At 52.6% G+C, this 57,671-nt stretch carries 49 protein-coding genes (1 of these 49 running past the window's edge); 17 read left to right on the forward strand and 32 right to left on the reverse strand.

All coding sequences use genetic code 11. From position 1 onward, the window contains the following. Window positions 1-185: 185 nt before the first annotated feature. Window positions 186-1,817, reverse strand: coding sequence for an L-glutamate gamma-semialdehyde dehydrogenase (gene pruA, locus J2I48_RS16715; protein ID WP_207336621.1), 1,632 nt, complete (start codon window positions 1,815-1,817; stop codon window positions 186-188). 140 nt (window positions 1,818-1,957) lie between these two features. On the opposite strand from pruA, the gene thrC reads away from it, so the two are divergent. After that, window positions 1,958-3,262, forward strand: a complete 1,305-nt coding sequence (gene thrC / locus J2I48_RS16720; protein ID WP_207336622.1) for a threonine synthase — start codon at window positions 1,958-1,960, stop codon at window positions 3,260-3,262. A gap of 81 nt (window positions 3,263-3,343) precedes the next feature. Here the strand turns inward: thrC and J2I48_RS16725 are convergent, their stop codons facing one another. From J2I48_RS16725 to J2I48_RS16750, 6 genes are all read right to left on the reverse strand, one after another. Further along, window positions 3,344-5,143: a tetratricopeptide repeat protein gene (locus J2I48_RS16725; protein WP_229376401.1), complete on the reverse strand. Its 1,800-nt coding sequence runs from the start codon at window positions 5,141-5,143 to the stop codon at window positions 3,344-3,346. Window positions 5,144-5,740: 597 nt separating this feature from the next. Further along, a complete protein-coding gene (locus J2I48_RS16730) occupies window positions 5,741-7,378 on the reverse strand; it encodes an Ig-like domain-containing protein (RefSeq protein WP_207336624.1) in 1,638 nt (545 codons plus the stop codon). Continuing rightward, a complete protein-coding gene (locus tag J2I48_RS16735; protein WP_207336625.1) occupies window positions 7,375-8,259 on the reverse strand; it encodes a class I SAM-dependent methyltransferase in 885 nt (294 codons plus the stop codon). The genes J2I48_RS16730 and J2I48_RS16735 overlap by 4 nt, the downstream gene beginning before the upstream one ends. 1 nt (window position 8,260) lies before the next feature. Further along, entirely contained in the window at window positions 8,261-10,135 is a 1,875-nt protein-coding gene (mnmG, locus tag J2I48_RS16740; RefSeq protein WP_207336626.1) for a tRNA uridine-5-carboxymethylaminomethyl(34) synthesis enzyme MnmG, read from the reverse strand. A gap of 62 nt (window positions 10,136-10,197) precedes the next feature. Beyond that, the gene (locus J2I48_RS16745) at window positions 10,198-13,533 is read right to left on the reverse strand and encodes a DUF4175 family protein (RefSeq protein WP_207336627.1); all 3,336 of its coding nucleotides are present in this window, start codon (window positions 13,531-13,533) and stop codon (window positions 10,198-10,200) included. 4 nt (window positions 13,534-13,537) lie between these two features. Then, window positions 13,538-13,888, reverse strand: coding sequence for a hypothetical protein (locus tag J2I48_RS16750; RefSeq protein ID WP_207336628.1), 351 nt, complete (start codon window positions 13,886-13,888; stop codon window positions 13,538-13,540). A gap of 132 nt (window positions 13,889-14,020) precedes the next feature. Between J2I48_RS16750 and J2I48_RS16755 the strand changes: the two genes are divergently transcribed. Then, window positions 14,021-14,644, forward strand: a complete 624-nt coding sequence (locus J2I48_RS16755; protein ID WP_207336629.1) for a ComF family protein — start codon at window positions 14,021-14,023, stop codon at window positions 14,642-14,644. Between the two features lie 37 nt (window positions 14,645-14,681). On the opposite strand, the gene gldJ is transcribed toward J2I48_RS16755, so the two are convergent. The 7 genes from gldJ to J2I48_RS16790 form a co-directional block, all read right to left on the reverse strand. Then, a complete protein-coding gene (gene gldJ / locus J2I48_RS16760) occupies window positions 14,682-15,950 on the reverse strand; it encodes a gliding motility lipoprotein GldJ (protein WP_207336630.1) in 1,269 nt (422 codons plus the stop codon). 11 nt (window positions 15,951-15,961) lie between these two features. Then, on the reverse strand, window positions 15,962-19,390 hold the full coding sequence (gene mfd, locus J2I48_RS16765; RefSeq protein WP_207336631.1) for a transcription-repair coupling factor: 3,429 nt from the start codon (window positions 19,388-19,390) through the stop codon (window positions 15,962-15,964). A gap of 151 nt (window positions 19,391-19,541) precedes the next feature. Next, the gene (locus J2I48_RS16770; protein ID WP_207336632.1) at window positions 19,542-19,985 is read right to left on the reverse strand and encodes a barstar family protein; all 444 of its coding nucleotides are present in this window, start codon (window positions 19,983-19,985) and stop codon (window positions 19,542-19,544) included. 85 nt (window positions 19,986-20,070) lie between these two features. After that, complete coding sequence (locus tag J2I48_RS16775) at window positions 20,071-20,571, reverse strand: guanyl-specific ribonuclease (RefSeq protein WP_207336633.1); 501 nt, start codon at window positions 20,569-20,571, stop codon at window positions 20,071-20,073. 45 nt (window positions 20,572-20,616) lie between these two features. Then, complete coding sequence (locus tag J2I48_RS16780) at window positions 20,617-20,910, reverse strand: muconolactone Delta-isomerase family protein (protein WP_207336634.1); 294 nt, start codon at window positions 20,908-20,910, stop codon at window positions 20,617-20,619. 12 nt (window positions 20,911-20,922) lie between these two features. After that, window positions 20,923-21,564 carry an alpha/beta hydrolase gene (locus J2I48_RS16785; RefSeq protein WP_207336635.1) on the reverse strand — a complete coding sequence of 214 codons (642 nt, stop codon included), beginning with the start codon at window positions 21,562-21,564 and terminating at the stop codon, window positions 20,923-20,925. A gap of 1 nt (window position 21,565) precedes the next feature. Continuing rightward, entirely contained in the window at window positions 21,566-22,504 is a 939-nt protein-coding gene (locus tag J2I48_RS16790) for a ring-cleaving dioxygenase (RefSeq protein WP_207336636.1), read from the reverse strand. 211 nt (window positions 22,505-22,715) lie between these two features. Between J2I48_RS16790 and J2I48_RS16795 the strand changes: the two genes are divergently transcribed. The 5 genes from J2I48_RS16795 to J2I48_RS16815 all read left to right on the forward strand — a co-directional run bounded on the left by J2I48_RS16795 (window position 22,716) and on the right by J2I48_RS16815 (window position 27,740). After that, complete coding sequence (locus J2I48_RS16795) at window positions 22,716-23,516, forward strand: MlaE family ABC transporter permease (RefSeq protein ID WP_229376403.1); 801 nt, start codon at window positions 22,716-22,718, stop codon at window positions 23,514-23,516. 11 nt (window positions 23,517-23,527) lie between these two features. Continuing rightward, entirely contained in the window at window positions 23,528-24,295 is a 768-nt protein-coding gene (locus J2I48_RS16800) for an ABC transporter ATP-binding protein (protein ID WP_207336637.1), read from the forward strand. A 19-nt stretch (window positions 24,296-24,314) separates the two neighbouring features. Beyond that, window positions 24,315-25,334, forward strand: a complete 1,020-nt coding sequence (locus J2I48_RS16805) for an MlaD family protein (RefSeq protein ID WP_207336638.1) — start codon at window positions 24,315-24,317, stop codon at window positions 25,332-25,334. Window positions 25,335-25,477: 143 nt separating this feature from the next. Continuing rightward, window positions 25,478-26,500 carry a zinc metalloprotease gene (locus J2I48_RS16810; protein WP_207336639.1) on the forward strand — a complete coding sequence of 341 codons (1,023 nt, stop codon included), beginning with the start codon at window positions 25,478-25,480 and terminating at the stop codon, window positions 26,498-26,500. A 220-nt stretch (window positions 26,501-26,720) separates the two neighbouring features. Then, complete coding sequence (locus J2I48_RS16815) at window positions 26,721-27,740, forward strand: zinc metalloprotease (RefSeq protein ID WP_207336640.1); 1,020 nt, start codon at window positions 26,721-26,723, stop codon at window positions 27,738-27,740. A gap of 157 nt (window positions 27,741-27,897) precedes the next feature. Here the strand turns inward: J2I48_RS16815 and J2I48_RS16820 are convergent, their stop codons facing one another. From J2I48_RS16820 to J2I48_RS16830, 3 genes are read right to left on the reverse strand one after another with little or no spacing between them, the layout of a single operon-like run. Further along, window positions 27,898-28,131 carry a hypothetical protein gene (locus J2I48_RS16820; protein WP_207336641.1) on the reverse strand — a complete coding sequence of 78 codons (234 nt, stop codon included), beginning with the start codon at window positions 28,129-28,131 and terminating at the stop codon, window positions 27,898-27,900. Next, window positions 28,128-28,325 (reverse strand): hypothetical protein, encoded by a 198-nt coding sequence (locus J2I48_RS16825; protein WP_207336642.1) that lies wholly within the window; start codon window positions 28,323-28,325, stop codon window positions 28,128-28,130. The genes J2I48_RS16820 and J2I48_RS16825 overlap by 4 nt, the downstream gene beginning before the upstream one ends. Window positions 28,326-28,339: 14 nt before the next feature. After that, on the reverse strand, window positions 28,340-29,881 hold the full coding sequence (locus tag J2I48_RS16830) for a YifB family Mg chelatase-like AAA ATPase (protein WP_207336643.1): 1,542 nt from the start codon (window positions 29,879-29,881) through the stop codon (window positions 28,340-28,342). A gap of 272 nt (window positions 29,882-30,153) precedes the next feature. Between J2I48_RS16830 and J2I48_RS16835 the strand changes: the two genes are divergently transcribed. Further along, complete coding sequence (locus J2I48_RS16835) at window positions 30,154-31,104, forward strand: DUF8428 domain-containing protein (protein WP_207336644.1); 951 nt, start codon at window positions 30,154-30,156, stop codon at window positions 31,102-31,104. 88 nt (window positions 31,105-31,192) lie between these two features. Here J2I48_RS16835 and J2I48_RS16840 read toward each other — a convergent pair whose 3' ends face one another. The 4 genes from J2I48_RS16840 to J2I48_RS16855 form a co-directional block, all read right to left on the reverse strand. Next, a complete protein-coding gene (locus tag J2I48_RS16840) occupies window positions 31,193-31,630 on the reverse strand; it encodes a hypothetical protein (RefSeq protein ID WP_207336645.1) in 438 nt (145 codons plus the stop codon). 118 nt (window positions 31,631-31,748) lie between these two features. Next, window positions 31,749-32,237, reverse strand: coding sequence for a hypothetical protein (locus J2I48_RS16845; RefSeq protein ID WP_207336646.1), 489 nt, complete (start codon window positions 32,235-32,237; stop codon window positions 31,749-31,751). Between the two features lie 89 nt (window positions 32,238-32,326). Then, on the reverse strand, window positions 32,327-32,845 hold the full coding sequence (locus J2I48_RS16850) for a YdeI/OmpD-associated family protein (protein WP_207336647.1): 519 nt from the start codon (window positions 32,843-32,845) through the stop codon (window positions 32,327-32,329). Then, on the reverse strand, window positions 32,842-33,882 hold the full coding sequence (locus J2I48_RS16855) for a helix-turn-helix transcriptional regulator (protein WP_207336648.1): 1,041 nt from the start codon (window positions 33,880-33,882) through the stop codon (window positions 32,842-32,844). Before J2I48_RS16855 ends, J2I48_RS16850 begins: the two co-directional genes overlap by 4 nt. A gap of 108 nt (window positions 33,883-33,990) precedes the next feature. Here J2I48_RS16855 and J2I48_RS16860 point away from each other — a divergent pair, with 108 nt between their 5' ends. From J2I48_RS16860 to J2I48_RS16870, 3 genes are all read left to right on the forward strand, one after another. Then, window positions 33,991-34,386 (forward strand): pPIWI_RE_Z domain-containing protein, encoded by a 396-nt coding sequence (locus J2I48_RS16860; protein WP_207336649.1) that lies wholly within the window; start codon window positions 33,991-33,993, stop codon window positions 34,384-34,386. A 34-nt stretch (window positions 34,387-34,420) separates the two neighbouring features. Then, window positions 34,421-34,882, forward strand: coding sequence for a pPIWI_RE_Z domain-containing protein (locus J2I48_RS16865; protein WP_207336650.1), 462 nt, complete (start codon window positions 34,421-34,423; stop codon window positions 34,880-34,882). A 100-nt stretch (window positions 34,883-34,982) separates the two neighbouring features. Then, window positions 34,983-35,273, forward strand: a complete 291-nt coding sequence (locus tag J2I48_RS16870) for a hypothetical protein (RefSeq protein WP_207336651.1) — start codon at window positions 34,983-34,985, stop codon at window positions 35,271-35,273. A gap of 1 nt (window position 35,274) precedes the next feature. On the opposite strand, the gene J2I48_RS16875 is transcribed toward J2I48_RS16870, so the two are convergent. The 3 genes from J2I48_RS16875 to J2I48_RS16885 all read right to left on the reverse strand — a co-directional run bounded on the left by J2I48_RS16875 (window position 35,275) and on the right by J2I48_RS16885 (window position 39,613). Further along, window positions 35,275-37,101: an SLC5 family protein gene (locus tag J2I48_RS16875; RefSeq protein ID WP_207336652.1), complete on the reverse strand. Its 1,827-nt coding sequence runs from the start codon at window positions 37,099-37,101 to the stop codon at window positions 35,275-35,277. 46 nt (window positions 37,102-37,147) lie between these two features. Then, window positions 37,148-38,455 (reverse strand): glycosyltransferase family 87 protein, encoded by a 1,308-nt coding sequence (locus tag J2I48_RS16880; protein ID WP_207336653.1) that lies wholly within the window; start codon window positions 38,453-38,455, stop codon window positions 37,148-37,150. A gap of 153 nt (window positions 38,456-38,608) precedes the next feature. Further along, the gene (locus tag J2I48_RS16885; RefSeq protein WP_207336654.1) at window positions 38,609-39,613 is read right to left on the reverse strand and encodes a formylglycine-generating enzyme family protein; all 1,005 of its coding nucleotides are present in this window, start codon (window positions 39,611-39,613) and stop codon (window positions 38,609-38,611) included. A 170-nt stretch (window positions 39,614-39,783) separates the two neighbouring features. On the opposite strand from J2I48_RS16885, the gene J2I48_RS16890 reads away from it, so the two are divergent. Continuing rightward, entirely contained in the window at window positions 39,784-40,299 is a 516-nt protein-coding gene (locus J2I48_RS16890; protein WP_207336655.1) for a D-glycero-alpha-D-manno-heptose-1,7-bisphosphate 7-phosphatase, read from the forward strand. A gap of 93 nt (window positions 40,300-40,392) precedes the next feature. On the opposite strand, the gene J2I48_RS16895 is transcribed toward J2I48_RS16890, so the two are convergent. Further along, window positions 40,393-41,658, reverse strand: a complete 1,266-nt coding sequence (locus J2I48_RS16895; RefSeq protein ID WP_207336656.1) for a peroxiredoxin family protein — start codon at window positions 41,656-41,658, stop codon at window positions 40,393-40,395. 309 nt (window positions 41,659-41,967) lie between these two features. On the opposite strand from J2I48_RS16895, the gene rsmH reads away from it, so the two are divergent. From rsmH to J2I48_RS16920, 5 genes are all read left to right on the forward strand, one after another. Next, the gene (rsmH, locus tag J2I48_RS16900) at window positions 41,968-42,894 is read left to right on the forward strand and encodes a 16S rRNA (cytosine(1402)-N(4))-methyltransferase RsmH (RefSeq protein WP_207336657.1); all 927 of its coding nucleotides are present in this window, start codon (window positions 41,968-41,970) and stop codon (window positions 42,892-42,894) included. Then, window positions 42,894-43,283: an FtsL-like putative cell division protein gene (locus tag J2I48_RS16905; RefSeq protein WP_207336658.1), complete on the forward strand. Its 390-nt coding sequence runs from the start codon at window positions 42,894-42,896 to the stop codon at window positions 43,281-43,283. The genes rsmH and J2I48_RS16905 overlap by 1 nt, the downstream gene beginning before the upstream one ends. A 93-nt stretch (window positions 43,284-43,376) precedes the next feature. Then, window positions 43,377-45,503, forward strand: coding sequence for a PASTA domain-containing penicillin-binding protein (locus J2I48_RS16910; protein WP_207336659.1), 2,127 nt, complete (start codon window positions 43,377-43,379; stop codon window positions 45,501-45,503). A 119-nt stretch (window positions 45,504-45,622) separates the two neighbouring features. Continuing rightward, window positions 45,623-46,996: an AAA family ATPase gene (locus tag J2I48_RS16915; RefSeq protein ID WP_207336660.1), complete on the forward strand. Its 1,374-nt coding sequence runs from the start codon at window positions 45,623-45,625 to the stop codon at window positions 46,994-46,996. Continuing rightward, window positions 46,983-47,570 carry an RloB family protein gene (locus J2I48_RS16920; protein ID WP_207336661.1) on the forward strand — a complete coding sequence of 196 codons (588 nt, stop codon included), beginning with the start codon at window positions 46,983-46,985 and terminating at the stop codon, window positions 47,568-47,570. Before J2I48_RS16915 ends, J2I48_RS16920 begins: the two co-directional genes overlap by 14 nt. 38 nt (window positions 47,571-47,608) lie before the next feature. On the opposite strand, the gene uvrA is transcribed toward J2I48_RS16920, so the two are convergent. From uvrA to J2I48_RS16955, 7 genes are all read right to left on the reverse strand, one after another. Next, complete coding sequence (gene uvrA / locus J2I48_RS16925) at window positions 47,609-50,494, reverse strand: excinuclease ABC subunit UvrA (protein ID WP_207336662.1); 2,886 nt, start codon at window positions 50,492-50,494, stop codon at window positions 47,609-47,611. Between the two features lie 244 nt (window positions 50,495-50,738). Next, window positions 50,739-51,623 (reverse strand): ACP S-malonyltransferase, encoded by an 885-nt coding sequence (gene fabD / locus J2I48_RS16930; RefSeq protein WP_207336663.1) that lies wholly within the window; start codon window positions 51,621-51,623, stop codon window positions 50,739-50,741. A gap of 172 nt (window positions 51,624-51,795) precedes the next feature. Continuing rightward, complete coding sequence (mraY, locus tag J2I48_RS16935) at window positions 51,796-53,007, reverse strand: phospho-N-acetylmuramoyl-pentapeptide-transferase (protein WP_207336664.1); 1,212 nt, start codon at window positions 53,005-53,007, stop codon at window positions 51,796-51,798. 10 nt (window positions 53,008-53,017) lie between these two features. Beyond that, window positions 53,018-54,502 (reverse strand): UDP-N-acetylmuramoyl-L-alanyl-D-glutamate--2,6-diaminopimelate ligase, encoded by a 1,485-nt coding sequence (locus tag J2I48_RS16940; protein ID WP_207336665.1) that lies wholly within the window; start codon window positions 54,500-54,502, stop codon window positions 53,018-53,020. Window positions 54,503-54,733: 231 nt separating this feature from the next. Continuing rightward, the gene (locus J2I48_RS16945) at window positions 54,734-56,413 is read right to left on the reverse strand and encodes a hypothetical protein (RefSeq protein ID WP_207336666.1); all 1,680 of its coding nucleotides are present in this window, start codon (window positions 56,411-56,413) and stop codon (window positions 54,734-54,736) included. Beyond that, entirely contained in the window at window positions 56,410-57,150 is a 741-nt protein-coding gene (locus J2I48_RS16950) for a glycosyltransferase (RefSeq protein WP_207336667.1), read from the reverse strand. The genes J2I48_RS16945 and J2I48_RS16950 overlap by 4 nt, the downstream gene beginning before the upstream one ends. Further along, window positions 57,147-57,671, reverse strand: partial view of a DUF6056 family protein gene (locus tag J2I48_RS16955; protein ID WP_207336668.1) — the 3' end only. It continues 930 nt past the right edge of the window; the window shows 525 of its 1,455 coding nt (coding positions 931-1,455); its start codon lies beyond the right edge, outside the window; the stop codon is at window positions 57,147-57,149. The genes J2I48_RS16950 and J2I48_RS16955 overlap by 4 nt, the downstream gene beginning before the upstream one ends.

Here is a 57,671-nt window from a genome sequence, read left to right on the forward strand (position 1 = left end):
ATTGTGTAGCTAATAAATCAACTACTGTGTTTTAGCACGAACTGTGCTTACTTTTTCTGCCAATACGCCAAAGAACTGTCCCCGTTTCGAAAACACTTGAACCGTTGTTCGCCTGTTTCTCTCGATTTGGGACTGCAAAGGTAAGGCGACTTTTAGGCCAGCGCAAGCCCCAGACCGAAAAAAGTTTAAAAATCTTTCTCCATAAACGGGTAACTCACTGATCTTGGCGACGATAAAGTTTCTTTGATTGTGCGCATCGATACCCATCGTAACAAATTCAACGAAGAACCTGCCTTATCGTTGGTACCAGAGGCCCTTGCTCCACCGAACGGCTGCTGCCCAACCACCGCTCCCGTTGGTTTGTCATTGATGTAGAAATTACCTGCGCTATTTACCAGCCGTTTGGTCAGCCTGTCAATTACCCCTCGGTCTTTTGCTAAAATAGCTCCCGTTAGCGCATAGGGAGATGTCTGATCTAGTGTAGTCAGAGTTTCGTCCAGCAGATCATCTTCGTACACATAAACTGATAGCACAGGTCCAAACAGCTCGTCGCACATAGTTCGATAAGCTGGGTCGCTAACCTGAATAACCGTTGGTTCTATGAAGTAGCCAATCTCTTTGCTGTAATTACCCCCGGCAATAATAGCCTCACCATCGGCCTTTGCCTGGTCTATGTAGGCAGTGATCTTGTTAAAAGCCCGTTTATCTATAACAGCATTGAACAGGCAGTCGAACTGCTCGACGCTACCCATCTTTTGCTGTTTCAGAGTCTCCTGCACCCTCACTTTCACCTGTTCCCAAAGGCTGGCTGGAACATAGGCTCGTGAAGCAGCCGAGCATTTTTGCCCCTGGTATTCAAATGCCCCACGTACTAAAGCCACTACTACTTCTTCGACGTTGGCAGTGTTGTGAACAAAAACGAAGTCCTTTCCGCCAGTCTCACCTACTATACGGGGGTACGATTTGTATGTCGCAATGTTCTGGCCAATGGTTTTCCAGATCGTTTGGAACACGCTGGTGCTGCCAGTGAAGTGAATACCGGCGAAATCTGGATGATTAAAGATCACCTCACCTGCTTCTGGTCCATCCACATAGATTAGGTTGATAACACCGTCGGGAAGGCCGCTTTCCTGCAAGACTTCTACAATTACCTGAGCCGAATAGGCCTGTGTATAGGCTGGTTTCCAGACAACGGTATTTCCCATTAGGGCTGCCGATGTAGGCAGGTTGCCGGCGATAGCCGTGAAGTTGAATGGCGTGAGTGCAAATACAAATCCTTCCAGCGGTCGGTACTCAACCCGATTCCAAACCCCTGTGGGTGAGTAGGGCTGCTGCTTGTAAATTTCTGTAGCATAATGGACGTTAAAACGCAAAAAGTCAATGAGTTCACAGGCAGAATCTATTTCTGCCTGATAGGCGTTTTTTGACTGTCCTAACATAGTCGCAGCATTAATTCTGGCCCGGTAAGGTCCTGCCAGCAGTTCGGCGGCTTTCAAAAAAATGCTGGCACGGTGCTCCCATGACATGGCTCCCCATGCTTCTCTGGCCCTTAGTGCAGCGTCGATAGCCTGCTGTACGTGGCTTTTATCTCCTTCGTTTATGTAGCCCAGCACATGTGCATGTTCATGTGGGGGGGTCACTTTTAGCTTTCTTTCCGTAAAAACTGGTTGCCCGTTGATCCACATGGGCAGTTGCCGAGTCTCGGCTTTAGCTTCCTTAAGCGCGTTTCTCAACGCCGTTCTTTCCACCGAACCAACGCGGTATTCTTTTACTGGTTCATTTGCCGGTTGGGGCACATGCAACAATCCATTGTTCATTGTGAAGTTTTTCTTTCAAAGTTAGCGGTTTGCCCCGTGAAGTGCAGTGTAGCAGGTTTCTGTGGGTATCGGCACGGCTTTTGCCCCCCTGTTCCAGCGGGTTTCCGTAACTTGCAGCCTGGTTTTTCGCTCTTTTTCTCATGAAATTTTACAGTACAAACTCACCAAATAGGCTTGTATCGCCACAGGAAGCCTTATTTCACAGCCTTCCTGCCGACGGTGGTCTGTACATGCCCGAATCTATTCCGGCATTGCCAGCTTCTTTTCTGAACAGCCTGTCGGGCCGGTCACTGCCAGAGATTGCTTCTGTCTTAACTTCTCTTTGGCTGGGTGATGAACTGTCTTCTTCAGAGGTCGATACGCTGGTTTCGCGGGCGTTTCCTTTCGACACGCCCTTGGTTGAATTGGAGGCAGGCAGGCTATATGCGCTTGAGCTTTTTCATGGGCCTTCGCTGGCATTCAAAGACGTTGGTGCCCGGTTTATGGCTGGCCTGATGTCGCACTATGCTGACCGGTTTTCGCGCGAAGTGCATATTTTGGTAGCTACTTCTGGTGATACGGGTGGGGCAGTGGCCATGGGGTTTCATAATGTGCCAGGTGTCAGAGTCTCTATCCTGTATCCAAAAGGACGGGTTAGTCTGTTGCAGGAAAAGCAACTGACTACTTTGGGCGGCAATGTTCAGGCTTACGAAGTTGACGGCTCGTTCGACGACTGTCAGGCAATGGTGAAGCGGGCTTTCTTGGACGCGGAATTGTCACAGACCTTTTCGCTGTCATCGGCCAACTCGATCAATATTTTTCGGCTTATCCCGCAAAGTTTCTACTATTTCCGGGCACTAGCTCAATTGGATAAAGGCCACGCGCCGGTTGCTTTTTCTGTACCCAGCGGCAATTTTGGAAACCTTAGTGCGGGTGTCTTGGCCTGGCGAATGGGCATGCCAGTTCAGGCTTTTGTAGCTTCGACTAACCTAAACAAGGTGGTGCCCGACTATTTGCAGTCAGGCAGCTATGCTCCCATAACTTCGCTGGCTACGTTATCCAATGCTATGGATGTAGGCAACCCGAGCAATTTTGTCAGGCTCAAACACCTCTTCCATGATGATTTTAAAGCGCTGTCGGAACTTGTAAAAGGGTATTATTTTACTGACGATCAGACCGTTAGCGAGATGACTTCGTTACATGATCATTACAATTATATAGCTTGTCCCCATACGGCAGTCGGCCTATTGGGCTTGCAGAGTTATCAACAAAACTATGTGGATAACTGCGGAATAGCGTTGGTAACTGCCCATCCGGCGAAATTCAACCCCGCTGTCGATACCATTTTTGGACACGCTATTGACGTGCCGGAGCGACTAGCGGTGTTAAGTGCCAGACAAAAGCACGCCGTAGCTATACCAGCCTCCTTTGAAGATTTCAAAGAAGCACTGCTGCAAGTTGCGTAGCACGTTTCGCCTACTTATTAACACAAAAGTCCCGATACACTAACATATCGGGGCTTTTTGCATAAAATCGTCCTAGCTAATTCAATTCACAACATCGCCTCGTAGCTGGCGAATGCGCTTGCGTGAATCAGCGGCGAAGATGCTGCCCGGATAAGTCGTTAACAGTTGTTCGTACAGCTTGATAGCAGCAGCACTATCCTTCTTACGCTCGTCAACTAATTTAGCTTCTTCATACAGCGCGTCATCGGCCAGGATGTCCATTGGGTATTTGGCCACAATCGTTTTCAGGTTCGTCAGCGCCTCATCAACCTTGTTTTGCTTTAACTGGATTTTGGTCTGTAACCAACGCAACTCATCAGCCAGCGTGTGTTGCTCATACTTTTTTAGCATCACGTCTACCTGCGCAGAGGCTTCGTCCAGCTTATTTTGGAACAGCAGCAGGTCTATAGCTGCATAGTCACGCATGGCGTTTTCGGTACTATCGAGGCCGGTGTTGTCCAGAATGAGCATACTGAGCTGTTCAGCATCATTGGCTATTTCGCGGGTGGTAGCCATTTTAAGTACGTCGAGTACTGACTTGGCCACGGTAAAATCGCCTTTGTAGTAATGCAGTTTGGCGTTTCTCAGTTTGGCCTCGTAACCTAGCAGATCATCTTTTTCTGACTTCTCCACCTGCGAATACAAGAGAGTCGATTCCCACGGCTCGTTCTTGAGCAAATACACGTCGCCTTTGTCCAGCTTGCACTTATCCACAAATTGCTGGTCACTTTTCCCCATCGTTATCGCCTGATCGAGCATTACGATGGCCGAGTCTTTTTCGTCTAGGTAATTGGCATACAGGTTAGCCGAACTGCGGAGGGCGTCCAACGTCTTCGGGGTGACACCCACTTCGCTCAGGACACGCTGATAAGCCTTTATCAACTGCCGGATCTCCGTCTTTTCAATTGGGTACGTGTTTTTGACTTGTTCCTCACGGGCGTTTACCAGCATCCGGCGGGCATAGGGATAGAAGGCACCTTGCGGGTGGTTGGCAATAATGTATTCGTAGGCGTCCACTGCGGTCTTGTATTCTTTATTAGTCATAGCCAAGCCGGCTAGTTCAAACACCTTTGCACCCGCTAGTTTCATGCGTTTGTCCATGGCCTTTTCCTGAAGCAGTGCCCGGCTGAACTTTTGCTTCTGGAGGTAATACCAAGTGAGCATATCGTTTGTGGCTAATGACTCAGGGGCTTTTTGTACCTCAGCGTATAACACCTTTTCCAACAGCGGTTCGTCTTTGGTGTTGATAACTGTCTGGAAAGCCGCCTGCACTCGTTCGCGTTGATCGTTTCGTTCGGCTAGGGGCAGCAGCGTTTCTATCCAGGCTGTCAGGTTGTTTTTGGCGCGGTACAGCGTGGCCAATTCCTCGGCCATAACCATCCGGTCATTTGTTAGGGCCTGCGCTCGCTGTAGAGCCTGAATGGCCTGGTCTGTTGCACTGACATCAATCAGCAATTCGCCTAGGCGTGCTATTCTTATGGGATCGTTCTTACTGTACTCATATGCCTGCTCAAACAGCTTGTTGCTGGCGGTGGTGTCATTGCTATTATCCCGCACCCGACTTGCCAATAACACCAACGCCTGTGGCCGCACGGGGCCGTTCACCTTGGCCCATTTTTTCAGTTGCTTATCTGCCTCGTCAGTATGTTTGCTTTTTATCAGACTAGTGATGTACCGATTCATCAACGGCCAGGCAATGCTGGTTTCTTCGTCAGCCTTTTTCAACCGCTTGCCATACTCCGCAGCGGCTTTCTCAAACTCACCCTTCTGAAAATATTCGTCGGCCAACGCTTCCTCCGATTGGGCCTGCACCCATCCGCTCATCAGCAGCAAACCAGTCATAAGTAATCCACAAGCCCTATTTTTCATTTTATAAGAAGGTTTCTTAAACTAAACTATTAGAGTTATTAGCCCTGTGCATATGTGAACAACTACCTTATCCACTTCGTCCTGAAAACACTGTGAACAACTTTTCAGACTTATCCACCGTCTTATCAGCGTTATCACCACCTTGATGACTCCTGCACAGCTATTTAGCTAGCTTTTCCACATTGTCCACATTGCAGTGATGTGTATTTGTCGAAAACTTATGTCAACAATTTCGCTCGATGATAAGCCGATCTAAGATTGTCTACAACAGGCTGCTTTTGCACATGCCACTGTGTTGATAACGTTTAAATGTGCAGAACGCTATGGCCATCCACAATTTTGGTGCAACAACTGACTCGCTATCCACACGTTATAAACAGTTATCCACCGTGTTTTACACAGAAAACCAGCGAAAAATATAGTTTAAATTGACCTTTTTTAAGACGCATCCCAATGTGGCCATGAAGGTATTACCCATGCTATGCATTCATATAGATACCAATGGAAGAGGGCTGCACAAATCATACCTGATCTGTACAGCCCTCTATCTTTGCTTTTCTTACGAGCTAACTAATAGCTGATGTTAATATCGTCTAGCTCGAAGTTCTGTTTGACGATGAGGACATCGCGCAGGTAGACGATAGGTTCGGCCGGGACGCGGAACTCATAGCGGCCAGTGTCCCATTTGTTGTTGTTGTTTGTATCTATGATAAGCCTCATTCGGTAGCGGCCCGGCTTGAGGTTCTGGAATGTGTAATTGGCTACGTCGCGCAATCGTCGGGTTACGGTCTTCTGCTCATCAATCAACTCCAGGATATAGTGGGGTTCCTTGGTGATCACTCGTCCGCGAACAAGTCCGAAATTTTCGGGATCGGCAATTGGGTACGTGATGGTGGCCACGCTAACGGTATCGCCCAGGACGCTGGTAAAGGCGTCTTTGTCGATTTTTATCCGGACGAATTTTCGGGCCTTTGTTTCGAACCGATTTGTCAATTCAGTTTCGCCCGCGTTGAACGTGCTTGATTTGGCCAAACTCAGGTCACCTGTAGTCAGGCTGTCTACAGAGATCTGAATACGTTTTGGGTTAACCGTTTCTACAGGTTTATTGAATCGTAGTACCCAGTCGAACGTTGGGTCAACAGCCTCATTTGGTGCTGGTATGGGTTTGTAAACAAATTCTTCCGGTTTCTCCCGCTTCGATTTTGGCCTGAAGCTAATAGTGTGTTTCAGGTTTGTAGTAGTTCCCAAAGAGTCGCGCACCACTAACTGAATTCCCACCGTGTCGGCGGTTTGTACAGTTCTAAAAAATTTGATCTGGTTTGGCGACAGCAGCATCGACGCCATACTGTCGGCTGGGTTTCGGAAGGCAACGGTATACGCCTCGATTCCTTTGCTCAAATTGATCAAATAACTATCCGATCTCGATTCACTGCGGCCTATGCGCGGCGTACTGTTGTTCTGGTTGAACAGCAAAACCTCAACGCCCGTAATATTTTGGTTAATGGTTATCCGTTTTGGGGCAAAGCCAATCGTCTCTGACTGGGCATTAAAAACGAAATTGTTGTTTTGATCGGTGAAAGCAATCACGTCATAATCTCCGCTGCGAATGTTTTCAATGCGGAACCGGCCCGACGTATCTGTTTTGCTGTAATAGATAGGTTTGAATTTTACGGCATCGAGCGTGTCGCGTGGTGCGTAGAGGCCTACCAATGTGCCAGCGGGTGTGGTGGTACCACTAACAACGTCGCTCACCTGGCCATCAATAGACAATGAGTCGAGTTGATTCCCAGTGCTGAAAACTAGTTTAATGTTGGTGGCCGGGTTGCGCTCGGTAGCATCTTTTATGGCATCCGTGAAACTGATGGTGTAGGTTGTGCTGTCTTTGAGCGGTTCGTTAAATGTTAACACTACGCTGGTTGGCTTCACTTTATAGTCGAACGTAATGCCGCTGCCTGGCGTGATGATCACCTTCTGCGGCAGGTTTTCGGCCGTTATATACTCGTTAAAGAATAGCTCGACCTGCTTCGGCTTCACATTTCGCGCCCGCATTTTTGGGCTGCTATCAATCATTTTTGGTGCTAGGGTATCTTTTTTTCCACCGGGTGGCTGGGCTACCTGCGCGCAGTTGCTGGCGAGGTACACGACGATTAGTAATAAGAAAACGCCCCACAGCGAGGGCGTTCGGGTTGATGATTGGCGATGACTCATTTTACTTTTCTAAACAAATAGGTCAGGCTTGAATAATTGCCGGTCTTGGCGGCTTCTCTGTTCGAGGCTATTCCTGCCTTCAGACTTTCTGCATACTGCGTTTGGCCATCTCTGGCTTTGGTGCTCATCATGGCTATATAGAACGCATCGAATTTCATGGGCACCTGTTTTTCCAGCGCAAAGCCTGCTGGTTCAATCAATCGTTTTAACACGTCGGGCGCAAAATGGTACAGGTGCCGGGGTACATCATAAGCCGCCCAGTGTTGCTTGAATTGTTTGGCATCAGCTGATAGCGGATTGGGGATGGCTATGACTAAACTCCCTCCTATCCGTATCGAATTGCTAAGCCGATTTATCGTTTTGGACAAATCAGCTACGTGTTCCAGTACGTGCCACAGCGTAATAACGTCGAACGGCCCGGCAGCATTGATGTCGTTAACATTCATTAAGATGGGTTTCTCTACCCTTTCTGTTGCCAGTTTTCGTGCATCTGGGTCTGGTTCGTAGCCATTTACAGTCCAGCCTTTTTGCTGGCATGTTTCCAGAAATGCACCTGTACCACATCCGTAGTCCAGCAGTTTGCCAACCTTCCCCATTGCGTTCCGAATTAGTTTTTCTTTCTGTTGCAGTGTATATGAGCGCACGGTTCGATAGGCAACGTCCATTAGTCCAGTGCGCGTGTCGTCGTGCGAGATGTAAGCATCAGACTGGTAGTATTGGCCAATGCTATCGGCATCGGGCCGGGGATTGGTAAACAACAACTGACATTGGCTGCACTGCTGAATGCAAAAGACACGCTGGCTAACCAGCGTGTCGGTGCAATGGATATACGGTAAAAATTTGTCTCCGCCACAGAGCGGACAGTTTGTGAGTTCTTCCACGTTAACGACCCATGTAAACTAACAAAATTGAAATATCAGATGGGCTTACGCCACTGATGCGCGTGGCCTGTCCTATTGTCTTCGGCCGCTGTTTCTTTAGTTTCTCCCGACCCTCAAACGACAATGCTTTCACCTTATCGAAATCAAAAATGGAAGCAATTTCCAACGACTCCCAGCGTGATAGCTTCTCGGCATTCTGCCGTTCACGGCTCAGATAGTCATCGTATTTGATCTCAATCACGGCCTGTTCAACCGTTTCCTGTGTATACGCATCTACCGCCGCGTGGGCCGATGTGCTGGACAGATTAAGCAACGTCAGGGCATCAGCCATGTCTATTTCGGGCCGTTTCAGCAGGCTATACACTGTCGATTTCTCGCGCAGACCAGCCGACCCCTTTGCTTCCAGCCAACTGTTTACCTCGTCGGGGCGCAGTTTTGTTTCGCGGAAGAGCTGTGTCAACTGGTCAATGTCGACTTGTTTTTTCTGCGTGTTTGCCCACCGTTCGTCGCTTGCCAAGCCTAGTCTATGGCCCATTTCGGTCAGGCGCAGATCGGCGTTGTCCTGACGAAGTAAGGTTCTGAACTCTGCCCGTGAGGTAAACATCCGGTATGGTTCTTCGGTCCCCTTCGTTATCAGATCGTCGATCAATACGCCGATATATCCCTCCGACCGCTTGATGGTAAACGGCTCTTTTTCGTGTACGTTCTGGTGTGCGTTGATACCCGCCATCAGACCCTGACAGGCGGCTTCCTCGTAGCCGGTAGTACCGTTGATCTGTCCGGCGAAGAATAAATTAGCCACCCGCAGTGTCTCCAGCGTAGGTTTCAATTGCGTCGGGGGGAAGAAATCATATTCTACCGCATAGCCTGGACGGAACATTTTGGCTTTCTCAAAACCCGCAATTTTCTGCAATGCCTTGTGCTGAATGTCTTCGGGCAGTGAGGTTGAAAAACCGTTTACATACACTTCCACGGTGTTCCAGCCTTCGGGTTCTACAAAAATCTGATGCCTGTCTTTATCGGCAAAGCGGTTGATTTTGTCTTCAATAGATGGGCAGTAACGCGGGCCTAATCCCTTGATTCTACCGGTGAACATGGGTGATTTTTCAAATCCTTCTTTCAGCACACTATGCACCGATTCGTCGGTATAGGTGATCCAGCATGACCGTTGGTTGGTCAGCGCTGCCGTATTTGAGTAAGAGAATTTGCCCGGATTTTCGTCGCCTTTCTGCTCTTCCATTCGTGAAAAATCAAGGCTTCGGCCATCTACGCGGGGTGGTGTGCCGGTTTTCATGCGGCCTGTTTCAAAGCCCAAGTCAACCAGTTGCTCGGTTAAGCCCGTCGCTGAGCGCTCGCCGGTGCGGCCACCGCCAAAGGTTTTTTCGCCAATGAACATTTGGCCGTTGAGGAATGTACCATTGGTCAGGACAACGCTTTTTGCCTCGATAGTCACGCCCAAATTAGTTTTAACACCTTTCACACGGCCGTCTTTTACGATAATTTCCGACACAGTATCCTGCCAAAAATCAACGTTTAGCGTGCGCTCCAGTGTGTCTCGCCATTCTTGGGCAAATAGTACCCGGTCGCTCTGACAACGGGGACTCCACATGGCGGGGCCTTTCGAACGGTTCAGCATCCGAAATTGAATCATGGTCTTATCGCTGATAATACCTGATTGCCCTCCGAGTGCATCTATCTCACGCACGATTTGCCCTTTTGCCACACCGCCCATCGCAGGGTTGCACGACATCTGGGCAATGGTGTGCATGTTCATTGTAATCAGCAACACGCTCGATCCCATGGTGGCGGCTGCGGTGGCAGCTTCACATCCAGCGTGGCCTGCTCCTACTACAATGACATCGTATGTACTATGCATTGGTCTGTGAAATTGAAAAATGTTCCACGTGGAAACTTTTGAAAATCTTGCAAAAGCGAACGCTATTTGGTCAGTTTTTGCAAATATCGATTCGACTCACGCTTGTAGTATAAGTTATATGCAGGCGAAACGGTTCGCAACACTTCAACCTGACGCGTAGTAGTAGGCGGAACTTCAGCATGATACGAAGGCTGACTTTGCTTCAATTGCTTTGCTGCTTCCGCTTTACGTTTAGGATCTTCTTCCTGCTGTTGCAACGCCTTCTCAGATTCCAACAAGCGAGTCAAAATATCTTTCTGCCGATTTAGCACAGCCGGATTTACGCGCTTGTTAACGAGATCAGTTTCTGTTTCTTCCATCTTCTTCAATAAATCATTCACCTGCTCGGCCTGTTGTTTGCCCACCTCGGTGCCTTTTGCTTTGTCTTGCATATCCTTCAGCATATCGCGCAAAACGGCCTGTTCAGCGGCAAGGCGAGATAGCTCTTCCGATAAAGCCCTTCCCGATTGACCACCCTGAGATAGCTTCTGAATGCGCTCATTCACCTGCTGCTGCTTGTCGCCCATGCCCGGCGAAGGTTGCTCGCCCTTACTTTTGCCTTTACTTTTTCCCGAACCAGGCATCGCCATTGCCTGCATCGCTGCCTGCATCTGCTTGAAAGCGTCGTTAAGCATCAGCGACAGGTTGTTGATAGTAGTCATAGCAAACTGCTGTTTCGAAGATGCCATATTCAGTTTACGCTCTTTCAAATACCGTGAACTCTCGTCCATGTAATAGCGCATATTCGTTAACTCTCGCGTTACAAATGGTTGAATTTGGGGTTCCCGTGAGGCCAATGAGTTAAGGCTATCTTCAATCACCTTGGCGTTATCCTGCAACCGAATCTGTTCCTGTGACAGCTTCACCACCCGTGGGTCTTGTAGGTTCATGCTGCGGAAATCGCGCATAAGCCGCTCCTGCGAGAATGAGAGCGTAATAAGGTTGTCGAGCAGGTTGCGCAAATCATCCAAATTTTCCGACATGCTTTTCATATCCATACCCTCCATCGATTCTTCCATCGACTTGGCCATGTTGCGCATTGACTTAGACGTTTTCTTCTGCGATTCAGATGCCTTCTTTTTCTCCTTCTTATCGAGCGAATTTTTCGATTGCTCCATCTGCTTCTGAATCTCCTGCTGCTCCTTTTCCTGCGGGTCAGGCGACGACATTTTCTCTTTCTCAGCTTCCTTCTGAAGTTTATCTAACTGCTCCTGAAGCTTCTTGAAATCTTCCTCGGCCTTCTTCTGATCTTCCTTCTGCTTCTCAGTTTCTGCTTCGTCTTTCTTAGGATCTTTCTGCTCTTCCTTGTTCTTTTCGGCCATTTGATCCTGCTTGTCGGCCTGTTTTTTCAACTCATCAATGGCATTCTGGAACTTCTGATTCTGCTGCATTTGCTTGAACATCTTCAGCGCACGGTCTAATTCCTTTTCCAGGTTGCGCTCTTTCCGGTTCAATTGATTGAGCAGATCGGAGGCTTTTTCGTCCTGCTTTTTTTCCATCATCTGCTTCAGTTCCTCGTACATCTTTTTCGATTCGGGGTCCTGCATCTGATCAAATAGCTTCTGCAACTGCTCCATTTTCTGCTTCAGCGAGTCCTGTTGCTGCTGACTCATCCGCTGCTGCGTCTCGTTCGTCTTGTTGAATTGCTCCTGCAACTTCTGGATCTCGTTCATCAATTCTTCACGCTTCTGAAGAATATCCTGCAACTGTTTTTTGTCCTGAAAATCCGATGTCTTCTTCGTGCGCATCCGCTCTTCCAGAGAAGACAGCTCTTTTTTAAGCGCCTGCGCTTGCTTCAACGCCTGATCCATCTGCTGCTCTGTTTTCTCTGCCGACTGCTCCACCTGCTTCTGCAACTGCTCTACGGAGGGCACCGTAAACGTAATCAACGATGAGCGAGTGGTTTTAGGGCCGTGTACGCCGTCGTTATCGGCTACCTGCACATAGTATTCAATCTTGTCGCTTGGCTTCAACTTCAAGCTATCGAGCGACCAGTTATAGGCATAGTTCTGCGAGGTTGTGGCCGTGTTGACCGGAATAGCTTTTGAGAATGCTTCCTTCTTGGGTGAGTCGGCCCGGACAACCGAGCCTACTAGCTTGAGTGACGAAAAGCCGTAATCGTCCGTTACCTGACCATAAAGGCCAATGAAATTGTAGGCTACAGAATCGCGGGTTTCCTGCAAGCTGATCTGCGGAAAACGGTCGGGAATAACCTGAATACTATAGGTCAAATCGGCCGCATTACGGGCGTGTTGATTGCGCAGTTGCAGCGAATACGTAGCCGATTGGTTAGCGCGGGTAGAGAGGCTGAAGGCGTTATCTTCAATAGACTCAGCCAACAAACGTCCCCCCGGCGTGAACTGAACGGCCAGCGAGTCGGTGTGATCGGCCAGGAATTTCCAATTGATGCGTGTTCCCTCCGGCACGAGCAGATTCCCCACATTGGCCAATTGTTCGGCGGGTTTGTTCAAGTAAGCGGGATAAGACAGCGCCACGTCAAACGATAATACAGCAGGCCGGTCGAGCAAATGCAACGTGTAGGGTGTAGAGGCAAACCCTGCGGCTTCGACCTGAAAATTGACATCACGCTGCACATTGTCGAACGTGTACGCGTACGCATTCGGTCCAGTTTGCTCTAGTTTGAAACGCGTATCATTCGAGACAAGATAAACGGTTTGCGGAATAGCACGGCCTTCCAGATGAAGTTGGAATGTGAAATCCTCATTCCGAAAAGCCTCCAACTGCTTCGAGTCGACCACGAATTTAAAGGGCGCTTCTTCAACAAACTGCTTGTCATACTGCACAATCCGCGACGAGCTGTTGGTAAAAAAAGCAGGATACAGTACCAAAATGCCAGCGATGACAACCGCAGGTAAAGCCGCGTATTTCACAAAACGGCGGTTTTTATCTAACTGAATAGCCGACGAAAAGCGCGTAATCAACAACTGCTTCGACCGCTGTTCTACACTAGCCCGGAGTAATTCACTATCACTCGCCGTTAGCGACCGGAGTTGGAGCGTATTCAACAATTTATCGCCGATGTTGGGGAAGAACTGACCAATCTGCCGAGCCGCTTCTTCATCAGAAATAGGTTTGCGGAGGCCGTAAAGACCCATGGCGGGCTTGATCAGGTAAACGTAAGACCCGGCCAGAAACAGCCCGACAAAACTGAACAGCATAGCCGCCCGGACGCCCGAGCTAAAATGGCCAACGTATTCCAGCGTATTCAATAGCAAATAGGCAGCCAGCAACAGGCCAAGGAATAAGAGTGACCCTTTAATAAGCTGATTCTGGAAATACCGTCGTTTGTATTCGTCGATTTGGCTGAGCAAACTTGCGAACGAAGAAGTGGCTTGCATAAGGCTATTCGGTTAAAAGGGCGGCGAAATAGTTGAGCACGTGTTGTTTCAATAAATCTTCCTGAGCAAAAACGTCGCCGAAAGGCAATGGCTTTAATAAGTTAAACAAAGGCCAATTGTCTTTGTCAAAACCGGCCCGTTCGTAATAGCCAGGTTCCACCAGCACAGTGCACACACCCACGTGAAGAAGATCCTGCTTCTGCTCTTTTGAAAACCGCTTTGGCCCCCGCCCCAATTCCTGCATCCCGATTAAAAAAAGCACCCCGTTAAGATCGGCGGGACGTTTACCTACTAGGTCGGTGAGACGATCCATGAGGTCATCCCAGGTGTGTAGCGTTGACGGATCGGTTTGCATTTAGGATACTGATTACGAATGACTAAAATTACACTATAGAAACGACCATTGCCGGTGATTCCGTTCATACGCTCCGTATTCGAGAATTTCGTTTATCTCTTTTTTCCTGTACTCTGTAGCGGCTGTTACCGAATGATGTACGGCGAAGAAAAGGGACTGTGCAGCACCTGCCGGATGGACCTGCCGATTATTACCACCGACGAAGAACAGGAACAGTTGCGCCAGAAATTCAGCGGCCGTGTGCTGGTTGATTACGTGTATGCATACGCCTACTTCACGAAAAAAAGCCGGATGCAACGGATCATCCACCAACTGAAATACCGCCACAAAACAGAATTAGGCTATCGGCTGGGCTTGTGGCACGGATATGAATTACTGAGCGCCTCGGCCAAGCCTTTGTGGGCTGATTTGCTGATACCGGTGCCTATACATCCCACACGCAGACGGCAAAGGGGATACAACCAAAGCGAATTGATTGCACGGGGACTATCTGAAGCCATGCAACTGAACTACCGGGAAGACGTGATGGAGCGCACCAAATTTATTGCCTCTCAAACGCGCAAAAACCGGTTTGAGCGCTGGCGAAACGTGGCCTTGGCTTTCCGCGTGAAAGATCCCGCCGCCGTTCGGGGAAAACATGTGGCCCTGGTAGACGACGTACTAACCACGGGTGCCACGCTGGAGGCCTGTGTGGTTGCCTTGCGAGAGGCGGGTTGTCAGACCGTCGGAATACTAACAATAGCGGCCACCCGATAGTCGAGTGGCCGCCTAGCACTGTGTATGTTTTGGTGGACTACCGGCTCCGGCCTACGCCGATCATGGCACAACGGAAACCAATCGTAGCCGTAGCTGAATCCTGATCCATAAACCGGCGGGTACCAGGTGCTAGCCAGTAAGCCACATCGCTCCACGAGCCACCTTTATAAACACGAAGTTTATCGTCGATGATTGAGTTATTGTTCTTCTTATCGTAGTTCTTGGCTTCGTCCAGATATCCATTCCGACGAATCGGGTTGAGGTCGTTTTCAACCTGGAATGACAGAGGACGATACACGTCATACACCCACTCGTTTACGTTACCGGCCATGTTATATAGACCGAAATCGTTGGCAGGGTAAGCGTAAATCTGCTCGGTAATGATAGCTCCGTCGTTTGAGCGGCCCGCGATACCGGCGTAGTCACCACGCCCGCGCTTGAAGTTCGACAGCATCTGACCTTGTTTGCGGCCTTTCTTGGGATTCCGCACCGACGAACCGTCCCATGGGTAGATCCGCTGGTTCGACTGGTTCTCGTCAACGTATTGCGTACCAATCAGCGCTTTGGCAGCATACTCCCACTCGGCCTCGGTTGGCAAGCGGTAATCGGGCAACAGCAAACCACTCTCGAGGCTAGGTTTGGCTGCGGCAGCGGTTGGTGTTTCAGCGGCAGCCACTGTTTCAGCCTCGGCTTGCTTCGACTTTTTCTTCAGCGAGAAGCCGCCTTTCTTTTTGCCTGAAGAATTGCCTTTGGCATATAGATCGGCATTAACGGCCCCCGTCCGCCATGAGGCATAATCATTTGCCTGTACCCAAGATACCCCTACCACCGGGTAATACCGAAATGATGGGTAGCGGAGGTACTGTGTCACGTATGAGTCGTTAAAGGAAAGTGGATTAGCCCAGACGTTAGTGTCGGGCAACGCACGGGTGTACACTTCCTCCGACGAGTCGCGGCGGATAGCGTCGAGGTATTCGAGGTAGTGGATGTTGGCAATCTCCGTTTCGTCCATGTAAAACGATTGGATACTCACCGTCCGCTCGCGGTTATCGCGTGAGTTCATCACGTCTTCTTCCAGCGCACCCAGCGTAAAGCGGCCACCCTCAATAAAAACAAGGTTGGGTCCCGCCTTGGCCCCCGCGAATTTCTTTACTGCAAAGCCGTCCTTTTTATTGTAGGCGATGCCCGTGGCCGTGCTTTCTTTGCCCGGCTTTACACTGGTTGGGTGTTTGGGCTTACAGGCAGCCAGCGCAGCCGTGGCCAGGAGTACATAAGCGGCGCGTTGCAGGTGATACTTCTGAATCATTTTGTGTGTACTTATTCAGTTAATTCGGCTAAAATACGGTTCAACTGGTCGACGCCATTCACGTGTTCATGCGTGAAAATGAGCCTGTTCTTGACCTCCTTCAACGAACACAACTTGGGGTGTTTTTTGATGTAGTCAATTACCTTGCCAAAGCGGTCAGATGTGAAAAACGAGTCAGACTGACTGTCTTTCTCGGAAGAAACGAAGGTTCCTTTCACAATCGTATTTTTCAGCGTCAGTTTTTCCAGGTGTAACTGCTCGGCTTTCCAGCGAACGGCCACCAGCTTGAACAAATTCTCGACCCCGGCCGGAATTGGCCCGAACCGGTCTGCTACTTCTTTCTTAAACAGTTGAAGTTCAGTAGGGTTCTGGATACTATCTAAACGGGTGTACAAAGATAGGCGTTCGGAGATGTTGGTCACGTAACTCTCTGGAATCAGCACCTCCAGATCAGTCTCGATCACCGTGTCGGGCAGTAGTGGGCGGAACACATCAGGGGTATCCATAAACAAGTTTTTGAACTCGGTTTCGCGTAGTTCCTGCACGGCTTCGTCCAGAATCTGATGATACATTTCGTAGCCCAGATCATTCACGAAACCACTCTGTTCAGCCCCTAGCAGATTACCCGCTCCCCGAATGTCCAGATCACGCATGGCGATCTTGAACCCTTCGCCCAGGTCCGAGAAATCTTCCAGCGTTTGCAGCCGCTTCCGCGAGTCGGACGACAGCACCGAAGCCGGGGGCGTGAGCAGGTAACAGAACGCCTTCTTATTTGACCGCCCTACCCTACCCCGCATCTGGTGCAGATCAGACAACCCGAAGTTGTGCGCCTGGTTGATGATGATTGTGTTGGCATTGGTAATGTCCAGCCCCGACTCGATGATGTTGGTCGACACCAGCACGTCGGTTTCGCCTTCAATAAAGCGGGTCATTACTTTCTCTAACCTGTCGCCTTCCATTTGTCCGTGAGCCACACCAATGCGGGCGTCGGGTACAAGCCGCTTGATCATGTTGCCGATGGATTCGATGTCGCCCACGCGGTTATGTACAAAGAAGACTTGCCCACCCCGGCGCAGTTCGTAGCTCACGGCGTCGCGCACGACGGTGTCGCTGAATACGTGGATCTCGGTCGTAATGGGCTGACGGTTGGGTGGCGGTGTGGCAATGACCGAAAGGTCGCGGGCACCCATGAGTGAGAAGTGCAACGTGCGCGGAATGGGTGTAGCCGTCAGAGTAAGCACGTCCACCTCCACGCGCATTTCCTTCAGCCGGTCTTTGGTTTTTACACCAAACTTTTGCTCTTCGTCAATAATCAGCAGACCAAGGTCTTTGAACTTGATGTCTTTGTTCACCAGCCGGTGTGTGCCGATAAGAATACCCAACTCGCCCGATGCCGCTTGCTTCAGGGTTTCCTTCACCTGAGCTGCCGACTTGAACCGGTTGATGTAGCCGATCTTAACCGGGAAGTTGGCCAGTCGCTCTTTGAAGGTGTTGTAGTGTTGCATGGCCAAAATCGTGGTCGGCACGAGCATGGCAACCTGCTTGTTGTCGGTTACGGCTTTGAACGCGGCGCGAATGGCTACCTCTGTTTTACCGAAGCCCACGTCGCCGCAAACGAGGCGGTCCATGGGGTGCGGCTTCTCCATATCGTTCTTGACATCGTTGGTCGCTTTGGCCTGATCGGGGGTATCTTCATAAATAAACGATGATTCCAATTCGGCTTGTAGAAAGGAATCGTGCGAATAGGCGTAGCCTGGCGCGTTTCGCCTTTTTGCATATAAAGCGATCAATTCGCGGGCAATGTCTTTAACCTGCTTGCGCACCTTCGACTTGCGCAGATCCCATTCCTGCGTACCCAACTTGCTCATCGTGGGTGGGCCTCCCTCCTTCCCACTATACTTAGCGATCTTGTGGAGTGAGTGAATGCTCACGAGCAGGATGTCATTATCCCGATAGATCAACCGGATTGCTTCCTGATCGTTGCCGTTCATGTCAACCCGCTCCATGCCGGCAAACCGCCCGATGCCGTAGTCAACGTGGGTTACGTAGTCGCCGGGTTGCAGGGTCTTGAGTTCACGCAGGGTTAGGGCCTTCGACTTGCTGAACTTGTCGCGGACACGGTACTTGAAATACCGGTCGAAAATCTGATGGTCGGTGAAGCAGACAATTTTCAGCGTATCGTCGGAGAAACCCTCGCGGATGCCGACCTGCATGGTCTGGAATTTCAGCAGTGGGTCAATCTCGTCGAAAATAGTACGAAGCCGTTCCAGCTGCTTGAACGACTCGGCCACGATGATAGTGGTGTAGCCCTTGGTGCGGAAATCATTCAGCGCATCGGCCACCCGTTTAAATTCCTTGTTGAATGACGGCTGCGGCTTAGACGGGTACGAAAGCTTCGAGTCGGTTTTAAAATAGAACTTTCGGCCAAACTCTACCGTGGTCAGCGCCTTAACCTGATTCAAAAACGCCCGGCGAGTCTCGAATAGCGCTTCGGGGTTTTCCACTACCTGAATATCGCCGTTGCCCACTGCCCGCGAGAGGCTCAGTTCGGCCTGCTCGAAGCTTTTCTCCACTATCTCCAGCGCATACTCAATATCCTTAAACCACAGGCAGGTGTCCTTGGGCAAAAAGTCTAAAAACGATTCGCGGACCTCCTGCGTCAGACGAGTCTGCACGTTGGGAATGATGCTGATCTGCTCTAATCTATCCGTCGAAAGTTGGGTTTCGGGGTTAAAATGCCGGAGACTTTCTACATCGTCGCCGAAGAGTTCGATCCGGTAGGGAAACTCAGACGCAAACGAAAACACGTCGATAATACCCCCCCGCACTGAAAACTGCCCGGCTTCGTAGACAAAGTCGGTTTTCTCAAACTCGTACGTCTGCAACATCTCCGACACAAAGTTGGTATCGAGCTTGTCGCCTATGCGCACGGCCATAGTGTTCTCGCGCAACGACCGTTTATTAATCACCTTCTCCGAGAGCGCCTCCGGGTAGGTTACGATCAGGCTGGTTGGCGCTTTGTTGACTGCCGCTGTGTCTGACTTTGCTGGCCCCAAACTGATTCGGTTAAGCACCTCGGCCCGCATAAGCACGTTGGCGTTTTCGACCTCTTCGTACTGATACGGTTTCTTGTACGACATCGGAAACAACAGCACGTTGCTCGAAGAGTCTACCGAGCTAGCCGGTCGGTCAGAAAACCCAAGCAGGTTCTGGAGGTCATTAAAGAAGTAGGACGCCTCTTCGCGGTCGGTGAGGACAAAGAGGTGGGTGCCGGGCACTTGGCGCGTCAGCGTGGCTGCAATCACGGCGTCGAGGCTACCCGTGATGCCTTTCACCTGCACGCGAGATGGCTCTGCCGGGTTGCGTTCCAGCAGTGGCTGAGCCAGGAGTTGAAGGAAGGGGTCCTCAGCGTACAAGGACAGAAATTCGGTAGTCGTCAAAGCTAAAAAGTAGTCTAACGTTCACCCGCCAAAAGTGGCCGGTAGGAACACGAAAAGCCGCCAGGCGATAAACCCGGCGGCATAAATACAAACCTGAACACTCCCGAAATGTTCCTTCCGAACTGATTCTGTGGGCTGTATTTGCGTAGCTCTATCCTACAGTTTCAAAAGCGATACCCTCCTGCTCCAACATCTGTTCCATGCGGGGACTTTTTTCAAAAACAACCGACAACTCTTTCTTGTCGGCCATGTCAGTTTCATCGTCGGCCATCCATTTCCAGTCTTCTACAGTGGCTTCCAGAATGGCTAGGATAGAAGCCAGCTTTTTGGGGTCGCGCTCCTGAATGATGAACTGATCGGTATTGGTGAAATAGAGTACAATGCGCTCATCTTCAAGCCATTGCAAATCATTCAGGGCATCATTGAGCGCGTCGAGATTATTGCCAAAATGTGGGAATTCGAGCGCATCGGCAATCTGGTCATAGAACTGCCGGAGCGTTTTGGCCTTGCTGCCATCAATATGCGCCACCAAGTGATCAGGGAACCGGTCGGCCAACGCCGCTTCGGATGAGGAAAGGATGAAGTTAGCAGCCATGAAGGGAGGGGAGTTTTGAGGTTTAACGTCTAAGGCTCAATGTTTAGACGGGGTCGCCTAAACATTGAACCTTAGACGTTAAACCTCATTTCAGTTCCGTAAACGTATTATAATGGTCACTGGTATACCAGGCGCGGCCGTCAGAGCCGGTAATGAGGCGTTCGGTGCCCCGATTCTGGCCCGGTACTTTCGGGTTTACATCCCACTCCTGATAATCAATTGGTTTGCCGTCGGGGCCGGAACGGGGTAAATGATTCTCGAAGTTACCAAACCGTCGGCCGCCCACATACCCATCCATGGCTCGGCCATTAGCCCGAACGTAGGCGAGCACGTCATACGCTTTTCTCGGAATCGGTGCTGCCTGCCTACGGGCACTGCCTGTTCTGGTTGAGCGTGTATCTTGCTGATAACCAGTTATTGAGCTACTGCTGTCGCGTTGCTGATATTGCTTATTATAATGCCGCCGGTGGTGTTTCTTACGCGACGACTGCCCCTGCTCCGTTGTAGCAGCTTCTTTCGTACTCGACTGACAGTCAGCCAGAATCGAGGCACCAAAAAGGAGAAAGAGAAACAGGAAATGGCGCATAGCAAAAAAACCTATAAGGTTCTGAAGACCTTATAGGTTTAGTGTTCAGTTCAGCGAAAACATGGGTACCCGGAGCGACACGACGTTGTTGAACATTAGCTCGCTCACGTCGGGTTTCATATAGTTGATGAGGGGGAATTCAGAAATCGTTTCCAGCACCTCAAGCTCCGAATCACCATTGACAATGCACCACAATTTGGCCCGGTCTGCTGAAAGTGAATAGGACAAAATGCGTCCCTGTTCCATCATTTCGTTGATTTTGGCCCGCTGCGATGGTATTTTGGACATAAAGACCTCATCCATTTCTGCCAGCGTAAACTCGACCATAAATTGGCTCATAGTACTTGTTGGTTAACGGCCAGCCAGGGTATTGGCCAGTACCGTGTTAACCAAAGATAACTCATCTTCATTAATTGTGTGGCCGCCATTGGGGTAAAGTTTGGTCTGCACAACAGCGCCCATACGCTCATAAACTGCTGCCGTTTCCAGCACCCGCTCTTTCGGAATATGCGAATCCACGTCGCTGCATCCCAGCACCACGGGTGTACCAGTCAGGGCGCCTTCATATGTACGCGGGGTGCCGTCAGGGCCAATAAGCCCGCCACTAAGGCCAAAAATACCCCCGTAAACAGCCGGATTGCGGGCAGCAAACTCCAGCGTCAGGCATGCACCTTGTGAAAATCCCAGCCAGTATAGCTGCGGCGTTTTCAGGTTATAATCGGCCTGTAAGCGTGCCCTGAGCATGGCCAGCAACGTCAACGCCGACGACAACCCCGGCTCGTTTTGCTCGGTGGGTTGCAGAAACGAATAGGGGTACCAGGTACCACCCGTAGCCTGTGGAGCCACAAAAGCCATATCTGGCGCGTTCAGGTGCGCCGTCAGCGAAAGAATGTCCCGTGCCGAACTGCCCCGTCCGTGCACCATCACCATCACCCGATTGGCCTTTTCCAGGGGTACGCCGGCTGTGAGAAAATTGCTTGGGTTGTGTGTCATGTTAGCTCAACACAATCGTTGGCAAAGCGGCTTCCAGTTTGGTGCGGCGGGATTCATACTGCGGTGGTAGCATAAGGCCTGTACCCAGGCTTTCAGGGGTTTCGTCAACGGCAAAACCAGGCGGATTAGTGGCCACTTCAAACAGCACACCGCCCGGTTCGCGGAAATAAATGCTGTGGAAATAATTGCGGTCCTGCACGGGCGTGGGTACATAACCGGCGTCGGAAAGATGCTGACTAATAAGTAGTTGCGTCTCGTCGGAATCAGTTGAAAAGGCCACGTGGTGCACCGAACCCGCTCCCTGCAAGGCTCGTATGCTGTTGGGATCAACCAGCACGTCGACGTAGTTGCCCGGCCCGCCACCGCCCGCCTCGAACCGGAACCGATTGGCTTCTTCGGCAACTAACCGGTGCTGCATTACGTTGGTGAGCAGATCAACGGTACGGTCGGGTTTGAGTTGATCGAGGGTAACAGTATGAAACCCCCGCACCGAAAACTCGAGCGGAATTTGTCCGTTGCTGTAGCCAAGCCGTTTATCTATATCGTTGAAAACCAGTTCGATACCCATGCCGTCGTAGTCTTCAAAACGAATGAATGTTTCGGCCAGCCGTTTGGCGGGTGTGGAGTAAGCAATCTGGAACTGGTGCAACCGGTCGAGCCAGAACTGCATCCCTGCAACGGGTACTGAAAAAGCGGTGTATGTCAGTTGACCAGCTCCCTTGCGCCCGCGAGGTATGTTGCCGTAGGGGAAAAAGGTCAGAATGCTACCCGGAGAGCCTGTTTCGTCGCCGTAGTAAAGGTGATACACGTCGGGGGCATCAAAATTGACGGTCTTTTTCACCAGCCTAAGCCCCAGCACATGGGTGTAGAAATCAACGTTGCGCTGCGTATCACCAGCCAGAGCCGTCACGTGGTGAAGGCCATTGATGAGGGTTGCCATAAGTAAATCAGGTTAAAAACAAATGTATTTAATGTATATACACGAAAAAATCTTATTTTGTTCAATTTATCTGGTCAGTCAAATAAGGAATAACTAAGTCTATAACCCACATGGCCCGCTGCCTCGTGTAAATGAACCACTTGCCTAACACTGAGTTAATCTGCTTACCCATTCGCTACATCGTGTCTATTGCTCCAACGTCAATTCGTTTATGAGTCCCCCCTCCCCTACTACCCCACGTCCCGTGCTTACTCCCCGCCTCGACAAAATGCTTGTTGCGTTGTATGAGGTGACGCGGTTTGTGGGCCGGTTCTTCCGCGAAGTGTTACTGCCTCCTTACGAGGGCCGCGAGATCATCCGGCAATGTTACGAAGTAGGCGTTCGTTCGCTACCCCTCATTTCGCTAACGGGCTTCATCACGGGTATTGTGTTTACTAACCAATCGCGGCCGTCCCTGGCGCAGTTTGGGGCTACGTCGTGGTTGCCGTCGCTGGTGTCTATTGCGCTGGTGCGGGCTATTGGTCCCCTAGTCACGGCCCTCATCGCCGCCGGGCGCGTAGGCTCGAACATTGGGGCCGAACTAAGCTCCATGCGCGTGACCGAGCAGATCGACGCCATGGAAGTGTCGGCCACAAAACCGTTTAAGTTCCTGGTTTCCACGCGGGTACTGGCCACTACGTTTATGATTCCTGTGTTGACCATGTATGCCATTTCGGTGGGTTTGTTAGGTGCTTTTTTGAATGTGAATAGCAACGAGGCCACCAGCTTCCGCAGCTTTATTTCGGAAGTATTCAACACAATCACATTTCTCGATATCTTCTCGTCGCTGGCTAAATCGGTCGTTTTCGGGTTTACTATCGGCATGGTGGGCTGCTACCAGGGGTATAATTCATCGAAAGGGACCGAAGGCGTTGGGAAAGCGGCCAACGCTGCCGTGGTGACATCCATGTTTTTGGTGTTTATCGAAGAGTTGTTCTCGCTGCAAATCGTCAGCGCCATCCGTAGCTTTTAATCCGCCGCGCTATGAACAACGAGCCAAAAAAGCCTGCTGAGAAGGTCATCGAGATTGAGAATCTGCACGTTGCGTTTGGCGACAATGAGGTGCTAAAGGGAGTTGATCTGAGCCTCTACCGGGGCGAAAACCTGGTGGTTTTAGGCCGCTCAGGAACTGGTAAATCGGTGTTAATCAAGGTATTAGTGGGACTATTAAAGCCCGATACAGGCCGGGTAGTGGTACTGGGGCAGGATGTGGTAGCCAGCGATACCACCGAACTGGACAAGCTACGGCTGAAGGTGGGCTTTTCGTTTCAGAACAGCGCCCTCTACGACAGCATGACCGTACGCGAAAACCTCGAATTTCCCTTAGTACGCAATGTGCGAAACTTGTCGCGGGCCGAGATCAACCGGGCGGTAGAAGAAGCCTTGGACGACGTGGGGCTGAAACAGGCCATCAACCAGGTACCATCTGAACTGTCGGGCGGGCAGCGTAAGCGTATCGGTATTGCCCGGACGCTGATGCTCAAGCCCGAAATCATGCTCTACGACGAACCTACAGCTGGTTTGGACCCCATCACCTGCACCGACATTAACAACCTCATCAACGACGTGCAGGAACGGCGGGGGGCGTCGGCTATTATCATCACCCACGATCTCACCTGCGCTAAAGAAGTCGGCGACCGCGTGGCTATGCTTTTCGACGGGCAGTTTCAGCGCGAAGGCACCTTCGACGAAGTGTTCGCCACCGACGACAAACGCGTACAACAGTTTTATCACTACAACTTCACTGAATAAGGCACCATCCATCAACACTATGAAATCAAATCGACGTGCCGTTATTGTCGGCTTATTTGTACTAATTGGCTTGGCGCTGCTAGCGGCGGGCATTCTGTTTTTAGGTGGTCAACAGAAACGTTTTGTATCGACCATTCAGATCAAGGCCGTTTTCAATGACGTGGCCGGATTGAAAACGGGTAATAACGTCTGGTTTTCGGGCGTAAAAATTGGTACCGTCAAACGGATCAGTTTCGTGGGTTCGTCGAAAGTAGAAGTCGATATGAACATCGAGCAGAGCGCGGCATCCTACATTCGGAAAGATGCCATGGCCACGCTGGGTTCCGACGGGCTGATTGGCAACAAACTGATCGTGATTGTGGGCGGCACCCAGCGTCACCCACCCGTTGACGAAAACGATCAACTCCGCGTTCGGGAGGCCCTCAGCACCGAATCTATCCTGGATACCTTGCAGGTAACAAACCGCAACCTGCTGAAAATCACCACCGACGTGGGCAGTATCGTTACTCGCGTTCGGAGTGGGCGTGGTTTGGCGGGCGCGTTGCTCTACGACTCAACCATTGTGCGCAACTTCCAGTCGTCGATGGCGGGTTTGCAGCGGGCATCGGCCAATGCGGCTACGATGACCAATTCGCTGGCCACGTTTACGGCCAAACTAAATCGCCCCGGCACCCTGGCCAACGACCTCATCACCGACACCACCGTCATGCGCGACATTCGGACCTCAACGGCGCGACTGAAGCAGGCAACGGCCTCGGCCAACGACGTAGTGGCCGACGTGAAACAGGCTACCCAGAAACTTAACAACGGCAACAGTGCCATTGGTGTGCTCACCAGCGACCTTTCGGTGGGTAACGATATTCGCAGCACCATCCGAAATCTGAACAGTAGTACCAAGAAACTAGACCAGAACATGGAAGCCCTCAAGAGCAACTTCCTGTTCCGGGGGTATTTCAGAAAGCAGGAAAAGCAGAAAGCAAAAGAGGCCAAAGAAGCCGAAAAAAATGGCCTGCCCGCCCCCGTTGATTCAACTCGCTGACCAACAGGGAAAACAGATAAGTGGCTGACTACTAACGAGAAAGAAAGGGTCGAGGTAGTTTGGTGAAATTTTTGCTGTAATGTGGTTTACGCGTCAGCCTAATGCGCGTACTTTGTTGATTGACCAAAATCAACCGCATTTCTATGAAAAAATTTACCGTTTATGCCCTGATAGCCGGGTTGATTTGTTCGGCTTCGGCCTGTCTGGATTCCAGCGTCAGCGAACCCACGGCCACAAACATGCCCAATGGTGGTCGTGAAGAGGCACCTACCCGGCAATGCGCCTCTATGGATGTACTGGGAAAACAACTGAAAGAAAACCCCGGTCTTCAACGGAAGATGGATGACATTGAAGCCCACACCAATCGGCTTGGGTTGCTGCTGAAGACAGACCCATCCGCACTGTCTACGGGTCCGCTGGTTGGCACGCTGACTATTCCCATTGCCATTCACGTGATCTACAACTCGTCTACGCCGCAGGAAAACATTTCCGATGCCCAGATTCAGTCGCAGATTACCGTACTAAACCGTGACTACAGCAAAACCAACACCGACATCTCGAAGGTACCCACCGCGTTTGCATCATTAGCCTCGAATATGCAGTTCCAGTTTCGCATTGCCAGCATCGACCGTAAGGCGTCGGCCATGACCACCTGGGGCACGTCTGACGCGATGAAGAAAACCAGCTACGGTGGTGTGGCTCCTGTCTCGCCCACCACTACGCTCAACATCTGGATCTGCAACATCGGCAGCGGTATTCTGGGCTATGCACAGTTTCCGGGCGGCGCAGCGGCCACAGACGGTGTGGTGATCAGTCCCAAGTATTTCGGCAGCAGCAGCCTGGCAGCAGGCTATTATGGTGCCCCGTTTGACAAAGGCCGCACGGCTACGCACGAGATTGGTCACTGGCTAAATCTGCGCCACATCTGGGGCGATGCCTCGTGCGGCAATGACCTCGTAGCCGACACCCCAACCCAGTCAACGAGCAACTTTGGTTGTCCATCTTTCCCGCGCCGAACTTGTGGCAACACCACCAACGGCGACATGTTCATGAATTACATGGACTACACCGATGACCTGTGCATGTTTATGTTCTCGGAAGGCCAAAAAACCCGCAGCCGGGCCATATTTTCGCCGGGTGGCCCACGCGCCAGCTTTGCGCCTTAAGAAGCTGCTCTAAGTTAGGTTGTCTGCCTGATAAAGCTTTTCCACGATGCACTAGACGCATTGTGGAAAAGCTTTTTTTGTGACGCAGGCATAGGCGATGTCGGCTATTAGTATAACGATATATTAATACTAACTACTTGTTTATATTTTTTTACAGCATCTGCTTTCATTTCGCAAAAACTACTACCTTGTTTTTCTAAATCAACTTAATCGCCTACACATGAAAAAAATTACGATTTATGCCGTCGTGGCAGGGCTAATCTGCTCTGTCTCGGCCTGCCTGGATTCGAGCGTCAACGACCCTTCGGCAAGCTCATCACCAAACGGTGCCCGGCAAGAAATTGGTCGGCAGTGCGCTTCGATGGATGTACTGGCCCAGCAACTGAAAGATGACCCAAGTCTCCAGCAACGCATGGACGACGTGGAAAAGCACGTCAACAAACTGGCAAACCTGCGCAAAACGGATCCTACGGTGTTGGCTACAGGCCCGCTGAGCGGCACGCTGGTTATTCCGGTGGCCATCCATGTGATCTATAACACGGCCGTACCACAGGAAAATATCTCCGACGCCCAGATCCAGTCGCAGATTACGGTGATGAACCGCGACTTCAGCAAGAGTAACGCCGATGTTGCCAGTGTGCCCAGTGCTTTTGCTCCTTTGGCTGCCAACATGCAGTTTCAGTTTCGCATTGCCAGCATCGACCGCAAAGGGTCAACCAAATCATCGTGGGGTACCGCCGATGCCGTTAAAAAGACGGCGAAGGGTGGCGTAGCGCCTATTTCGCCTACTACCACGCTCAATATCTGGATCTGCAACATTGGTGGCGGTATTCTGGGTTATGCACAGTTTCCCGGTGGTAGCTCAGCTACGGATGGTGTCGTGATTGGACCGCAGTTTTTTGGCAGCAGCAGCCTGGCAGCTGGGTATTATAGTGCGCCCTACGACAAGGGCCGTACCGTTACGCATGAAGTGGGCCACTGGCTGAACCTGCGCCACATCTGGGGCGATACCTCGTGTGGCAATGACCTCGTGGCCGACACCCCAACCCAGTCAACGAGCAACTTTGGCTGTCCTTCGTTCCCACATAAAACGTGCGGAAACACCACCAACGGCGACATGTTCATGAACTACATGGACTACACCGACGACCTGTGCATGTTTATGTTTTCGGAAGGTCAAAAAACCCGCAGCCGGGCTATTTTCGCCCCCGGCGGTGCCCGCGCCAGCTTCGCGCCCTAGCAGGTCAGCTAATATCAATAACAGCAAAAAGCCAGACGGATATCTGTCTGGCTTTTTGCTGTTATACTATTGATGATCAATAAGTTGACGTGGTCGTCTATCCCGCCCAGTTTTCGCGGTTGAGGCTGCGGTATTGAATGGCCTCCGATTAGATTGGCTACAGGCCTAGAAGCTGATGCGCTTTTTGCACAAGCGGGTCGGTTTTGTACAGTTCGCGGCCTATCGCGTCAATGAACGGCTGCATTTTAGGTCGAACAGTGGTTTTGTTCGACTCAGAAAGCCGATAATAGTACAGAAGCATATCATCGGTAATCCGCTGCTTCTCTTTTAAAGTAGTGGCCTGCTCAATGCGCTCTATATAGTTGTCTACTAGTTCGGTTATCAAGATCATAGTTTTTTCACATCTAGCTTCTCATGAATGATGACAAGCAAATCGCGGTAATAGATCGCTTTGTTAATCAACGCCTGATATTCTGCGTCATCGGCATTAACGGAATACAATATAAGCTGATCTTCAGTATCTGACAAAGCTCGATTAATGCCAGCCTGCAAATCCAATAAATTCTGTCTTTCTTCTTTCGACATAGAAATTTTAGAGGTTATCCCGCCCAGTTCTCGCGGTCCAGGCTGCGGTATTGGATGGCTTCGGCCAAGTGCTCGATTTTGATGTCGTCGGAACCAGCCAGATCGGCGATAGTGCGCGATACTTTCAGGATACGGTCGTAGGCGCGGGCCGAGAGGCCGAGGCGTTCCATGGCGGTTTTGAGCAAAATGCGCCCGGCGGCGTTGATTTCGCATATTTCCTTCACCATCTGCGAGGGCATCATAGCGTTGGAATAGATCCCCTCCTGCCCCTCGAACCGCTTTGTCTGACGTTCACGGGCAGCCACTACGCGTTCCCGGATGGAGGCCGACGTTTCGGCGGGGCGGTTGCCGGTCATCTGGTCGAACGAGACGGGCGTGACTTCCACGTGCAGGTCGATGCGGTCCAACAATGGTCCGCTAACTTTATTGAGGTATTTCTGCACCACGCCGGGGCCGCACACGCATTCTTTTTCGGGGTGGTTGTAATAGCCGCACGGGCAGGGGTTCATGCTGGAAATGAGCATGAAGTTGGCCGGAAACTCCACCGCCCATTTGGCCCGCGAAATGCTCACGCAACGTTCTTCCAGCGGCTGTCGCATCACCTCCAGTGCCGACCGTTTGAATTCGGGCAATTCGTCCAGAAACAGTACGCCGTTGTGCGCCAGCGAGATCTCGCCCGGCTGCGGAAAGCTGCCCCCGCCCACCAACGCGGCGTCGGAGATGGTGTGGTGTGGGGCGCGGTAGGGCCGTTGGGCCACCAGCGTAGCCTTTTTGCCCAGCTTACCCGCCACCGAATGAATCTTGGTCGTTTCCAGCGCCTCCTGAAGTGTCATTGGGGGCAAAATGGTGGGCAATCGCTTAGCCAACATGGTCTTTCCCGCGCCCGGCGGGCCGATCATGATGACGTTATGGCCCCCGGCGGCGGCGATTTCCAGTGCTCGCTTGATGTTCTCCTGCCCCTGCACGTGCGCAAAGTCGGCATCGTAGCTGTTTTGGCTACTCGAAAACAGATCACGCGTATCGACCACGAGCGGGTCGATGGTTTGTTTGCCTTCAAAGAAAGCCACCGCGTCCATCATGGTCTGCACCGGAATAATGTCGAGGTTGTTGACAATGGCGGCCTCGTGGGCGTTTTCTACGGGCAGCACAAAGCCTTTGTAGCCCTGTTTGCGGGCCTCAATGGCAATAGGCAGCACGCCTTTAATGGGCCGCAGGGCACCGTCGAGGGCCAATTCGCCCATGATGACGTAGTCTTCCAGGTTCTTTTCCAGCGTGACTTGTTCCGAAGCCTGCAACACGCACAGCGCAATGGGCAGGTCGTAGGCCGAGCCTTCTTTCCTGATGTCGGCGGGAGCCAGGTTGACCACTACTTTCTGGCGGGGCATTTTAAAACCCGAATATTTCAGGGATGCTTCAACGCGCTGCTCACTTTCTTTCACGGCACTGTCGGGCAGGCCCACCATGAAGAATTTCATGCCTTGTCCGGCGTTGACTTCAATGGTAATAATGGTGGCGTTGACGCCATAAACGGCGGCTCCGTATGTTTTTGCCAGCATGGCACAAGGGTAAAGTTGCGGTGGAAAAAGGCTAACTGCCAATGCTCAAAGCTACTCATTCGGGCGCATTTGTAGACAGGCTTCTGCCTGAGCAGGAACTATTTAGGCCTGCAAATTTTTGATTTAGTCTATGGGCCGCTGACTAAAAGTGGGCAATAAGCGATAAAGATGGTCCGTTGTTTTCGTATAGGTGTAGCTCAAAACCACGATGTTATTGCATTACTCTACGTTTACCCTTCAATTGTAACCAACCAATTTAACTAACTATTAGTATGGAGCAACGAGAGCAACAACCCCGATCATCCACCAGTACGGCCCTGGTAGCCGCTTTAGTACTCATGACCGGCGTGGCCGGTGTGATGGGCTACAAGTACTACGATAAAGCCGAGGTGGTAAGCACACAGGAAGTGGCCATCGCCGAGCGCGTTGAAGAACTGGCCAATACCCGCGTAAAACTGGATTCGATCTCGAATTCGCTGGACGCAAAGATTGCCGAAGTAAAAAAACTGGGTGGCGACGTAACCGAACTGGAGAAAGTACGGGCTGACCTTGAAAAAGACAAGCAGGCACTGGCGCGTGGGGCTAAAATGTCGCGGGCTACGATTGCCAAATACGAAGGCAAGATTCAGGAATACATGGCCTATCTGGCCGAAAAAGATACGCTGATCGCCCAGATTCAGCGCGAAAAAGAAGTGCTTGCGGTTGACAATCAGACGCTTAATACGGAGAACGTAACGCTGAAAACACGCCGGAAGCAGCTGGAAGATACGGTGGCTATTGTGGCATCGCAGAAAGAAGAACTGGCTACTAAAGTGACCCGTGCGGCAGCGCTGAAAGCGCAGAACGTGAAGGTATATGCCGTAAATAGTCGGGGTAAGGTGAAAGAGGACGATGCCTACAAAGCCAAGCGCATCGATAAGCTCAAGCTGACCTACTCGCTGCTCGACAATCCGCTCACGGCCGAGGAACCCAAAGACGTCTTTGTCCGTGTGCTTGACCCCGACGGCGCCGTGGTATCGGATATGGCCAACGGTTCGGGTACATTCAGCGCCAATGGCGACGAGATGGTGTATACCGCCAAACAGACGGTCGATTACCAGAAGTCAGGCAAGAACGTGGAGTTTCTTTACACCCGTGGTACTCAATACCGCCCCGGTAAATACACTGTAGAGCTTTACAGTGAAGGCTTCAAGATCGGTGCCGGCGAGTTTGCCGTTCGGTAATAAGCTAGTAAGAGTTAATATAAAAAACCCCGCTACAGGTTCTGTAGCGGGGTTTTTTATGGTCATGCGCAGCGCATGACCAATGACCTTACTGCTTTGAGCCAATAAAGACAAACCGATCCGATTCAGGGCCAGCTAACCGCGATAACCGCAACACCATGGCTTGACTTTCCATACCATTGCTGCTGAAGGCCCGATCCATCTGCGCCGTGCCGATGTCTTCGCCTGCGTAAACCAGCTTAACCCGCTGATCAACAAGGCGTTGAAGCTGTACGTGTGGTAATGTAAACGTCTGGGCCACTGGATACTGACGTTGATACGTGATCGTAACGGCCACGTCCGATTCCTGCCTGATGCCTACTGCGGGCATTTGTGTGGCGGGTAGGGCCACACACGATACATCGAGGTAGCCATTGGTTTGGTAGCTCCCCGCCACCTCACCTGCCAGGGTTGGGGCGACGTCGGTGCCTCGGCTACAGGCCGTCATGGCAAACAGCACTGTGCTCAGCAGTAAAATACGGCTCATAGTGATCGTTGATTATTGAGTTGCCCCGTTGGCAATATGTGCACTATATACTAGACACTAACTGTTCGTAAAACGTTGGAACCGAGGCATCCGTATTTCAGCTTTTCAGGTAAAACGCTTACGGTTGTTTCACTCCGCGTACCTCCGTTTTTACTACTGCCCCTGTTTGTGGATCTTTTACCTCCGTCTGCGTGGTAAAGGTGTCATTGTCGTAACGCGCTACTTTCTGTCCCTGATTGTAGAGGTCATAGCCGCTGCCGTTGTCTTTGATCTCCATCTGTTGTACCGTATTCACCAACTCTTTCGGATCAATTCCCGTCTGGTCAATCAGTGACTGGTCTATCTTCAGAGCTATCGTGACATCAACGGTGCTTTCTGTTTTACGGGCAATGTTAAGCGTAGCCGAAAATAGCTCTTTGCCGTTCATCACCAGCGGCAGCGGTATACTCATGGCTGGTTGGCCAACCTGTTGAATCGAAATGTAGTTGAGCACATACACCCCCGACATCCGCCGGGCGCGGTCGGGTTGGGGCGTGGCATTGTCGCCCGATTTTGAGCAACCGGTCAGCAGGGCGAACAGGAGCAGAAAGGGTAGGATTGATTTCATGATTACGATGCTTGTTTTCCGTCAATAAGTAACGCTGAATCAAGCGTTTAAGCACAAAATTTGATCCATTTATATTGTGCGGTCGCTGGTTAATTCCGGCCTAGTTTCAGAATCTCGGCGTAGGTCAGCCCCCGCGCCATACCCTTGACGGTCATGGCAATACGTTTGGCTTTGGTTTCGTGCGTTTTGGCGCTCTCTATCCACTTGTAATAATAGTTGCGATGGCTGGGTGGCATCTTGTTGAAATTAGCCAGTGCACCAGGTTCATCGTCCAGACAAAGCAGCAGGTCGTCAGACTGAGGCAGCGGGTCGGTATCAAGGGCCAGCGTAACGCGTACGGTGGCCCCGGCTTCTTTGCCAATACCTCGCCGCATGGTTGCGTTGACGGGTATGATGAAGGAAGCATCCTCGACCTCGCTTGTGTTTCCCATTGGAATGAGAGCCACCAGCTTTAGCGGAAAATCATCCAGTAGGCCTTTCACCCGGAACGACGTTTTCTGGCCGGGGCTAAGCACATCAGTTATAGCGTTGGGCACATAGATGTATGTCCAGGCCGTTTTTTCGCCGTTCTGGCCCATTCGTAGCAGCGTTGCAACAAACGAGCTCATGGCGCAACAGACAGGGCTTCATACTGCGCCAGCGTAGCCTGGAGAGACTTTTTCATCTCATCGACCAGGGTTTGGGGCTGTAACACCGTGAGGTGTTCGCCGTAGGAGCGCAGGTGCATGAGCAAGTCGCGGTTGGGGGCCAGTCGCAGGCGTACCACGCAGGCTGAATCAGTATCGCTGAGCACTTCCTGGGTTTGGTGAATTGGCTTGGCTTTCACGTACCGACCAAATAACGGGCTGAACGACAGCACAATCTCCTCTACCGGGCCACTGCTGTCGGTGATGCCATAAATGTGCTCAAACAGTTCGCTGACGTTGTTCAGCACCTCCTTGGGCACATCGCAGGGGTCGTCCAGCAGGCTTAGGTCGCTCATGCGGTCAAGGGCGAAGGTGCGCTCTTTGTTTGTTCGTTCGTCGTAGCCAATCACATACCAGCTGTCCCAGACTTCGCGGAGCAGGATGGGATGCAACGTGCGCAACAGGGGCACGGTGCCCTGCGCCCCGGCGTCGTGCTTGGTGTAGCGAAACATGATCTGCCGGTTCTGGTTGATAGCCCGGATCAGCATGGGTACGTACTGCCGGTTGCCACCCATGATGCGCTCCTCTACATACACCACGCGTCGGGCTAGTTCAGCCGTGCCCTCGCCGGGCTTCACCTCACGGATGATATCGAGGCTTTGGCGGACTTTCTGAAGCGCGTTGCTCAGTTCGTCGGCTACGGATGCTCCCTGCGTGGCGGCCAGCACCTGCCGGGCGTAGTCCAGCGCCTCCATGTCGTCGGGGGTGAGCATAAGGCGCAGAAGCCGAAACTGCGGGTTGGTGTAGTAGTAGCCGTCGCTGCGTTTGTCGTAGGCAATGGGTGCGTCGTGGTCTTCGCGCAGGCGCTGAATGTCTTTTTCCAGCGATGATAATGACCGGATGCCGCACTGATCGCGGCAAAGCTCGAACAGTCGTTGCTTGGAATACTGGCGTGGGTACCGGCTAATCGTCTCATCGATAAGGCGATAGCGTTGAAAAGCAGAGCGGGTGATAGGCATGGGGAAGTGTTTTTTTCTTCCCAAAAATATTTCAAAAAAAATAGAACACCGTAAAAAGATTACGTGCAGGGGGATAAATCTTTGTATAGGACATTCACATAGCAACTCATGACTCAAACACAGCGTCCTCAGCAACACACACCCTACCGGTCGGCCAATCGGCTTTCGAACCGGCAACTGTTTACCATCGAGCTTGGCCTCTACCTGCTGGCCGAACTGCTCCCCACGGCGCCACCCGGCAGCCTGCCCACGCTCCTCAACGGCGACTTACCTCCCAACAGCACTACCTGGACCGCCCGTCAGCGCCGTTGCCTCGACCGGGGCCGTATGTTGCTCGGTAGCCTCTGCCAGCGTAGTGGCTGGAACGACCTGCTGGACCGCTACGCCCAGTTGGCCACTGCCCAGCAGGCCTTCGACATCAGTCACGACCGTAGCCAGTTCAACGCCAAAACGGTCGGTTTTTTCCGTAATCGTGCCTTTACGTTCCGTCAAATGTTGGCGTAACACCCCCCTCTCGTACAGCGAACAACAACAAACCATGAACTCGTCTTTTGTTTCATCTCTATCCGTGGCCACGGTACTGGCTCCTGCCCGCTTTGGGTGGCAGGAACCCCTGGCCACGCGCCTCCGGCATCAACACCGGCTGGCTGGTCAGTCGGCTAATCGGCTGTTAAACATTGAGTTAGGTCTTTTTCTGGTCACCGAACTCCTGCCCATGGCCCCTCCCGAAGCCCTGCCCGATTTGCTCAACGGTCACGGTCCGGCCTATGAACAGCGGCCTGTATGGTCGCCGAAGCAGCACCGACTACTGAGCCGGGCGCGGGCATTGCTCCTCCCCTACCAGAGCCGGTCAGTGTGGTTTAGTGCCCTGGAGAAATACGAAGCCTGGCCCGCCGACACTCGTCTGTTCAGCCTCGGCCAACAGGGTTCCATCATCTACTCAGCCCCCAACCACATCCAACGCGAACGCCTCACCCTCTTCTGGCGGGCAGTTGTTTAGAACTTAGAAACAAGAGATAAGAAGCCAGAGACAAGACTTGCTCTCCTCAGCTTACAGCAGTCAGTCTTGTCTCTGGCTTCTCATCTCTTGCCTCTCCCCCATGAAACCAAAAAAACTAAACCGGCAGGTGGTGCGCTCGGCGGCTACGATGCTGATGTTGATAGACGGAAGTACCACAGCACCCACCGTGAAAGAATACCTGCGCGACCGGGGGTACCGGGCGGGGCAGTCGGAGGTGGCGTGCTGGCTGTTGCGCATTGCCCACCGCGAAGGCTGGATCGTGAATGACAGCGGCCTGTATCGGGTCTACCAGTTTCCCGCGTTTATGAATACGCCCGTCCCCAGCGTAGCTGCCCGACCTACAATCTGGATGCCGTTGAGTATGAGCTAGCTTATGCAAAATAATACAACACTCCTACGCTGATGGCCGTGAGCAGACCAGCCCAAAGTGAATCGCTACCAGGGGCAAAACCGGCGCGAAGAACCGGGCTGTGATGCGGTACTTCAGCGGCCTTCTTTGGCCACACAAACAGCCCTAGCGTGGCTAGTGCAGCCCAGGGGGCAACGGTTTTGGGTGAAAAATGAGCCAGGAAAATCAGGCTCAGAAACACGGCCTGCACCAGCAGAAACAGCCCCACAGCGCGGGCTAACTGCGGCCCATCGACTGACACGCGGAGCCGTTCGAAACCAATCAGATTTTGGTTTGGATAGACCGTGCGGCTAAGGACGATCAGGGTGGAGAAGCTGAGCAAAAACGTCAGGAACACCCGGTGCATAAAGTTAAGTTTCGGGCCGAACAGGGCTACCACGGCGGGCACGTTGGTCAGTCCGTAGTTGTAGACTAGTTCAACCAATACGCCGTAGGCAGGGGCCATAGCCATGGCCCAAACCGCTGCCCGCGCTGAGGCCCCCCGCCAGAGAATGCCCACAAAAAAGGCCACCATGATGCCCGGCGTGAAGTAGGACAGCTGCGCCGACACTTTCAGCATGAAGTTGTTGGTCCGGTCAGGGGTGTAGGTATACAGTGCCAAACCAATGCTGGCAATGACCATGACCACAATCATCTGCCGCCCAAACCGCACAATCTGCCGGTCGGTGGCTTTGGGGTTTACGTATTTCTGGTACACATCTACCGTAAGCAGGGTGGTGGCGGCGTTCATCATCGAATCGACCGACGAGAACGTGGCGGCAACCAGCCCGGCCAGAATCATGCCCACCAGCCCCACATTGCGCGGAATAACCGTTTCTACGAGCTTAAGAAAGGCATTGTCAGAGTTGAAATCGAGGCCGGGGAAGCGCTTTTCAAACAAATAATAGGCTGCTACCCCCGCCGCGATGCTGAAAAACGGGATGGTCAGTTTCAGAAATCCGCTGGCAATAATACCCCGCCGGGCGTCCTGATCGCTGCTGGCAGCCAGTACGCGCTGTACCAGAAACTGGTTGGTGGTGAAGTTAAAGCAGTGCTGGAGCAGCAGGCCCGTGAAAATGCCCGTCCAGGGCAGGCTAGGGTGGTTGCTAGGCAGGTAAAGGTGCATTTTCTGCATAGCACGAGGCTGGGCGGCGTCGAGGTTAAGCAGTCCGGTAAACCCGCCAATTTCGGGTTGACTGAGGGTGAAATAAGCTACTGCAAAGCCCGCCGCCAGCATCATCACAGTCTGAATGGTGTCGGTGATAACAATGCTTTCCATACCGCCCCAGATGGTATATGAGCAGGTAATCAGCCCAATCAGCAACAGCCCCTGCCAGTAGCTGAGCGCGAAACTGGTGCCGCCAAGTAGCCATTGTAACGTGATACTACCCACGTAAAAAGACCCCACCAGCTGCACCAAAATAATGAGAATCAGCAGGATCGTGTAAAGCAGTCGGGCGTGCTCGTTATAACGCACCTCCAGGTATTGCGACAGCGTGAACACCTCCAGCCGCCGGTACGAAGTCAGAAAGACAAAGCAGAGCAGCAAAATGGCCGGAAACACAATCTCATAATGCGCCTGCACAAACCCGATGGAGTACCCGATACCGAGCATCCCGATCAGGTGAAACGATGAGATGTTCGTCCCAAACACCGATCCTGCCACGGTCCACCAGCGAATGTTACGCCCGGCCAGAAAATAGTCAGTTGCGTTTTTCTTTCGGAGTGCCACAATGATGCCCGCCGTAGGCATAATCAGGAGCATCACGATCAAAACAATCAGGTCGAGGAGGGAGAGTTGTGCCAGCATAGGGGGTAAAAATAAGGATTCGCCCGCCTGCTAGTGCCGCCCGGTGCTAAACGTCCGATGTTACCACGCCAATTCGACTTCTGATCGCAATAGTTAACGTCAGTATAAACAGGCCTATATCCATGACCGTAATGAGGCTGAATCCCTGTAGGTAGTTGTAAAGCGTGAGGCCGGTCACGTCGCTGATGAGCAAGGCCACCAGGCCAGTGCCCACCACCAGCACCAGCCGGGTACGAAGCCAGCCAAGCTGCGTGAGCAGCACAAACAGCATGGGTAAGGTTAACACCAGCGTGACGTGATGCCCTTCCCAGGCCACGCCCGCCACCAGAATCATGCTCAGCAGCACCAGTAGCCAGGTGGTAGGCCGGGGTTGGGTGGCGGCACGGCCCTGCCAAACCTGCCAGAACGTGATGCCTACTACCAGCAGTTGCAGAGTTGTACTCATTCGCCGCACCACCGAAACAGGCCAGTCGGCGATGTAGTACCGAACGCCCTCCACGTCGGGGTGGGCGGTGAGCAGTTTGAACAGGGCCGAGGGAATACTGAAGCTGATCCAGTCAGTATAGACTTTGCCCGCTAGGAAGGGGGTGAGCGTAATCTGCCAGAAATCGGCGAAGTCCTGCATGCCCCGGCCAATACCCCGCTCGAGTAAAATGGCCCCTATAAAAAAGGTGCTGATGGCTAGTGATTTAACTAAAACTGGCCCCGGCCGGCGGAAAAACAGCACGCCCACCAGCAGCACAGGCATCACTTTCAGCCAAGTAGCGGCCATTAGGAGTACTAAGGCCCAGTTCTCGTGTCTACGCAGATAAAGCAGTATGCCTCCAAGGCACAGCAGGCAAACCAATTCATTGATGTTGACCCAGAGAATGTTATGGTAGATGTATCGCCACGAAACCAGTCCGGCAAAAAGCATGGCACCCCGCAGCGGTATACTGGGGAAATAATGACGCAGAATCTGGCGCGACAGAATCAGGATGCCAATCCAGGCTAGCCCATTGAATACCGTAAACACGCCCACTGCCCACCGAAACGGCAACCACGCCAGCGCCTGAAACACAAACGGTGCAAACGGCGGATACAAAAACTCTTCGGCACCGCCAATCTGACTATACAGGGCCTTGCCTTCCCAAAAATTAACCCCCGCCGACCAGAAAATGTAAAAATCGCCGTGGGTGGTTTCGGTAAGCACTTCGCGGGTGGCGAGCGCGGCAATCAAAACCATAATCAGGGTCACCCAGCCACGTATAGCCCAGGTCCATCGTGACGTGGCGAAAGCCCGAACCAGGGGCGGCAGCGACAGGCGTGGCAATGTTGCCTGCCTGGGCAGAGAGGGGTGCGAAGAAGTAGCCAAAGCGTAACGTAGAGTAGTTGGAAAAAAGAGCGGGTTTGGTTTACAAACCCGCTTCCCTATTTACTACGTTCTAGAGTGGCTTACTGTTGCCGATAGTTGGAAACACCGGCAGCTATTTACCCTCGATTTTAGTTAACGGCCATTTAGTACACGTCAATACCCGTAATCTTTAATGGGTTTGATGTCGTAATACGCCCGAATCTCGGCAACCGGGGGCACATTCACAGGACGTACAATGCGGAATCCGCAGAAAGAGGCCGAGGTCATCCACCAGTCAGATTTGGGGCTTTGGGGATCAATTACTTTCCAGGCGGCATCAGACGGGGTGCGGGCCGCCGAGCGAAGAATGGCCGGGTCATCGTCCCACGAACCACCGCGTACGCTGTTGGGGTAAAGCGTTTTGGTAGGGGCATAAGGTTCTTTTACGGCACCACTCGCCACGGTCGCGTAGTAGGCAGGGCTATACTGGTCCTGCGTCCATTCCATCACGTTGCCGTGCATGTCGTGCAGACCCCAAGGGTTGGGTTTCTTTGTGCCAATTTTCTTATAGCCACCGCCGCTATTTACTTTATACACAGCGTATTGGGGCAATAATTTGGGGTCACTGCCAAACGAATAGGGCGTGGCTGTACCGGCCCGGCAGGCATATTCCCACTCGGCTTCGGTGGGCAACCGGTAGAACAGGCCGGTTTTGTCGTAGAGCCAGGCGCAGAATTTGATGGCGGCATACTGCGTCATGTTAATGGCCGGATACCCCGACCGCCCCATGCCAAACGACATATCGACATAAGCCGGGCTGGGGCGGGTGGTGGCATCGGTTTTGGTCAAATCGGCCCCTTCCGGGTAGCGGGTGGCCATTTCTTTCTCAATGTTTTTGGTCGTGAAGAGGTCGTAAATATCCCAGGTTACCTCAAATTTGCCCATCCAAAACGGCTCGATAGTTACTGCGTGAACGGGGCCTTCGTCGGGTTTGCGGCCTTTTTCGGTGGCGGGGCTGCCCATCTTATACGTGCCGCCTGCAATGGCTATCATTGGGTAGACCTGATTACTACCCGAAATAACCTGCGTGTAAGACGCAAATGGGGTAGACTGGGTAAAACCAATAATTGGCAGTGTGACAAAAACGGTGGCAATGCAATAGGTGAAAAGGCGCGTCATAGATTGAATAAGTTGAGACTGGCTGGAGTCAATAAAAAAGCATCCGGCTCTTTAGATTACCCACTATGGCTGCAATAAATAATACGTTTGCTAATTATATTACAATTTATTAACAGAATAATTTTATAAATAGTGTATATTGCGCTGTTTCAATAAGCAGCACACTAGCCATGACAAAGTGCGTATTCTTAGACCGTGATGGGGTTCTCAACGAAGACCGCACCGACTATGTCTATCGCGTTGAAGATTTCATCATTCCCGATGGCGTAGTGGAGGGGCTACGTCAGTTGAAAGCTGCTGGTTATCTGCTCATTGTGATCACCAATCAGGCAGGCATTGCCAAAGGCATCTACACCCGCGAAGACGTGATGCGCTGTCACAGCTACTTGCAGGAGCAATGCGGCAACCTGATCGATGATATTTATTTCAGCCCCCACCACCCCGACTACGACACCCGCTCCCTCACCCGCAAGCCCGATTCGCTCTTGCTGGAAAAGGCTATTGCCAAGTATAACATCGACGTGCAACACTCATGGATGATTGGCGACGCACCCCGCGACATGCACGCCGGCAAACGCGTTGGCGTAAAGACTGTGCAGGTGCGCCACACCAAATCACAACCCACCACCGGCGACTGGGAAGCCCAAAGCCTGCTGGAAGCGTCGGAAAGAGTGATAAGCATATAGTGGTAAGTGCTGAGTGGTAAGTGATGAGTTTGCTGCCGCCAGCATATTGCTCTGGCGGCAGCAAACTCATCACTTACCACTCAGCACTTACCACTATTCTCCCAATAGCTTGTCAATCAAAGCGTTGAACTCGCTTACGTATTGGTCGTAGTACACGCCGGTGCCGGGGCCGGAGAAGCCCGTGTGGATGTGGCGAACGGTTCCTTTCTTATCGACGAAAATGGTGGTTGGAAAAGCGGCTACCCGGCTTAGGGCAGGCAAGGCTTTGGCGGCTTCGGCTTTGTCATTTGTACCGGCCAGCAGCACCGGGTACTGAATCTTGAACCGGTCGATCATCCGTTGCAATTTCGGGCCTGATTCAGCCATAGAGGCCGATTTTTCAAACGCCAAACCCACCACCTCTACCCCACGGCCCTTGTTTTTAGCATACCATGGAGCCATAAACCTGGTTTCGTCCATACAGTTGGGGCACCACGACCCCATAATCTGAATCACCGTCACCTTGCCCTTAAACTGCGGGTCGCTGAGTGAAACGGTTTTGCCGGTGGCGTCGGGAAAGGCAAACGTAAAGGTCTGGCCGGGCTTCACAAACGTCAGTTTAGCGGGGTCGGGGAGGGCGGCGTTGGGGTTAAGCTGCGCCGTCCAGGTTTCACGGTAAACGGGGCCGGAGTGGAAAACGCCCGTGAGTGATTTGGCCGAACCAGCCGTTACAGTACCCATTTTGGCTTTGAACAGAAACGCGTGGTTGCCATCGAAGCAGGAGAGAAACAGGCTGTCACCCGCTACGTCGCCGGCCAAGTAGCGGTAGTCGCCGGTGGGGGTGAGGAAGGTGCCGGTAACCACTGCCCTCTTTTGCTCAAAAACGCCTACTGCTAAAGTGGTGTCACCGCTGGTGCCATCACCGCGTTTTTCGCGAAACAGCGTCTGCCATTTGCCCGACAGATTAGCTGATGGAGCCGCACCTGATGCATTGAACCGGAACGACTGGCCAAAACGAGCCGAGAAGGGCACTAGCTGGTAGGTCAGGTTCGTGCGCCGTTTGCGCCACACGCCCGTGAGGCGGTCCCCGTCGAGCTTGCCTACTAACTCCGATTCAAACAGGCTCATGGGAATGTGCAGGCTGTCGCCTTTGAACGTGGCCTCGTCCATAGCCAGCCGCTCGGTACCGTTCAGCGCAAAAACGGTGTAGTGGCCCGGCTGCAATGCCGGTTTGATGTCCAGCCCGAAAGGCAGTTCGCCCCCGCTGGTTTGGAGTACCGCCCGCCAGATGCCGGGTTTCAGGCTTTGTGAGGATTGAGCATGGCTCAGCAGAGGCAGAATCAATAGCGCTGCGGCGAAAAGAAAGTTACGAACAGTCATGAGTGGTTGTATCAAGCCAGAGCAATGCCTTTCCCCGGCGTTGGCAGAGAAACGGATATTTTTAATTCACCGTTCACTGAACCTTGCCCCGCCCTGATGACGTCGATTTAGTCAGTAACGGAGTTTTGACCATCTATTTCGGCCCTACATGCAGACGCCCTCTATCCCGATCAGGTAGTAAAGCGGCTAGAAGCAGGACCGCATCATTCTGGGAAACATACCCGCCATACCATAATGGCATTCGGAGCTGGTTTTGCTAAGTTTGTATAGGGCTTGTTTGCCAAGTTCCCGTACAGCCTTTGCCACCCCATGACCACTGAATATCATAACCCCGTGATGCTGGCCGAATGCCTCGACGGGCTGGCCCTGAAACCCGGCGGCACCTACGTTGATGTCACGTTTGGGGGCGGTGGACACAGCCGGGCAATTCTGGCCGCCCTGGAGCCGGGGCCGCGTTCGGAGGGTAAATTATTGGCCTTCGACCAAGACCCCGATGCCCGCGCCAACGCCGCCGCCATTGACGACAAACGCCTGACATACATCGCGTCTAATTTCCGAAACCTGAAACGCTACCTGCGGCTTTACGGCGTGAAACAGGTAGACGGCATCCTGGCCGACCTGGGCATCTCATCACACCAGATCGACACACCGGAACGGGGGTTTTCTACACGGTTCGAGGCTGACCTGGACATGCGTATGAACCAACAGGGCGACCGCACGGCCCGGCAGGTGCTCAATACCTACTCAGAAACGGACCTGCACCGGATCTTTGGCATGTATGGCGAACTGACCAACGCCCGCACTGCCGCCGCCGCCATTGCCACCGCCCGCGCCAACGGCGAATTAAAGACAATCAACGACTTGAAAGATGCGTTAAAGCGCTGTGCACCAAGGGGTAAGGAGAATAAATACTTTGCCCAGGTGTTTCAGGCGCTGCGCATTGAAGTGAACGAAGAGCTAACGGCCCTGGAAGAATTTCTGACGCAGGTACCCGATGTATTGGCTCCCGGCGGGCGGCTGGTGGTGATGAGCTACCACTCGCTGGAAGACCGGCTGGTGAAAAATTTCATTGGCAAAGGCAAGTTTTCGGGCGAGGTAGAGAAAGACTTTTTCGGCAACGAAATCAAGCCCCTCCACGCCGTCACCCGCAAGCCCATCGAAGCCACCCCCGACGAAATTGCCCGCAACCCAAGGGCACGCAGCGCGAAACTGAGAATAGCAGAAAAGGGAGAATAATGGCTTATAACACCTTCAAATCACGGCCCCCGGTGCGGCCACCGCGGCGCAAGCGTAAACCATTGCGCATTGGCCTGTGGCTTAACGAAGTTATGGGTATCGACCGGCTGTTTGGTTCCGACAATGCCTGGCCCATTCGAAACATCAACCGTATTCTGTGGGTCACGATGCTGCTGGTGATCTACATTGGCCTGAACCACAACGCCGAACGCCTGGTCCGCCGCATCGACCGTGCCCGCACAGACGTAGACGAACTCCGGGCGCAGGCCACAACCACTAAAGCCGATCTGGCCCGTAGCAGCAAGCAGTCTGAAATCAGTAAACAAGTCTTCGCCGATAGCCTGTTCGACAGCCAAAGTCCACCACAAAAGTTAATTGTGAATGAGTAAATAAATGAACAATGTACAATGAATAATGTACAATGGCTTCGCGCTCAGCATGTTACGGAGGCGAAGCCATTGTACATTGTTCATTCCCTTCCCATGAACATCAAAGAAGAATTCTTGATCCGGTCGCGGCACGCGTTTTATTTTCTGATGCTGCTGGGTGTTGCCATCATTGGGCGGCTGGTATATATGCAGTACTTCGCCACGTTCAAAGGCAAGCACTGGAACGAACGCATTGAAGGGTTTCAGATTCGGCAGGACACTATCCGGGCCAAGCGCGGCGACATCTACGCCCGTGACGGCAACCTGTTGGCCACATCGCTGCCTACCTACGAAGTAGGCATTGACCCCCGCGTGGCCAAAGACGACTATTTCAACAGCAAAGTAGACACGCTGGGCATGAAACTGTCGGGCCTTTTCCGGGACAAATCGGGGCGCGAATATGCTAGTTTGTTACGGGCGGCGCGGCAAAGCAACCGGAAATACCTGTTGCTAAACCGCCGTCGGGTTACGTTTCAGGAGCGGCAGAAGATGCTGACGTGGCCTTTTTTCCGGGCTACCAAAAAACTCTCGGCGCGGGGCGGCGGGTTGCGGCCGTTCTACGAACGTTACCACCCCTACGGACAAATGGCCCTGCGCACGGTAGGCGATTTGAACCCCTTCACGCGGATGGGGCAAATGGGCCTCGAAGCCAGTTTCCAGCCCCAATTGGCCGGGAAAAACGCCGTGGGACTAGTTGAAGTGCTGGCCGGCGGCGTTAAAAAGCCTGTTGACGACGGTCCAGACATGAAGCCCGAACCAGGTCTGGATCTGTACACCACCCTCGACGTGAACTTCCAGGACATGGCCGAAACGTCGCTGAAAAAAGCCCTCGACAAGTACAATGCCGACAAAGGCTGCGTGATCGTAATGGAAGTACAAACTGGCGAAATCCGGGCCATTGCCAACCTGACGCGCAACACGGGCAACGGGCCGGTTTACGTCGAGAATTTCAACCACGCGCTGGCGGGCCGCACCGATCCGGGAAGCACCTTCAAACTGGCTACGATGATGGCTTTGCTGGAAGAAAAAGCCATTTGGCCCGAAAAACTGATCAATACCGGTGGCGGGTCGGTGCGGTATCGGGGTGTCGAGATTGTGGATGCCAAACGGGGTGGTGCCGGTACGATCACGGCGCAGCAGGTGTTCGAAAAATCGTCGAACGTAGGGATTCACCTCATGATGCAGAGCTACTTCTATTCGCGGCCCGATTTGTACTGCCAATACCTGCGTCAGTTTCGCCTCAACCAGCCCACGGGTATTCATATGAAAGGCGAGGCCCCGCCCGTGATGCGCAACCCCGACATGAAAGGCTGGAGCAAAACGTCGCTCACGTTTATGTCTTACGGCTACGAAATGCAGCTAACGCCCTTGCAAATGCTGACGTTCTACAACGCAGTGGCCAACGACGGGCACTGGGTACGTCCCCAACTGGTGAAGCAGGTGAAACTGGCGGGCGAGGTGGTCGAAGAAACCCCCGTTTACGTAGCGCCAACGCCCATTGCCAAGCCGGAGACCATTCGCAAGGTGCGCAACATGCTGGAGGGCGTAGTGGATCATGGTACGGCCAAAAACATCAAAAACCCGAACTACACCATTGCGGGCAAAACCGGTACGGCCCAGAAAATCTATAACGGGCAATATCAGCAGGGGCGGTACTACACCTCGTTTATCGGCTATTTTCCGGCCAACAAGCCCAAATACAGTATGATCACGATGATCGACAACCCCCACGGCGACAACGTCGATCTGCTCTATGCGGGTAGCGTGGCGGCCCCGGTCTTCAAAGAAATCGCCGACCGTATCTACGCCTACGACACCGACATCCACACGCCATTCCGGGCGCAGAAAGGTCCCTCGCGCCTCAGTCCCGCGCCCATGCTGGCCTCAGCGGGCTATGCCAACGACCTGCACACCATTGGTACCGAGCTAAACATCGACAGTGAACCGGCGGTGGAAGGTTGGGTGCGACGTAAACAAGGCGGCAACTGGCAAAGCATCGCCGTCCGCAAAGACCGTATCCCCGACGTGCGCGGCCTCTCTCTCCGCGATGCCCTCCCCCTGCTCGAAAACCGGGGCCTGCGCGTACAGGTAGAAGGCCGTGGCAAAGTCATGACCCAATCTATTGAACCAGGTACTACGGTGGCCACCAACAAACAGATTGCGCTGACGCTGGGATTGTAAATAGCGAGCTAATTTCTCCTATAATTGCCCCCTTTGTGTGAATTCTCAAGATGTTAAACCGACTTTGGCAACTTTTAAGAGAAATTTTCTCTTATGCCTCCACATAAGTCCATACAAATATGCTGATCCGCGTTTCCATCACCAACTTCAAATCCTTCAACGAAGAGACGGAATTCAACATGCTTGCCGCTTCCGACCAACGGCGGCATAAAGAACACGTTTATAGCCAACATGGGGTCGACCTGCTCAAAATGGCAGCTATTTATGGAGCTAACGGGGCTGGGAAGTCAAATTTGGTTAAGGCAGTTTCTCTAATTAGAGATGTTGTGGTGAGAGGCGGTAGAGAGATGCTTAGTGAAGTGGTGAGTTTTAAGTTAGGTACTGATAACAAAGATATACCTACAACAATTGAGATTGAATTTATTAAAAATAATCAAACATATATATATGGTTTATCTATAGACGAAAACTTAATCATTGAAGAGTGGTTGTATAAATCTGGATTAGGTATAAAAAACGACGAGTTATTATTTACCAGAAAAAAAATAGAAGACAGATTAGTAATTGATTTTCCTGATGAGTATCTTTCAACAGATGAAGAAAAATTTCGAGCGAAATTTTTTCAAGAAGAGCTCTTAAAAGACAATATGATTCTTTTAAAAGAGTTGTCATCATTGAAAGCAGGATTCGAAGAAATTAAGAAAGCTTACAGTTGGTTCAAGGAAAATCTTGTATTGTTGTCACCAAGGACAAGGTTAGCAACTGACGCGTTAGCTGCTAAACTTGATTCGTCAGCTTCGTACGTAAGATTTTCAAATGAACTGCTGAGCTCTTTCAGCACTGGTATACACAACATACGTATTACAAACGAAGATGTTGATGATACGTTTAAAGGAGAGGAAAGACAAAGGTTGATAGATGTCGTCAAACCGAGGTTTGATGAGGGTGAAAGTTTTGTCGCATTCTTCAATCATCAAGAATGGACAAGAGGTAATGAAGTTGTCATTATTCCTGAGGGTGATAAACTAATTATCAGAAATCATGTGAGCGAACATAGGAATTTGAAAGGTGATATAGTGGACTTTTCGTTAGATGAAGAATCTGACGGAACAAATAGACTCTTAGACTTTATTCCGGCATTCTATGCTGCTATACACGCGCAGAATGTAATTCTAATCGATGAAATTGACCAGAGTATTCATCCTACGCTACTGAAGAAGTTGGTTCGAAAGTTTGCTGACGACCCAACCACAAAAGGGCAACTTATATTTACCACACATGAATCGAATCTATTAGATCAAGACATTTTCCGGCGTGACGAAATTTGGTTTGCGGAAAAGCATGAGGGCGCGACTAAACTATATCCGTTGAGTGATTTCGATATTCGGTTTGATCTGGATATTCGGAAAGGGTACTTGAATGGTCGATTTGGGGCCATTCCGTTCCTGGGTAATTTGGCTGACCTCAACTGGGATCAATATGCCGAAGCTTAATCGGGCTTACAAGAAAGGCGGTGCTCACCGCGATGCCCGCTTATTTGTCATTGTGGCTGAGGGTGAACGAGAAGACGAATACTTCACTCACTTCAACTCGTTAAGCCAACGCATCCGTGTATTGCCTATACCCCGTGAAGAGGGTGCATCTGCTCCTAAGCACTTCATATCACGGCTACAGGCAGCCGTAAAGAGTGGTGATTATGATCCTGACGACAGTGATCAAATCTGGTTTGTATGCGATACTGACAGATGGAGAGGGCAGCTTGGCGAGCTGATTGCGAATTGTAAGCAACATCCCAATTGGCAGGCAGCAATTAGTAATCCGTGCTTTGAGGTATGGCTGCATTACCATTCGGGGCCTGTAAACGCTCAAAAGGTTAGTTGCAGCCATTTGAAGACTACATTAGCGCAATCTAGCCTAGGTGAATTTTCGCCCAAACAATACTGCGCAACTATTGAGGATGCCATACGCTATGCAGAACAGGCCGACCTCACGCCCCAGAGTGAAATGCCAATAACGATGCAAACCAAGTTGTACAAATTGGCAAAAGAAATGCGTCAGTTCCTGTGAGAAGCCGACGCATTTATTAGTGCACAATTACGAGTAGGCTATGCCGCGAGTTCCAGGGCCAGAAACTTGCCGGTGTGGCTACCTTTGGCTTTGGCGACTTTTTCGGGGGTGCCTTCGGCGATGATGAAGCCGCCTTTGTTGCCGCCTTCCGGGCCGAGGTCAATGACGTAGTCGGAGACTTTGATTACGTCGAGGTTGTGCTCGATTACCAGCACCGTGTTGCCTTTGTCGACGAGCTTATTGAGTACCCCCAGCAGCAAGGCAATGTCCTGGAAATGAAGGCCTGTGGTGGGTTCGTCCAGGATGTATAGCGTCTTGCCGGTGTCTTTTTTCGATAGCTCTTCGGCGAGTTTCACGCGCTGGGCTTCACCGCCTGACAGCGTTGTGGCGTGCTGGCCGAGGGTGATATAGCCCAAACCTACGTCGTTGAGTGTCTGCACTTTACGCAGAATGCGCGGTTGGCTGGCAAAGAAATCTAAGGCCTGCTCCACGGTCATGTCGAGCACGTCGGCGATGGATTTGCCTTTGAAACGGACTTCCAACGTTTCGCGGTTGAAGCGTTTACCTTTGCAGGTCTCGCAGGGTACGTGCACGTCAGGCAGGAACTCCATCTCGATCTTTTTCATGCCCGCGCCCTCGCAGTCTTCGCAGCGGCCACCCTTCACGTTGAATGAGAATCTTCCCGGCTTGTAGCCCCGGATTTTGGCCTCGGCCAGTTCGGCGAAGAGGGTGCGGATCTCGGAAAACATGCCTGTATACGTGGCCGGGTTCGAACGGGGCGTACGGCCAATGGGCGATTGGTCTACCTCAATCACTTTGTCAACATGCTCCAGGCCCTCCACGGTTTTGTAGGGCATCGGTTCGCGCTTCGACTTGTAGAAATGCTGATTCAGGATCGGGAAGAGCGTATCATGCACGAGTGATGACTTCCCACTCCCCGACACGCCCGTGATGCTCACCATACGGCCCAGGGGCAGTTTCAACGTCACGTTTTTGAGCGTATTGCCCGTGGCCCCTTTGATCATCAGGAACTTACCGCTGCCTTTGCGCCGCTCATTGGGCACACGGATGCCCTGCCGCCCGCTGAGGTAATCGGCGGTGGTGCCGCCCCGACTGATGAACTCGGTGGGGGTGCCGTAGCCAACCACCTGCCCGCCATGCCGCCCCGCGCCAGGACCAATATCGAGCAAGTAATCCGACTCCAGCATCATGTCTTTGTCGTGTTCCACCACCAGCACGGTGTTGCCCAGATCGCGCAGGTTCTTCAGCGATTCGATTAGCTTCACGTTGTCGCGTTGATGAAGGCCAATGCTCGGTTCGTCCATAATGTACAGAACACCAACGAGTTGCGTACCAATCTGCGTGGCCAGCCGGATGCGCTGTGCCTCGCCGCCCGACAAGGTTTTCAACGACCGGTCGAGTGTGAGGTAATCCAGGCCGATATTGACCATAAAGCCAATACGCTTACGGATCTCTTTTAAAATCTCCTTGCCAATCGTGTTCTGCCGGTCGGTCATGCGGCTTTCCAGGCCCACAAACCAGTCGGCCAGTTCCGAAATATCCATCCGGGCCAGTTCGGCGATGTTCTTTTCAGCAATCTTGAAGAAGAGCGACTCCTTCTTTAAGCGAAATCCATTGCATTCGGGGCAGGGGTTGATCACCAGAAAGTCGCGCAGCCAGTCCTGAATCTTGTCGGAACCGTTTTCCTGCTGCTGTTTCAGAAAGTTGATAATGCCCTGAAACTTAAAGTTGTAGTAGTCCGTGCCGGGGTGTTTTTTCGACGGAACGGCCGCTTCTTCTTCTGTGCCATGCATGAGCACGTGGAGCAGTTCGGGGGGATACTTACTCACCGGTGTGGTCAGGTTCATCTTGTACTTTTTCAGGATGACCTCTACTTCCTTGAAAAACCACAGTTCGCGGTATTCGCCCAGCGGCGCGATGGCTCCCCGGCTCACACTCAGCGACTTATCGGGAATAACCGAATCTTCAGTAATCTCTTCCACCACACCTAAACCCTGACAGTTAGGACACCAACCATAGGGTGAGTTGAACGAAAAAGAGTTGGGCGACGGTTCATCGTAGCTGATGCCCGACTCCGGGTCCATCAGGTTTTGCGAGAAATAGTGCAGCTTATCTTTCGCGTCGAGCACCTGAATGGCCCCCTTCCCCTGCTTCAACGCCGTGGCCACCGACTGACTCAACCGAAACCGGTCTTCCACGCTGGGCACCAGCCGATCAATCACGATCTCGATGTCGTGGACCTTGTAGCGATCCAGTTGCATTTTGGGCACGATGTCCTGCACCTCGCCGTCAACGCGTACTTTAGTATAGCCGAGCTTGGCAATCTGCACAAACTGCTCGCGGTAGTGGCCCTTCCGACCGCGCACCACGGGGGCCAGAATAGTGGTTTTCTTGCCCAGATTCTGCTCAAGCAGCGTATCCACGATCTGGTCTTGCGACTGCCGCACCATTTTTCGACCCGTCACGTACGAATACGCCTCACCCGCACGGGCGTAGAGCAGCCGCAGAAAGTCGAAGATTTCGGTCGTAGTGCCGACGGTCGAGCGTGGATTCTTCGAGGTCGTTTTCTGCTCAATGGAGATCACCGGGCTTAGGCCGTTGATCTTATCGACGTCAGGGCGTTCCATATCGCCCAGGAAGGAGCGGGCGTAGGCCGAAAAGCTCTCCATGTAGCGCCGCTGACCCTCGGCATAGATCGTGTCGAAAGCCAGTGACGATTTCCCTGATCCGCTGATGCCGGTAACGACCACCAGCTTGTTGCGGGGAATGGAAACGTCGATGTTTTTGAGGTTATGCTCGCGGGCACCGAGCACGTCAATCTGCTCAAAACCCGTCAATTGCACGTCGGTGAGGGTTGCGCTTTTGGGCTGGGCCACTGGCTGCGCTACTTCCTCACTTGTCATAGTTTGTTGTTCCTGCGTCACGTGTTGCTGGTTGGCCCCAAAACGGTAGGGCTATTCTTAAGATCAACACTGGTGCGGCAGGGGGAGTTTCCGGCAAATTGGATTTGGCAGAGGGAGTGGTTGACGATTAGAGGGAGTGATTGATAAGGTTAGTAATGGCTTCGCACTATAGGCTTCGCGCCGGGGGGCCTTCGACTAGGCCGGTCCGCGGCGCGAAGCCTACAGCGCGAAGCCATTACTAGCTTTATACACTCCCCACCTCAACACCCGGCGCGATTTTCTTGACGAGGCCCTGCAACACTTTGCCGGGTCCGCATTCGGTGAAGGTCGTGGCCCCGTCGGTAGTCATGGCCAGTACGGATTGGGTCCAGCGGACAGGAGCGGTGAGTTGGGCAATCAAGTTGGCTTTGATTGTGGCTACGTCGGTGGCTGGCTGGGCGTTCACGTTTTGGTAAATGGGGCAGTGCGGGGCCTGGAAGGGGGTGTTCTCGATAGCCTGGGCCAAATCTGCGCGGGCGGGTTCCATCAGGGGTGAGTGAAATGCACCACCCACGGGCAGGGGCAGGGCGCGTTTGGCACCGGCTTCTTTCAGCCGTTCGCAGGCCACGCGGATGCCTTCGTTGCTTCCCGAAATCACCACCTGACCGGGGCAGTTGTAGTTGGCAGGTACCACCACCTCGCCCGTTTCGGCGACCACTTCAGCACAAATACGCTCAATCATGTCGTCGGCTAGACCCAGGATAGCGGCCATCGTGGAGGGGTTTAGCTCGCAGGCGCGTTGCATGGCGTCGGCGCGTTGAGCCACCAGTCGCAGACCGTCGGCGAAAGATAAAGCACCGGCAGCTACCAGGGCCGAAAACTCACCCAGCGAATGGCCCGCCACCATGTTAGGGGCAAAATTATCCGTAGTCATGGCCAAGGCGACCGAGTGCAGAAAAATGGCGGGCTGCGTGACGTTGGTTTGTTTCAGCTCGTCGTCGGTGCCGGTAAACATGATGTTGGTGAGGCTGAAACCCAGGATCTGGTCGGCCTCGTCCATAAGGGCTTTCGCCACCGGCGATGATTCGTACAGGTCGTGGCCCATGCCCTTGAACTGGGAACCCTGGCCGGGGAAGATGAATGCGGTCATTTGAAGGGGGTTCAACGTCTAAAGTCTACTGTCTAAAGTTGCCCGCACCCTGGCCCGTGTCCCCACGGGCCTACTCAGGCGTAAGCAACGAGCTACCTCCAGCGGCGTAGGCCCGTGGGGACACGGGCCAGGGTGCGGGCAACTTTAGACAGTAGACTTTAAACGTTGAACATTAACGTAGTTTAAGTGTCGCCAAGGTCATGACGGCCAGGATGATGCCGATGATCCAGAAGCGGGTCACGATTTTGGCTTCGTGGTAGCCTTTCTTTTGAAAGTGGTGGTGTAGCGGCGACATCAGCAAAATGCGCCTGCCTTCGCCGTACTTCTTTTTAGTGTATTTGAAATAGCTCACCTGCATAATCACCGACACCAGTTCGGCCAGAAAAAGGCCACACATGACCGGAATAAGCAATTCTTTCCTGATAGATAGTGCCAGTACGGCAATCACGCCGCCGAGCATCAGGCTACCCGTGTCACCCATGAACACCTGCGCGGGGAAGGAGTTGTACCACAGAAAACCGACGCAGGCCCCCACAAACGCGGCGCAGAAAATTACGATCTCTGCCGAGTTGGGAATGAACATGATGTTCAGATAATCAGCAAAGCGGGCGTTGGACGACAGGTAGGCCAGTACCCCCAGCGTGAGGCCAATAATGACTGACGTACCCGCCGCCAACCCGTCGATGCCGTCGGTGATGTTGGCCCCGTTGGATACCGCCGTGATGATGAAAATGCACACCAGCGTGTACACAATCCAGGTATAATCGGGGGGAAGCAGGCCGAACAGGAGCCAGCTGTAATCGAAGTTGTTGTCTTTGATGAACGGAATGGTCGAGACCGTCGAGTGAATATCCTGGTAATGAGTCAGTTGGCGCACAACGGCCCCGGCGGCGGGCTTGTCATATACCCTGATTTTCACGTAGTTATTAAACGATAACGTCAGGCCCACAATAAGGCCCAACCCCACCTGCCCCACCACTTTGAACTTACCCTGAAGGCCTTCTTTGTTCTTTTTGAAGACCTTGATATAGTCGTCCAGGAAACCGATGAGGCAGGTCCACACCGCCGAAACGAGCAGCAGAATGATGTAGACGTTGGAGAGCTTGGCAAACAACAACACCGGAATCAGCAGCGACGCGATAATGATAAACCCGCCCATGGTGGGCGTACCCCGCTTCTGCATCTGCCCTTCCAGCCCCAAATCTCGGATCGACTCGCCGATTTGTAAACTCCGTAGCTTGTCGATGATGCGCCGCCCGAAAATAGCCGCAATCATGAGCGACAGCACTACGGCACCCAACGCCCGGAACGAAATATATTGGAACACCCGTGCGCCGGGAAAATCAAACGCCCGGTCGAGGTACTGAAAGAGGTAATAGAGCATAGAGCCAAAGTTAGCGGTTTTGGAAGGCTTCGCGAAGTTCAACCCGGTCGTCGAAGTTGTGTTTCGTGCCCTGGATGTCCTGATAGGTTTCGTGGCCTTTGCCCGCCACCAGAACAATGTCATAGGGTTTGGCCAGGGCCACGGCAGCGCGAATAGCCTCGCGGCGGTCTTCGATGGTGCGCGTTTTCCGGGCGTTCACCGGCGACACGCCCGCCTGCATTTGTTCCAGAATGGCCATTGGGTCTTCAAAACGCGGGTTGTCAGACGTTAAGATGACGCGGTCGCTGAGCTTGGTGGCAATCTGCGCCATAATGGGCCGTTTGGTCGCGTCGCGGTTGCCGCCGCAGCCTACCACCGTGATGATCTGGGGGAAATAGCCCTCCTCGTTGTTCTGACGAAGGTTCTGGATGGTTTCCAGCACGTTCTGCAGCGCGTCGGGCGTGTGGGCATAGTCGACAATACCAACAATCTTATCGTCGGAAATGACCTGCTCGAACCGGCCCGACGGGGGCGTCACGGCCGAAAGCTGGGTCAGAATTTCCTCCTCATCTTCGCCAAGCAGCACGGCCGTGCCGTAGACCGCCAGCAGGTTGTAGGCGTTGAACCGGCCGATGAGTTTGAACCATACCTGCCGGTCGTCGATGGTCATTTCCAGCCCGAACAGCCCGTCGGCGAGGACCTTGCCTTTGAACGTGCCCGCAGTGGATGCTGACAGCGTTTGTAGCGAATAACTTTCCTTTCGGGCCAGCGTGTTTTGCAGCATCACCGCCCCGCGCTTGTCGTCGGCGTTGGTGAGAGCGAAGGCCGAGCGCGGCAGCTGATCGAAAAAGCCTTTTTTGGCCTTGATGTAGTTGTCGAATGTGCCGTGGAAATCGAGGTGGTCGTGGGTGATGTTGGTGAAAATGCCACCCGCAAAGTGCAATCCGGCAATGCGTTCCTGCACTACGGCGTGCGAGCTTACCTCCATAAACACGTGCGTACAACCCGCCTGCGCCATTTTCAGCAGCAGTTCGTTCGCCGAAATCGCGTCGGGGGTGGTGTGCGTGGCGGGCAACACGGTCTCGTCGATCTGGTTTTGCACCGTCGAGAGCAGGCCGCAGCGGTAGCCCAGCCCGCGAAACAGCCGGAATAGCAGCGTGGCCACGGAAGTCTTGCCGTTGGTGCCCGTTACGCCCACGAGCTTGATTTTTTTGGATGGATGGCCATAGAAATTGGCCGCCACAAACCCCATGGCCCGGGGCGCGTTGGCCACTTGCACAAGCGTGACGTCGGCGGGCATTTCGGCGGGCATTTCTTCACACAAAATAGCCGTAGCACCTTGGGAAGTGGCTTTTTGGATGAATGAATGACCATCAACCACCGTGCCGCGCACAGCAATAAACAAGCTGCCCGGTGCCACCTGCCGCGAGTCCATGGTGAGGTGCGTAACCTCGGCGTTCATGCTGCCTGCCGTAGCCAGCAGGGGTACTTTATAGAGTAAATCAGATAGGAGCATACCAATGCAACGCGCAAACGCCCGTTTTGTGAGCTAAGCTCGATGGTGCAAAAAAACGCGACCGCCGCCGCTTTCGCTAATCGCTTAATAGGAAGAAGGGTTTTTTGACAGGATTATCAGGATTTCAGGATGAATAGGATTTTTCCTTTTACTTCAACTATTTGCTGTACAGCAAAGGAAAAATCCTGTTCATCCTGAAATCCTGATAATCCTGTCAAAAAACCCTTCTTCTCAATATTTTGCCGTGATTGTGACTGTTTTTCTGGAGAAGTGGATGGACTTGTCGTTGGCGGCAATGGCCCAGCCGACGCGGTAGGTGCCGGGGCGGAGGAAGAAGTTGTTCACGTCGGCCTGAACACCCAAAACGGGGCGGCGGAGCCAGAAAGCGGGACGATAAAACGGTGTATTTGAGGGAATTAAGTACGTCTCGGTGTCAGACTGCAACACAGCAAACGCTTGCCGAACGGCCCCCGATGGTCCCGGTGTTTCGAGGTGATAGGTGTCGCCATTGCGGGTAATGCGCGTAGCCACGGTGTCCAGCACCACCGGGTAATCGGCCACGGGGTTGTCGGGGTATTTGTAGTAGCCCCCGGCCACGGCTCCCGTCATGGCGTTGTGAATGGGGGCTTCCAGATTGCCGCCCCGTTCGCCACCTAGGCCAATGCCCGTATGCTGCTGATTATAACCCCAGGCCCGCAAAAATTCGCTGCGGTTGGCCAGTTCGGGCAGGTGCCAGAAGTACGATTTTGCCCAAAGCAGCACCGCCAGCGTCAGGCCAATTTGCCTCCAGCGGGGGCGAAGCTGAATGTTAAGCGTCTGTAAACCATTGAGATAGACAACACATAGCAGCAACGCCGGGTAGAGCATGTAATTGCTGATCAGGATCACATTATACCCGTACCGAATGCGGAACATGCCCACCACGGCGGCGTTGGTGAGCAGAAGGATGTAGATGCCAATAAAAAAATTGTCGCGAATGGCATTGGGCAGTTGGGGTACCAGCGTCAGGATTTTCTTCTGAAATGGCCACCGCATCTGGCTCAAAAACCAGGCGATAAGCGCAAATAGAATAATGCCCGCAATGGTCGGGCCGATGCCGCGCAGTAGAAACGGCGCAAACGGCAGCACGTCGAACGACCCACCCGCGAACGAAAATACGCTTACGATCACCAGCCAGGGTTGGGTCAGGAACAGCTTTTGGCTCGTGGTGCCCTGCGAATAGGTGTAGCCGTAGCGGTAAATAAAGACGGCCACCGCGCAGAGCACCGCCCAGGCCGCGAGCCTCCGGTAATGGCCCTGCCGCCACAAAATGACCGCCCCCGCCAGCCAGCCAAAAAGCGTGTTGCTCATAGACAGCGACGCCAGCACCTGCAAAAAAGACGCGCCTGCAAACCGATTTCGACCACCTTTGGCCAGATTGTACATGACCAAAAACGACAAAAACGTGCCCCCCTGATGTTGCAGGCCCGTTAATGCCCAGGTGGAGGTCAGGAAAAATTGGGGCTGCAACAGAAAGAATGGTACCGGCACAAACGACCAGACCGGCAATTGCATAGACCGAAAAATGCGGTAGAGAATAACCAGCGTACCGTACATGAATAGATTGGCGATGATGATCATCAGCCGGAAGTTCATGTGGCCCGTGACGTAGTAGGTAAGCAACGCCACCAGTTTTGCCAGCAAAATGCGGTGTTCATTACTGGGCTTAAGCAGCCAGTAGACCTTGTCGCTCAGCGTGTTAGCCTTGAAATATTCCTGGATAAAGGCCACAAACATCTCCACGTCGTCGTACCAGGGTATGTTTTCGGCATAGGCCAGAATAACCCAGGTGTGCAACGCTACGGGCAGCAACAACAGCAGGTAGGGCAAAAACGGGTAACGAAGTGAGAGAGAAGGGGCGGGGGCACTCATCGTAAATGACTATAAGTTCGGTAGATACGGTACAGTTCATACCACATGCGAAACACGTAGGTTGAGCTAATGCGCGAGTCGTCCTGTTCGATCCATTCCTGGAGCGGTTGTTCCAATAACCGCCCCTCAATAGTAGCGCGACCGTATTGGCCAATCAGCCGGGCAATCAACTCCACGTCGAACAGCCACGGGCTAATGAACGGTTCGGCAAAGACGGGGGCGGTAGCTTCACGGCGCATAAGTTTGGCCCCGCATTGGGTGTCATACACCGGCAAACGCAAAATTGTACTAATGGTAGTGGCAATGACCCGCCCTACGTAATGCCGAAATGCACTGCGCTGAATGTTCACCCCCAGGTGCTTAATCCGCGACCCCATCACAAACACACAGTCGGGGTGTTTGTCCAGCACGGCCTGCAGGTCGTCGATGGCCGCCAGGGGGGTGGCCAGGTCGGCATCGAAATAGCCGGTATAGTCGAAATGGCCCGCGCCGCAGTGGTTCATTCCTGCCCGCACGGCCCCGGCTTTCCCCTGATTCTGAGGTAGATCGAGCACATGAATCTGGGCTGGATTACGTTGTTGTAAGGCCGATAGAACGGTCAGGGTCTGATCGCGGCTGCCGTCGTTAACGAAGCAAAACGTAACGTGCGGGTGGGTGCCAAGGTAGGTCAGAAAAGCCTCGCCGGGCAGGCGTTCGGCTTCATTATAACACGGCACAACAATGCAAACGGTGGTCATGGACGGGCGGGTGTGGGTCGAATTGACGGGTCAATAATAATCACTTTATGCCCATAATAGCCCGCCTGACACTTGTTCCACCAGTGGGTGGGGTCGGTGCGGATGTCTTCCATGAATAAACTGGTGGGGTAAACGCTTAGCGGGGCCAGCCGTAGCGTGTCGGCCCGCGACTGACTCAGGAGTTGCTGCCGGGCCGTCAGTTCGCGGTCATACTGCGCGGCATCGCCCCGGAGTATGTCGGCATAGAGGCGGCGCATAGGCAGGCTGCGCACGGTGCTGATGCCAATCCAAAGCAGGGTTAGCACTAGCAGCCAAAGGGGCGGCCTGGTGGTGCCAAAGCGGGCAAACCGGGGCAGTTGGGTGGTAAGAACAAACAGCCAACCCCACAGAAAAACCGCGTAGGTGACGTTGATTGCCCTGTTTGTGAGGTTTTGGGTAGCGTAGTAAGATGGAAACACCGTGGCCAGCAGCAGCCCAAACAAGACCAGCAGGCCGTACCAGAGTGGTACCCCAAATAGCTT

Origin of the sequence: Fibrella aquatilis, from assembly GCF_017353255.1 — a bacterium.
GTDB lineage: Bacteria > Bacteroidota > Bacteroidia > Cytophagales > Spirosomataceae > Fibrella > Fibrella aquatilis.

Excerpts from the sequence above, each read along its gene's own strand:
- mnmG (WP_207336626.1), bottom strand. The coding sequence starts at position 10,135 with ATGCATAGTACATACGATGTCATTGTAGTAGGAGCAGGCCACGCTGGA.
- J2I48_RS16915 (WP_207336660.1), top strand. The coding sequence starts at position 45,623 with ATGCTGATCCGCGTTTCCATCACCAACTTCAAATCCTTCAACGAAGAG.
- J2I48_RS16835 (WP_207336644.1), top strand. The coding sequence starts at position 30,154 with ATGGAGCAACGAGAGCAACAACCCCGATCATCCACCAGTACGGCCCTG.
- J2I48_RS16795 (WP_229376403.1), top strand. The coding sequence starts at position 22,716 with ATGAGTCCCCCCTCCCCTACTACCCCACGTCCCGTGCTTACTCCCCGC.
- gldJ (WP_207336630.1), bottom strand. The coding sequence starts at position 15,950 with ATGATTCAGAAGTATCACCTGCAACGCGCCGCTTATGTACTCCTGGCC.
- J2I48_RS16860 (WP_207336649.1), top strand. The coding sequence starts at position 33,991 with ATGACTCAAACACAGCGTCCTCAGCAACACACACCCTACCGGTCGGCC.
- J2I48_RS16850 (WP_207336647.1), bottom strand. The coding sequence starts at position 32,845 with ATGAGCTCGTTTGTTGCAACGCTGCTACGAATGGGCCAGAACGGCGAA.
- J2I48_RS16885 (WP_207336654.1), bottom strand. The coding sequence starts at position 39,613 with ATGACGCGCCTTTTCACCTATTGCATTGCCACCGTTTTTGTCACACTG.
- J2I48_RS16950 (WP_207336667.1), bottom strand. The coding sequence starts at position 57,150 with ATGACCACCGTTTGCATTGTTGTGCCGTGTTATAATGAAGCCGAACGC.
- mraY (WP_207336664.1), bottom strand. The coding sequence starts at position 53,007 with ATGCTCTATTACCTCTTTCAGTACCTCGACCGGGCGTTTGATTTTCCC.
- J2I48_RS16870 (WP_207336651.1), top strand. The coding sequence starts at position 34,983 with ATGAAACCAAAAAAACTAAACCGGCAGGTGGTGCGCTCGGCGGCTACG.
- rsmH (WP_207336657.1), top strand. The coding sequence starts at position 41,968 with ATGACCACTGAATATCATAACCCCGTGATGCTGGCCGAATGCCTCGAC.
- J2I48_RS16865 (WP_207336650.1), top strand. The coding sequence starts at position 34,421 with ATGAACTCGTCTTTTGTTTCATCTCTATCCGTGGCCACGGTACTGGCT.
- J2I48_RS16725 (WP_229376401.1), bottom strand. The coding sequence starts at position 5,143 with ATGACTGGTTTGCTGCTGATGAGCGGATGGGTGCAGGCCCAATCGGAG.
- J2I48_RS16875 (WP_207336652.1), bottom strand. The coding sequence starts at position 37,101 with ATGCTGGCACAACTCTCCCTCCTCGACCTGATTGTTTTGATCGTGATG.
- J2I48_RS16920 (WP_207336661.1), top strand. The coding sequence starts at position 46,983 with ATGCCGAAGCTTAATCGGGCTTACAAGAAAGGCGGTGCTCACCGCGAT.
- J2I48_RS16815 (WP_207336640.1), top strand. The coding sequence starts at position 26,721 with ATGAAAAAAATTACGATTTATGCCGTCGTGGCAGGGCTAATCTGCTCT.
- J2I48_RS16755 (WP_207336629.1), top strand. The coding sequence starts at position 14,021 with ATGATGTACGGCGAAGAAAAGGGACTGTGCAGCACCTGCCGGATGGAC.
- J2I48_RS16820 (WP_207336641.1), bottom strand. The coding sequence starts at position 28,131 with ATGATCTTGATAACCGAACTAGTAGACAACTATATAGAGCGCATTGAG.
- J2I48_RS16840 (WP_207336645.1), bottom strand. The coding sequence starts at position 31,630 with ATGAGCCGTATTTTACTGCTGAGCACAGTGCTGTTTGCCATGACGGCC.
- J2I48_RS16825 (WP_207336642.1), bottom strand. The coding sequence starts at position 28,325 with ATGTCGAAAGAAGAAAGACAGAATTTATTGGATTTGCAGGCTGGCATT.
- J2I48_RS16945 (WP_207336666.1), bottom strand. The coding sequence starts at position 56,413 with ATGAGTGCCCCCGCCCCTTCTCTCTCACTTCGTTACCCGTTTTTGCCC.
- J2I48_RS16790 (WP_207336636.1), bottom strand. The coding sequence starts at position 22,504 with ATGGCAACCCTCATCAATGGCCTTCACCACGTGACGGCTCTGGCTGGT.
- J2I48_RS16750 (WP_207336628.1), bottom strand. The coding sequence starts at position 13,888 with ATGCAAACCGATCCGTCAACGCTACACACCTGGGATGACCTCATGGAT.
- J2I48_RS16785 (WP_207336635.1), bottom strand. The coding sequence starts at position 21,564 with ATGACACACAACCCAAGCAATTTTCTCACAGCCGGCGTACCCCTGGAA.
- J2I48_RS16800 (WP_207336637.1), top strand. The coding sequence starts at position 23,528 with ATGAACAACGAGCCAAAAAAGCCTGCTGAGAAGGTCATCGAGATTGAG.
- J2I48_RS16805 (WP_207336638.1), top strand. The coding sequence starts at position 24,315 with ATGAAATCAAATCGACGTGCCGTTATTGTCGGCTTATTTGTACTAATT.
- J2I48_RS16895 (WP_207336656.1), bottom strand. The coding sequence starts at position 41,658 with ATGACTGTTCGTAACTTTCTTTTCGCCGCAGCGCTATTGATTCTGCCT.
- pruA (WP_207336621.1), bottom strand. The coding sequence starts at position 1,817 with ATGAACAATGGATTGTTGCATGTGCCCCAACCGGCAAATGAACCAGTA.
- fabD (WP_207336663.1), bottom strand. The coding sequence starts at position 51,623 with ATGACCGCATTCATCTTCCCCGGCCAGGGTTCCCAGTTCAAGGGCATG.
- J2I48_RS16855 (WP_207336648.1), bottom strand. The coding sequence starts at position 33,882 with ATGCCTATCACCCGCTCTGCTTTTCAACGCTATCGCCTTATCGATGAG.
- uvrA (WP_207336662.1), bottom strand. The coding sequence starts at position 50,494 with ATGACAAGTGAGGAAGTAGCGCAGCCAGTGGCCCAGCCCAAAAGCGCA.
- J2I48_RS16780 (WP_207336634.1), bottom strand. The coding sequence starts at position 20,910 with ATGAGCCAATTTATGGTCGAGTTTACGCTGGCAGAAATGGATGAGGTC.
- J2I48_RS16940 (WP_207336665.1), bottom strand. The coding sequence starts at position 54,502 with ATGCTCCTATCTGATTTACTCTATAAAGTACCCCTGCTGGCTACGGCA.
- thrC (WP_207336622.1), top strand. The coding sequence starts at position 1,958 with ATGAAATTTTACAGTACAAACTCACCAAATAGGCTTGTATCGCCACAG.
- J2I48_RS16775 (WP_207336633.1), bottom strand. The coding sequence starts at position 20,571 with ATGCGCCATTTCCTGTTTCTCTTTCTCCTTTTTGGTGCCTCGATTCTG.
- J2I48_RS16730 (WP_207336624.1), bottom strand. The coding sequence starts at position 7,378 with ATGAGTCATCGCCAATCATCAACCCGAACGCCCTCGCTGTGGGGCGTT.
- J2I48_RS16890 (WP_207336655.1), top strand. The coding sequence starts at position 39,784 with ATGACAAAGTGCGTATTCTTAGACCGTGATGGGGTTCTCAACGAAGAC.
- J2I48_RS16910 (WP_207336659.1), top strand. The coding sequence starts at position 43,377 with ATGAACATCAAAGAAGAATTCTTGATCCGGTCGCGGCACGCGTTTTAT.
- J2I48_RS16770 (WP_207336632.1), bottom strand. The coding sequence starts at position 19,985 with ATGGCTGCTAACTTCATCCTTTCCTCATCCGAAGCGGCGTTGGCCGAC.
- J2I48_RS16810 (WP_207336639.1), top strand. The coding sequence starts at position 25,478 with ATGAAAAAATTTACCGTTTATGCCCTGATAGCCGGGTTGATTTGTTCG.
- J2I48_RS16905 (WP_207336658.1), top strand. The coding sequence starts at position 42,894 with ATGGCTTATAACACCTTCAAATCACGGCCCCCGGTGCGGCCACCGCGG.
- J2I48_RS16830 (WP_207336643.1), bottom strand. The coding sequence starts at position 29,881 with ATGCTGGCAAAAACATACGGAGCCGCCGTTTATGGCGTCAACGCCACC.
- J2I48_RS16845 (WP_207336646.1), bottom strand. The coding sequence starts at position 32,237 with ATGAAATCAATCCTACCCTTTCTGCTCCTGTTCGCCCTGCTGACCGGT.
- J2I48_RS16745 (WP_207336627.1), bottom strand. The coding sequence starts at position 13,533 with ATGCAAGCCACTTCTTCGTTCGCAAGTTTGCTCAGCCAAATCGACGAA.